A 50411-nucleotide genomic window follows, 5' to 3' on the forward strand; every position below is an offset into this window, starting at 1 on the left:
ACCGCACCCCCGCCGAGCGCGCCCGCGCGCATCTCACGGGCTTCGCCCAGCACATCGCCGACACCTACGGGGTCCAACTCCCCCTGCCCTACGACGAACTCGTGGCGTTGGACGACGACCACGAGCGCATCGACCTCGTGCTGCGCACCCTGCGCGGGACCGTGAAGGTGCCGCCCGCCGTGTTGGAGCACCAGCGTGCCTCGTACCTGGATCTGCGGATCGGAGAGGCGCATCAACCGGGCCGGTACGAGGGGCGGGTGGTGCTGTACCGGGCCACCGAACCGGCGCCGCACACCGTGCGTGACCCGGCGTACGAACGGGACGACGACGCGCTCGGCTGGGACGAGGTGTGCCCGCGGCTGACGGTCGTACCGGTGGCGGGGCACCACCTGTCGCTGCTCGACCCGCCGTACGTCGACGAGATCGCCGCCCATCTGCGGCGGGTGCTCGCCTCGCCGGAGGGACCCGCCGAACCAGCCTGAGGAGCCGCCATGCCGCACCGCCACCCCCACGGGATATCCCGCCGCGCCGTCACAAGGGCCACCGCGGCCACGGGACTTGCCGTCCTGTTCGGTGCCACGGCCACCGCCGGCCGGGCCCGGGCCGCGACCCAGATCTCGGCGCGCACGTTCGACGTGTCCGTGTCGTCGCCCGCGCTGGGCCGCAGCGCGCCGGTGCGGCTGATCCTGCCGTCGGACTTCGACGCGCGGCCCGGGCGGACGTATCCCGTGCTGTATCTGCTGCACGGGGCGCACGACGACTACACGTCCTGGACCCGGGAGACGGACATCGAGGCCTTCACGGAGGGCCGGGATCTGATCGTGGCGATGCCGGACGCGGGTCCGACCGGCATCCCGAGCGCGTGGCGGGACGGTCCCGACTACGAAACCTTCCAACTCCAGGAGGTTCCGGCGCTGTTGGCGCGCGACTACCGGGCGTCCGGGGTGCGGGCCGTCGCCGGGGTGTCCACCGGGGGCTACGGGGCGATGGCGCACGCGGCCCGTCACCCGGGCGCGTTCACGGCCGCCGCGTCGTACAGCGGCATCCTCGACACCACGGCCCCCGGGGTGCCCTCGCTGGTGGACGCCATCGTGGCCCGCGAGAATCTGGCGCCCCGCTCCCTCTGGGGCAATCCCCTTCTGGATCTGCTGACTTGGCAGAGCTTCAATCCACGCGCCCGGGCCGGCGGGCTGCGCGGGACGCCCTTGTACGTGTCCAACGGCAGTGGTGTGGCCGGGGGTTCGGGCGACTGGCTGCCCGAGGCACTGGAGAGTCTGCTGTGGCCCTCCGCGCACAGTTTCACCGGCGTTCTCGCCCTGCTCGGCATTCCTGTCACCGCGCACTTCTATTCGGGAGGAGGTCACAGCTGGGCCTACTGGAAAGGGGAGTTCACCACCTCGTGGCCGATGCTCGCCGGTGCGCTGGGGCTGCCGGAGTGATGTCGGTGCAGCCGGGGCACGGAACGGAGCGCAGGGGACGACCGTCCAACACGGGACGTCCCCCTCGTCCCACGGGCAACAGTCCGTGGGCGAGCCGCCTCCGGGGGAAAGGAGTGTCCGTCGTGGCTGTCCCCACCCCGCGCGGAGTACCCACCGAGCCCGGAACCGCGCTGGTTCCGCCCGACCTGGCCGAGCTGCTGCGCGCCCAACTCGCCGCCGTCTCCGCGGAGGTGGAGGAGGTGGTCCGCAGACACGTCCCCGAGTACGCGCGGCCGGCCGACGGAACCTACCGCGAGAATCTCAGATCCGGGGTGGTGCAGGCGCTCACGCTGTTCGTCGACCACATCGCCGACCCGCACGGCCAGAACGCCGCGATGGCGGCGGCGTACTACGAGGAACTCGGGCGCGGCGAGGCCCTGGAGGGCCGCAGCCTGGAGGCACTTCAGTCGGCGATCCGCGTCGGCGGGCTGCACGCGTGGCGGCTGATGGGCCGTACGGCGGAGGAACTCGGTCTGGATTCGGCGGTGGTGGCCGCGCTGGGCGAGCTGGCGTTCCGTACCGTGCACGAGGTCGCGGAGGCGGCGGCGGCCGGGTACGCGGAGGCGCAGTCGCGCAGCACGGACGAGGTGGAGCGGCGGCGCCGACGGCTGCTCGAACTCCTGCTGGGCCAGGGGCCGGTGTCCCCGGAGGCCTTGCAGGACCTGGCGCACGGCGCGCGGTGGCGGGTGCCTTCGCAGGTCGCCGTCATCGCGCTGGCGGGCCCCGCGGACCCGCGTGCGGAGGACCGGCCGCCGGCGATGCCGGGCGCGCTGGCCGACATGGAGTCACGGCCGCCGCGCGTCCTGGTGCCGGACCCGGAGGGCTACGGCCGGTTCGGCGGGCGGTCGTTCGTCCTCGGCCTGGGCGGCCGTCCGGCGGCGATCGGCCCTACGGTCCCGGTCGTCGAGGCCGCGCGGTCCCTGCACTGGGCCACGCGGGCGCTGGGGCTGATGGGCCGCGGGGTGCTGCCCCGGCAGGGCGTGGTGCTGTGCGCCGACCATCTGTCGACGCTGTTGCTGCACAGCGACGAACCGCTGCTCGCCCAGCTGGAGTTACGGGCCCTCGCGCCGCTCGACGCCGCTTCCGAGGGTCAACGCCCGCGGCTGGCCGAGACGTTGCTCGCCTGGCTGCTCAGCGGCAGCAACGTCCCCGATGTCGCCGCCCGGCTCCACATCCACCCGCAGACGGTCCGCTATCGCCTGCGTCAGTTGGAGAAGCTCTTCGGCGCGTCCCTGCACGATCCCGGCACCCGTCTGGATCTGATCCTCGCGCTGCGTTCAGCGGCTTTGCGGGAGGGCGACCGCGACTCACCGGGCGGTGACCGCGACTCACGAAGCGACAAAAACAGAGAGAGTTTCTGAATTCCCGTCCATAACACCGGGTACGGGAACGCGAATACCTTCGGGACAGTCCTTTCCACAGGCGCTTTCACGCGCCCCACCCTCAAAGGATTCCCATGCGTATTCGCTTATGCCTGGCCGCGCTCTCGCTGGTCGGCGGGGCCGGGCTCGCCACCCTCTCCGCACCCGCCGCATCGGCCGCCACCTGCTCCGATCTCGACGTCGTGGCGGCGCGCGGCACCTTCGAGCCGGGCACACTCGGCCTGATCGTCGGCGACCCGGTGTTCTCCGCGCTCCAGCAGAAAATCACCGGAAAGACGCTCTCCAGCTATGCGGTGAACTATCCCGCCGACCTTTCCCTCACGTCCGCCGCGACGGGAAACGCCGATGTGGTGAACCACGTCAACGCACAAGCGGCGGCCTGCCCCGATCAGCGTTTCATTCTCGTCGGCTATTCGCAGGGCGCGAACGTCGTCGACAACTCCATCGGAATCAGCAGCGACGGCGCGGTGGTCGGCAGCCCGATCGTGGCGACCATCCCCGCCACGCTGGCACCGCGAGTCGCCGCGGTCCTGCTGTTCGGCAACCCGATCCGGGCCCTCGGCAAGAGCGTCACGGGCACCTACCAGAGCCGCACCATCGACTTCTGCGCCAACGGTGACCCCATCTGCCAGAACGGCGGAACCGACGTCCTCGCCCACCTCGGCTACACCTCCGACGCCGACGCGGCGGCCACGTTCGCCGCGGGCAAGGTCTGAGCCGTAGCAATGCGCCGATGAGGACCGGGAGTTGATCCTCCCGGTCCTCATCGGTGTTCTGGAACGGCCGGACGGGGACGGCTACTTGGGCGATTATTCGGGTGATGCGGCGAACGCGGCGAGGCTGCTGGAGACGACCTCGGGGCGGCCGTCGTTCTGGACGGGTGCCGCGGTCAGTACGTCGAGGTGCTGGTAGCCGGGGGCGATCACGGGGTGCAGGCCGGCCGGGATGTGACCGGCGAGCAGGCCGTCGCCCGCGAGCACGGTGAGCGTCGGGTTGGCGGTCAACCCGCCCGGGTGCACGACGAGTTGCTTGACCTGCGGTGAGGTGGCCAGCTCTATGTCGGTGACCAGCTTGGTCGGGAAGTACTGCTCGGTGAAGTCCAGCGGCTGCTCCCCCATGCTGCGGGCCAGCTCGTGGATGTCGGTGACCTCCTTGCCGGCATTGGTGAAGGGGGTGCCGTCGGCCGACCGGTATCCGGGGTCGTCGGCGGCGCCGACACGGTCGTAATCGCGCCAGGTGTAGAGCGGCCCGTGCGGCACAGCCGGGATGGCCTTGTACTCGACGCCGAAGAGCTGCGACTGGTCCGAACTGCCGTTGGCGGCGGGGAAGTTCTTGTCGGTGATCGGGCCGCCGTCGAAGAAGCCGACACTGCTCTGCAGGAAGGCGAGGGGCACGGAGTTGTCGTCCATCAGCGACCCCAGCACGGCGTCGTTCGTGAGCCGGAAGTCCTTCACCGCGGGTGAGCCGGTGAGGAACGTGGCGGCGTCCTTGGAGAACAGGAAGCGGTTCGTGGCCTCGATGTTGACGTCGGAGGGGAGGTAGGACGGCAGGTCCGCCTCGCCATTCGGGTTCTGTACGGCGCCCAGGCCGGCGATGGCGAGCAGGGTCATCGTCTCGGGGTTGAGCAGCACGGGCGCGGACAGCGAGCGGGACAGCACGCCGCTGTCGAGCCCGGCCTGGACGACGCCGTAACCGAGCCCGATGTCAGGCAGGTTGGTGTCGTCCGGGATGCTGCCGCTGAGGTCCGACAGGTCCGTGGAGATCGTCGTGTCGAGGGCGAAGTACCCGGCGCACTGGTTCTGCCCGGCGTCCGCCATGGTGGCCGGGTTGCCGTCGAAGTCGGCCGCCGCGAAATAGCCGGTGATGACACCGCCGAGCGAGTGCCCGCCGCACAGCACCTTGCTCTTCCGTACTCCCTGGTCGGGCAACTCGGCGACGAGCAGGTCGTATTCGTCGCGCACGGTCTGTTCGATGCCGAGCTTGGCCATCCAGCCGAGCTGGTCGTTGCCGACGAACCCGGCGAAGGTCCGGCCGCCGACGGCCTTGCCCCGGTAGTAGTAGTCGACGGCCGTGTGCTGGTCGCCGGAGGCGATACCGGTGGGATCCTCAAGGCAGTTGGAGCGCCGGTCCAGGGCCCAGAACTCGATGTGCCGTCCCTGCGCGGCGGCTTGGACGACCGTGTCGCGGGCGACGCTGTCGAACGCTCCCGCCCCTTCCAGGATGCCGGGTTGGGCCACGAGGATCCGGTCGGCGTTCGCCGACGCGCTCGGTCCGTCGGCGGAGCGGTAGCGCAGATACGACAGCCAGTCGCAGGCCGCCGGACGGGCGCCGAACGACCGCGGTAACGGCACTTTGACCCGCACCACCGACTCGACCACACCGTCGGCGGGATGCGTCGACGCCACCGGGGTCTCGGTGCGCGCACCGTCTCCCTGTGCCTGTGGAGCGGCTGCGGTGAGCGCGCCCGCGGTCAACAGCACCGCGAGCGCGGCTCCGCGCCACGTCCGTCCTGTGCTCGCGGCTCCGCGCCGCGAACTTCCTTTGCTGCGACTCGTGTTCATGGCCGGACCGTAGGACGGCCGGGACCGCGGGATCAGGCGGTGCTCACAAGAACGCAGCCCGCACCGGCCCGCTTGTCACCTGCTCGCAGAGAACGGGGTGCGGTCAGGCGTCCTTGATCGTCGCGGTGACGGGCGTGCCGGTCTCCACCGTACGGCTGACCGTGCACAGCCGGTCGTGGGAGACGGTGACCGCCCGGGGCAGGATCGCGCGGGCCCGGTCCCCGGCCTCACCCTCCGGGAAGGTCACGGCGAAGGTGACCGCGAGGTCGGTCATCCGGTTGCCGAGGTCGTCGCTGACCTTGTTGCCGGTCACGGTCACGGTGAAGCCGTCCGGCTCCGCGTGCCGGGTGGTGGCCACATCGACGTCGGCGGCGGTGCAGCCCCCGATCGCGGCGAGCAGCAGCTCGACCGGGGTGAACTCGGTACCGCCGCCGACGGCGGTACCGAAGTCGACGGTGCCGCCGCGGGCGTTGGTCGCGGTGAAGCGGCCGGGGGCGGTGCGGTCGACGGTGACGAGGCGCAGGGAGTTTTCGCTCATGCCGGAGATCCTTCCAGAGAGCCGGACCGGATCTTCGGAGCGGAGCGGAGCGGTGGGCGCGGGCGCGGGCTATGCGCGGGCGGCGCGGCCGATCTCGGCTGCGACTCGCGCGTGGGACAGATACTGCGCGATGTCGTGCGCCCGGTCCTTCGGATTGGCGCAGAGCACGTCGCGAACCCGTGACCAGGTGTCGCCCAGCGGGCAGCCGATGGCGACGGCGTCCCCGGCGGCCCACGCGTTGAGCCACACGTCCACCTTCCCGGGCCGGACCGGTCCGCGGGCGAGCAGTCGCTTGTACACGGCGTCCAGTCCGAGGGGGCTGCCTGCGGTCACCAGCAGGGGTACCGAGACCCCGCTGGGCAGCATGGTGCACAGGTCGAGCGCGACGACGGTACCGAGGCTGTGGGTGACCAGCACGATCTCACCGTTCTCGGGCAGCCCGGCCAGCACCGATTCGAGCACGGCGTCGCGTACCGACTTGTCGCCGAGATAGGCCGCGACATCGCGGAACACCGCCGCGATCACGATGTCATCGAGTCCGCTGCGCGCCGCGATCCAGGACAACGGCCGTTGCAGTGCGGCGACCACCCCGCCGAGCAGGCTCGACTCCTCGGCGGCCTCAGGCTCACGCTCCGACGCGGGCATCCCGGTGGCCACGGCCGCTTCGGCGAGCAGCGCGGCGTACACCGTGCGAGCCTCGGCGTCGGCGGGCACGTACGCCTCGGCCGTGGTCGACGCGGTCTCGGAGGGGGCACTCTCGCGACTGGCCGATGCGGCGGCCAACGCGTCGCCGTAGAAGGGGAACCGGATGTCGGCGGCGTCCAGTGGCGGAAGGCCCGCCGCCGCCAGCCCGGTGGCAAGGCCCCGGCACCATCCGGCGCGCAGCTGGGCGGGGTCGTGGCCCTGCTGACCGCGGCCGTGCAGGAACACCACGTGCCGGCCGGTGCCGGTCCGCCCGCTGACGCCCAGCCGCTCCTGACTGACTGCGGCGACCGCGGCGACTGCGACGAGGCGGTCGACCGCCGGCGACACCTCGGTCGGCGGGCCTACCGGCACCGCCTGTGGGCCCAACTCGGCGAGCAGTGCCGCCGGTTGCGGTGGCAGCTGGGCCGCGGCGAGGTGCCGCAGGATGGCGCTGACCCGGGCCCCCTCGTTGGCGATCCAGCCCGCGCCGGCGGGATCGGGTACGCCGGCGTGGTGCAGTGCGACGACCTCCCACTGGTCGTTGAACACGGGCGAGCCGGAGTTTCCGGGCTCGGTGTCCGTGCGGTAGTGCAGGAACTGCGGCAGCTGGTTGAGCAGTTCGTTGGCGCGGACCGCGACCTCCTTCAGCCGCGCCTCCGGGTGGCCGACGATGTTCACCGGCTCGCCGATGACGATCTTCCCCTGCTGCGCGATGAGCCTCAGCCAGCCGTGCACCGAGCCGGGTCGCCTCCCGTCCGCGCCGGCCCCGACCGCGACGAGGGTGTAGTCGAGGGCGGGGTCCGTGACGAACAGGTCGGCCGGGGCCAGGTCATAGGGGTCGACGGGTTTGGAGACACCGTCGGCGTCGGCTTCGACGTCGAACTCCGCGAAGGACCCGGTCGCCGTCGCCACGTCGGGCAGCACGTGGTGGTTGGTGAGGAGCAGGCGTTCCCCCACGAGGAACCCGGTGCCGAAGCCGGCCCGCCGGCCGCCCTGGATGATGGAGATGCGAGCCACCGCCCGGGCCGCACGCGCCCCGCGGGCAAGGAAGTTGACGCTCTGCAGCTCGCTCGCGGCGCCGAGGATCCGTTCGAAGACGACGGCGGGAGGCACCGGCCCCCGGTCGGACGGCGCGGGCGCCAGTTCCCCCGGGTCGACCTCACGCCCGCTTACCAGCCGCTCCGCGCGGGCGCGCAGCTGTTCCTCGCTGTCGGCGGCGAAGGGCGTACCGGTCTCCACCTGTCGACGCCGGATGTCCTCACGCTGGTCCACCGTTTCCCGGTAGCGCTCCACCATGTTCCGCTGCTGCTCTCCTAGGTTCATGCGCGCATGGTCCGGCGAGCGGGACGTGCGGCGCTTCGGGGAACTCCCTACGGAGCACGCGAGCGCCCCCGCCGAAGCAGATCGGCGGGGGCGTGGGTGGCGCGGCTCGAAGAGGGGCGTCGGTTCATCGGTTCAGAGGACGCCGGCGAACCGGAGGAAGTCGGCGATCGTGCGCACCGGCCGGCCGTTCGGGAGCAGGACGCCCTGTGCGGGGCTCCAGCTCGTCCGGTTGACGTACGAACCGGGGTCCTTGCGGATCTGGCCGATGATGGTCTCGGCGACGATGCGGCTGCCGACCTCGCCGAGCCGCCGGCCCAGCTCCCGCACCTCGGACTCCTTCAACACGTAGAACCACAGCGGGGTCCTGTCGAACAGACCGCCCGACTCCAGGGCGTCCTTGACCGCGTCACTGCTGCCCTGTTCGAGTTCCGCGCGGCTGAGGGGTGCGATTTCGAGTGCCTCGGCCACCGCCTGTCCGGTGGGGGCTGCCAGTCGGTAGCCGCGCAGGAGGTTGCGCTGGGCGAGGTGCTTGAGCAGCTTCCTGATCCGCTCGGGCAGGCTCGGGTCGTTGCCCTCGCCGCGCAGATCGGCTAGCGGGGGCGCGAGCCTGGTGTCGATGAGCCGCGTGAAACGGTTGGCGAACTGGCTGTTCTTGTCGACCATCCGGGCCCACTCCGCCGGCCAGTTCGACGGGAGGGTCGTCAGCGTGCCGACGAAGCCGCCCCTGCCGGTGAACTGGAAGAGCTGGTCCAGGGTGGACACGGGGGCCCTGTCGCCGGGGCGGCCGAAGTTGCGGTTCCAGTCGTACGCCCCCCGCACCATGCTGTGACCGAAGCGGAAGGCCGCCACCGCGAACTCGATCGGCATGTAGGTGCCGCGATCGTCCAGGTCGAGCAGGTTGCCCTCGGCGGTGTCCACACGGTCGACGACGTCGGGGCGCGCCACGGTGCGCAGATAGTCGTGCACGGTCAGCCACTGGTAGGTCCACCGGGTGAGGTCCCTGGCCCGCCGGAAGACCTCGGTGTCCGTCTCGAACTCGGACTCGTGGTCGCGCACCCACTCGACCGCCGCGTTGTGGAACTTGAGGAAGGCCACGTGGAGTTGGGCCACCACGAGGTTCTCGTCGTTGCGCGTGTCGCCGACGAGCGGAGTGCGGTCGGCCTTGCGCGGCAGATCCCGTTCGGTGTCGTCGACCGGGGGGATCAGCGCGCCCACATTGGCGGGAACGGGCGTGAGCAGGCCCAGCCGGAACGTGATCCCGTCGTAGGGAACGGCGTCCCTGCCCACGACCGGTGCCGCGAACGGCCCGTCGCCGTAGACCGAGTCGAGGTTCAGCGACGGGATCCGCAGGTTCGCCAGCTTCGCGACCACCTCGTGCGGCGGCAGGGGCGGCGGGTTCTCCTCGGTGATGCTGATCGCCAGGTCGCGGTCGGTCGCGGCCGTCAGATCGTGGTCCACGAACTGGCCCCAGTAGGTGTAGATCGTCGGAATCGGCGAGTTGAGCTCCGGGGCGCCCACCTCCTCCGGGGTCTCCACGATCGCCGAGCCCAGGGCGAGCAGGGCGGTGACGACCTTGGGGACGTCGTCATTCGGCAGGTGGTTGTCCGGGAACTTCTTCGCGAGGTCGAGGAACAGGTAGTCGAAGGAAGTGGTGCCCACATGCGCCGCGTCGTCGGTGGTCTCCTGGACCACCGTGCTGCGTGTGCTGAGACTCTCCTGGGTCTGGGCGATCTTCTCCGCCTCGTCCGTGTCGAGAATCGCGTGTCCGCCGTGCGTGAGGTTGGTGATCACCCGCCGGAACTGTCCCTGCTCAGCCATCCCGTGCCCCTTTCAGGTCTAGGAACACGCGAGCATTCCCGAACGTCCGCGCCACGGCTTCGGGGAACTCCCTGCCTCCGCCCGGGACATGCCCTCCCGCGGCCGTGAGCGGCTCCCCCGCCGGAACACCTACGCCACCTGCCGGGCCGGCGGCACCGGACACACCCGGCAGGGCCTACGCGTCATGCACTCACCGCGCGAACCCCGCCGTACGGAGACCGTCGTAGGACCGTCCCGACCCCTGACGCCGATCACCCTCCCGGGGGCACCCTGGAGACATGACGGAACGCCGCGATGGAGCGGCGGGTGTACGGGGGCGTCATGGAAGAGACAGCGATGACCGGCGTGCCGACGGGCGGCGCGGCATACGACCCGGTCCACGTGCCGGAGGACTCGGGTGGGCACGGGGCGTACCGCGTCGTGGCTCCCGCCGCACCCGACGAGGGGACGTCCCTCCCGGGACCAGCCGCCCTCGTCGGCCGACGCGCCGAACGAGACCTGGTGGACGGCCTGGTGGACACCCTGCCCCGGCAGGGCGGCGCTCTGCTGCTGAGCGGTGAGCCGGGGATCGGCAAGAGCATGGTGCTGCGCCACGCGGCCGCCCACTGCCAGGGTGCCCGGGTGCTGTGGGCCGGCGGAGTGGAGTCGGAGGCCGTCCTGCCGTACGCGGTGCTCGCCGACGTGCTGCTGCCGCTCCGCCGTCACTTCGGCGAACTGCCGTCGGCCCAGCGCAGTGCCGTCGAGGGCTGTCTCGCGCTCACGGACGTGGCCGAGTCGAATCCGTACGCGGTGTGCGCGGGCGCGCTCGGCGTGCTGGCCGCCGCCGGGGAGTCGTGGCCGCTGCTGGTCCTCGTCGACGACCTGCACTGGGCCGATCCCTCGTCGCGCCAGGTCCTGCAGTTCGTGGCCCGGCGACTGGCCACGGAGCGGGTGGCCCTGATCATGGCGGCACGCCGGGGGCGGCAGGAGGACGGGATCCAGGAGAGCGTGCCGCACACCACGCTGGGGCCGCTGTCGGACGACGAGTGCTGGACGCTGCTGCGGCGGCAGGCGCTCGACCGGACGGATCGGGCGGCCGACCGGATCGTCCGGCTGGCGAACGGCAACCCCCTGGTCCTGGTGGAGTACGCGGCGGCACTCGCCCGGGCCCGTGCGTGCGGAACCGAGCCGTGGGACGACTCGTGGGAGGCGCCGGGGCCGCTGGTGGAACGGGCGTGGCGCGGACAACTGCGTATGCTGCCGGCGCGCAGCCGCAAGGCGCTGGTGTACGTCGCCGCCGGCCGCGCCCCGCAATGGCCGCTGCTGCAACGGGTGTTGGCGTTCGACGGACTCACCACCGCCGATCTGGACGCGGCCGAGGCGGCCGGGCTGGTCCGCATGCGGGACGGCACCTGCGAGCTACGGCATCCCGTGCTGCGGCCGGTGGTGCTGGGACAGTGCGCCACCGTCCGGCGACTGGAGGTCTACCGGCGGCTGGCCACTCTCAGCTCGGGCGAACTTCAGACCTGGTATCTGGCCGCCGCCGCCCCCGGTCCGGACGAGTCGGTCGCCGCCCGTCTGGTGTCCGACGCCCGGCAGGCGCGCCAGCGTGGGGCGTTGGCGGCTGCCGCGCCCGCCTGGCGCCGTGCCGGCGAGCTGTCGCCGGACCCCGCGGACGCGGCCCGCCGGCTCTTCGAAGCCGCGCACGACGCGTTCTACGGCGGTACGACGCGGGATGCCGCCGAGTGGTGCGAACAGGCCCTGACGCACAGTCAGGATCCGTTGCTCACTGCGGACATCGAGTTGCTGCGCGGCCAGGCCTGCACCTGGCTCGGGGATCCGGGCCGCGCGCACCAGCTGCTGGTAGGCGCCGCCCGGACGGTGGAGCCGGTGGACCGCTCACGTGCCTCCCAGCTGTACGGGGCCGCGGTGGTGCCGGCGACGATGGACGGGCGGATACGCGACGCGTGCGACATCGCCGCACGCTGCGAGGCGCTGGCGGACGGCATGCGCGGCACCCGGCGTCGGCAGGCCGCCGTCATGCGCGCCCGGGCGGAGGTTCTGGGCGGCGACGTGAGCGCGGGCCGTACGACCCTGCTCGCGCTGCTGGAGGAGACGCGTGGGCTGACCGGCCCCGAGGAACGTCAGACGGCGATGGAGATCGCGCAGGGTCTGTCGTGGACCGGCGACGGGGACCTCGCCCGCCGCGTGCTGGACACGGTGATCGAGGGGGTGCGCCGCGACAACGCCCCGGCCCTCCTGCCGTACGCCCTGTTGGCGCGGTGCCAGGTGGAGATGTGGTCCCGCTGGCCGATGGCGCGCGCGGACGCCACCGAGGCGCTGCGCTGGGCGGAGGAGTTCGGGCATCTGGCGATGACGGGCTACGCCTTGATCCAGCTCGCGCGGCTCGACGCCCTGCACGGCGACTTCGCGGACTGCCGGAAGCGGGTGGCGCGGTACGAGCGCTGGTGCGGCGGCCGACTGCGCGGCCTGGCCCTGTTCGCACGCGGTGCGCTCGGTACGTCCGCTTTCGCCGCCGGTGACGCCGAGGCGGCGCGTACGCACCTGGAGGCCGCGTTCGCGCTGGCCGACGAGATGGGGCTGGTCAATCCGACCCTCATGCCGTGGGTGGCCGACCTCGCCGAGGCCTGTCTGCGCACGGGGGCGCGGGAGGGTGCCGTGGCCGTCGCGGACTGGCTGCGGGAGCGCGACACGGCGACCGGTCTGGCGTGGCCGGCGGCCGCCCACGCCCGGTGCCGGCTGATGCTCGCGCGGTCCGCCGAGGAGGCCGCCGACTGGCTGGCCGTCGCGGAACGCGTCCATGCCGACAAGGAGATGGCCTTCGAGGCGGCGCGCACACGGCTCGTCGCGGGAGAGGTGCTGCGCCGGTTCCGGCGGCCGTCCGCGGCACGGGAGCCGCTGCTGCTCGCACAGCGGACGTTCACCGCGCTGGGCGCTGTTCCGTGGGCGGTCCGGGCCGAGGCGGAGGTCGCGGCGACCGGACACCGCTCAGCCGTCCACGGGGACGAACCGCCTCCGGTGGCCCTGCTCACGCCGCAGGAGCTCCAGGTGGCGCGTGCCATCGGCGAGGGCCTCAGCAACGTGGAGGCGGCCGCGTCGCTCTTCCTCTCCCGCAAGACGATCGAGGCCCATCTCACCCGCGTCTACCGCAAGTTGGGCGTCCGTTCCCGCTCGGACCTGGCGCGTTGCCTGGCCCATGCCGGGGTCACCGGGTAGCGGGGCACGGGCAGTCGGGGTACGACGGAGTCCGGTGCGGGCAGGACGTGTGTGCCGCCCGCGCTGGCCGCTTCAGGAGACCTGTGAGGCGTCGACCAGGACGACCCGGTGGTTGTACTGGATCGTGTAGTACTTGGCCGCGCCGGTGACGTAGGTGTCGCCCGAGACGAAGAAGTCGTCGGCGCTGACCGGGGGTTGGGTGGCGACGTAGGCCTGGCCCGCCGGGAAGCCGTAGACGGTCAGGGGTTTCTGGGTGGACGGGGACAGGCCGGACGGGTACTCCGACGCCTGCGGGTAGCCGGAGCCGTAGAGGGTCGCGGCCTGGTCGCCGGAGTGGAGGATCGTGGCGCCGGGCGCGGCGCAGGTGTTGACGCCGTGGGGGTTGTGGAACCACACCTTCGCGCCGCTGAACCAGATGGCGGTCCAGTCGCCGTCGACGTCGGCGACCACGAACTGCTGGCCGGCCTGGACGGTGCTGCCCCAGTCGTGGATCGAGTCGGTGCCCGCGCCGGCGCCGGGGTGGATGGCCGGGTCGGCGAACAGGGGCGCGTCCGCACTCGGACCGGTGCGCACCGGAAGGAAGTTGGAGGGCGCGGTGCTCTCGGTGCAGGCGGTGGTGGCGCCCGTGGGGTCGTCGGCCGGGCAGACCTGGACGGTCTGCTGGTTGGTCGCGAACTCGGGGCTGATGGTGACCGCCGAACCCACCCTCGGGGCGTGCCGGGCGGCGCTCTGCGCGTGGACCGCCCTCGACGGGGCGACCATGTTCATGAACGCCGTCCAGTCCCAGTAGGGGCCGGGGTCCCAGTGCATGCCCCGTACGTAACTGTCCTGCGGGCCGGGCACGTTGTCGTGGCCGATGATGTGCTCGCGGTCGAGCGGGATGTCGTACTTCGCGGCGAGGTACTTCACCAGATCGGCCGTCGCCTGGTACTGCGCCTGCGAGTACCAGGTGGCTCCGTGCGCGGCGTAGCCCTCGTGCTCGATGCCGACCGAGTGCATGTTGAACCAGTAGTTGCCGGCGTGGAAGGCGATGTCCTTGGTGTGCGTCATCTGCGTGACGGCCGCGTCCGAGGCCCGCATGACGTAGTGCGCCGAGTCGCCGGAGCCCACCGTCTGGAACGTCTTGATCGCGGCGTCGTAGGACGACTCGGTGTCGTGCAGGACGATGTACTTGATCTGCACGCCGTCGTCCGGGCGGCCCGCGACCTGCCCGTTGGAGGCGGCCGCGGCGAGGAAGGTGCAGTCGACGGTGGCCGGGCACTCGGTGTCGGTGGCCGTCGTGGCGGCCTTCAGCTTCAGTTCGGACAGCTGCCGCGTCTCGGGGTGGACCGCGCTCTGCGCCGCGAGGCGGACGTGCTGTCCGTCGACGGTCGTCCGCGAGGCGCCCGAGGACACGGTCTTGAAGACGCGGTCGGCGAAGAGCTGCGCGGCCTTCTGGTCCGACGACTGGCTGTACTTGGCCACCGCGCCGTACCAGTCGGCCGGGTCGGTGGAGCCCTTGCCCGTCAACTCCCGCTGGTACGAGGCGAGCAGGGCGGCACCGGCGCGGATGTTCTCGCGGTCGTCGGTGCGCAGTTTCGTCGCCGGGGTGTCGGTGAGCTTCGCCGCCGCGTCCAGGGTGTGCAGCGCCGGGTCCGACGTCAGCTCGGCGAGGTCACCGCGGCCGACAGCACCCGTCGCGCCCCCGGACACCATGGTGGCGGTGACGTCCGTCAGGTTCATCGGGCCGTATCCGCCCGAGGTGTTGTAGTGCCCGTCGTGGTCGTCCCACTGCGACTCCTGGTACGACACCGCCAGGAGCACGGGCAGCGGTACGCCGAACTCCTTTGCCGCGTCGGCGAAGGAGGACTGCCGGTCGGCGCCCGGGGCCTGGGCGGCCTGCGCCGTCGACGGCAGAACGGCGAAACAGCCTGCGGCCACGGCGCCGCCGGCCAGAATCCCGGCCAGCACTTTCCGGGGTGATCTTCTACGCGAGGATTGCTGCAAGGCTCTTCCCTTGTATGTAGTGCCCTGAATGTATGAAGTGCTCTGAGGCAGACGTGCGGGGTGACGCTGCCCGAACCACTGTGCGGAAGCTTCCAGCATCACCCACCGGACGTCACAACTCCCGCAGCCGCCAAGCGAGTCGGCGCCTTCATCGGTGGTGTCACTGGCCTCGACGTCATCCGGCGCGGTCCGGTTGCGGGGCGGCGGCACCGACACGAAACCACGGTGGCTGCGGCGGTCCGCCCTGGGACCTCCCGCGGGGCTAATGTCCGTCGGGTGAGCACAGACGATGTGAACCGGCGCTGGACACGGTCCATGCCCGAGGCCTACGAACGCCACCTGGTGCCGGTCTTCTTCCGCCCCTTCGCCGCCGACCTGGCCGCCAGGGCGGCAGCGCTGCGACCCCGCACGGTCCTGGAACTCGCCGCCGGAACCGGGGCGTTGACCTCGGCCCTGCTCACCGCGGTGCCCACGGCCTCGGTGGTGGCGACCGACCTCAACGATGCGATGGTCACCGCGGGATCGGCACGGGAACCCCGTGCGGACTGGCGACAGGCGGACGCCCAACACCTGCCCTTCGAGAACGGCAGCTTCGACCTCGTCGTATGCCAGTTCGGGGTGATGTTCTTCCCCGACAGGCCCGCCGCCTACGCCGAGGTGCGCCGGGTCCTGGCCCCGCAGGGACGGTTCCTGTTCAACAGCTGGGGCCCGCTGGCCTCGCACGGATTCGGGGCCGCCTTCCAGACCGCCCTGGAACAGTCCATGCCCGACGGAGCACCCCCGTTCCTGAAGGACGTGCCCCACGGCTACTCCGACCCGGCCGTCGTCACCGCGGATCTGTCGGCCGCCGGACTGACCCTGGCCAACGCCGAGGAGATCACGCTGGAAGGCGTCGCGGAGTCGGCGGCCTCCATCGCCACCGGGTTCCTCACCGGCACACCGGTGAGCGCCGCCGTGCAGGCCCGCGAAGACGCGCGGGCCATCCAGGCCGCCGTCACACAGAGGATGACGGACCACCTCGGCACCGGCCCCGTGACGGCACCGATGACCGCGACCGTCTACACAGCACACCAGTAGGCAGAGCCCTCCACCCGGGCGCGAAAGCCGGCCTGAGCAGAACTCTGACGCGGAAGCTCCCCACCGGCCGGCCACTTAGGAAGAAGCAGGAAGAAGCATCGCCACGCAGCTCTGATCGCGACGTGCCGAGCCCTGCCCGGCACAAGGGTTTGCGGGCCGTGATTGAAACCGTTCAACTCCCTCGCATGCACCTCGCACGCCGACGCCGCCCGAGGCGGTCTCCAAGTAGCCGTGTCACGAAAACAGTTGCATGACGATTGACCCCGCCACCACCAGGCTCTACGTTACCCACGCCTCTCGCATCTGAATCGATTCATCCCCTTCCGCACGAGTGAGGAGTCGTAGTGATCAGCAGGAGGAACATACTCGCGGGCGCGGTCGCCACGGTCGCGGCAGCGACCGTCGACGGCGTACCGGCGATGGCCGCGCCGGCATCCGGACAGACGCAGGCAGAGACACAGACGCTGCGCGACGGACCGCGCGTCACGGCGCCGACCGTGGAATACGTCCAACACCCGCTGGGGATCGACGTACAACGGCCCCGGCTGAGCTGGCCGTTGGCCTCCGACGGAGTGGGCATGCGCCAGAGCGCCTATCAGATCCGCGTCGCCACCACCGCGTCGGGCCTGTCCCGCCCGGACGTCTGGGACAGCGGGAAGGTCACGTCCGGCGAGTCCGTCCTCGTGTCCTACGGAGGTCCTGGACTCAAGCCCCGTACGCGTTACCACTGGTCCGTACGCGTGTGGGACGCCGACGGGCACGTCTCCGGCTGGAGCGCTCCCTCGTGGTGGGAGACCGGACTGATGGACGCCGGGCAGTGGAGCGCCGACTGGATCTCCGCACCGGCGGGCCTCGTGGACGCGCCGTCCTTCGAGGGCGGTTCCTGGATCTGGTTCCCCGAGGGTGATCCGACGAGCAGCGTCCCGGCGGCAACCCGTTGGTTCCGCCATACCGCCCAACTGTCCGACGGGATCACGTCGGCGACGCTGGCCATCACCGCAGACAACGTATATGCCGTCTCCCTGAACGGAGTTGAGGTCGCCCACACCGACCTCGACACCGACAACGAGGACTGGAAGCGCCCGGCGGTGATCGACGTACTGGACCGCGTGCGGGCCGGTGACAACGTTATCGCCGTCGCCGCCACCAACGCGACCGAAGGCCCGGCAGGTCTCATCGCCACCCTTGTCGTCCGGACCGCCTCCGGTGAGCAGAAGGTGTTCACCGACGCCTCCTGGAAGACCACGGATCAGGAACCGGCCGACGGATGGCGGGAGTTGGAGTTCGACGACGGGGGCTGGCCGGCGGTCCGGGTGGCAGCGGCCTGGGGCAGCGGACCGTGGGGACGAGTCGTCCCGGTGTCGTACGCCGTCACCCAGCTGCGGCACGAATTCCGGCTGCCGCGCAGGAAAGTGGCCCGCGCGCGCCTGTACGCCACGGCGCTCGGCCTGTACGAGAGTCACCTCAACGGCAGCAGGGTGGGACTCGACCAGCTCGCTCCCGGCTGGACGGACTACCGCACCCGCGTCCAGTACCAGACGTACGACGTCACCGAACTCCTGCGGCCCGGCGCCAACACCATCGGGGCGTATCTGGCACCCGGCTGGTACGCCGGCAACGTGGGCATGTTCGGGCCCGGTCAGTACGGTCAAGTCCCGGCACTTCTAGCCCAGTTGGAGGTGGAGTACGCGGACGGGACGAGCGAGCGCATCGTGTCGGACGCCGACTGGCGGGCCGCCGCAGGGCCGATCGTCGCCGCCGATCTGCTCAACGGCGAGACGTACGACGCGCGCAAGGAGACCCCTGACTGGGCCTCGCCCGGCTTCGACGACACGGGCTGGCTCGGTGTGCGGGGCATGGGTGGCGTCGGCGGCTTCGGTCCCGACCTGATCGTCGCGCAGGTGGACGGTCCGGTGCGGGTGGAGCGGGAGCTGACACCGAAGACCGTGACCCAACCCAGGCCCGGTGTCTACGTGTTGGACCTGGGCCAGAACATGGTCGGCTCGGTGCGACTGCGCGTCTCGGGCGACGCGGGGACGACCGTCCGGCTCAGACACGCCGAGGTGCTCAACCCCGACGGCACCGTCTACACCGCGAACCTGCGGACCGCGGCCGCGACCGACACGTACACCCTCAAGGGCGGCGGGAAGGAGGAGGTCTACGAGCCCCGCTTCACCTTCCACGGTTTCCGGTACGTCGAGGTGACCGGATTCCCCGGCACTCCCTCGGCGAGGGCCGTCACCGGCCGCGTGATGCATACGTCCGCCCCCTTCACCCTCGACTTCGAGACCGACGTACCGATGCTCAACCAGCTGCACCACAACATCACTTGGGGCCAGCGCGGCAACTTCCTCTCCGTGCCGACCGACACACCCGCGCGCGACGAGCGCCTGGGCTGGACGGGAGACATCAACGTCTTCGCGCCCACGGCCGCGTACACGATGGAGTCGGCGCGCTTCCTGTCCAAGTGGCTCGTCGACCTTCGGGACTCCCGGACCGCGGAGGGCGCGTTCACGGACGTAGCCCCGATGGTCGGCACGGTCGGCAACGGCACGGCCGGCTGGGGCGACGCGGGTGTCACGGTCCCCTGGTCCCTCTTCCAGGCGTACGGCGACCGCCAAGTCCTCGCGGACGCCTGGCCGTCCGTCCGGACCTGGCTGGCGTACCTGGAGAAGCACAGCGACCAACTGCTGCGCCCGGACCAGGGTTACGGCGACTGGCTGAACGTCGAGGACGAGACTCCCAAGGACGTCATCGCCACCGCGTACTTCGCGCACAGCGCCGACCTCGCGGCGCGGATGGCCGGCGAACTCGGCGAGGACACCGCCCCGTACAGCGATCTCTTCGAGCGGATCCGGGCGGCCTTCCAGGACGCCTACGTCACCTCCGACGGCCGTATCAAGGGCGATACGCAGACGGCGTACGTCCTGGCGCTGTCGATGAACCTGCTGCCGGACGCGTCGCGGAAGGCGGCGGGCGACCGTCTCGTCGCCCTGATCGAGGCCAAGGACTGGCACCTGTCGACAGGATTCCTCGGCACTCCCCGGCTGCTTCCCGTCCTGACCGACACGGGCCACACGGACGTCGCCTACCGCCTCCTGGAACAGCGTTCGTTCCCCAGTTGGGGCTACCAGATCGACCGGGGCTCCACCACCATGTGGGAACGCTGGGACTCCATCCGGCCCGACGGCAGCTTCCAGGACGCGGGCATGAACTCCTTCAACCACTACGCCTACGGCTCGGTGGGGGAATGGATGTACACGAACATCGCCGGCATCTCGGCGGGCCGGCCCGGCTACCGCGAGATCGTCATCCGCCCCCGCCCCGGCGGAGCCGTCACCACCGCACGCGCAACGTTCACCTCGGTCTACGGCCCGGTCTCCACCCAGTGGCGACAGCGGTCCGGCCGGTTCACGCTGACCTGCGCGGTGCCGCCCAACACGACGGCCGAGGTGTGGATCCCCACGTCCACCCCGGACGCGGTGACCCACACGCACGGGACCTACCTGCGCCAGGAGGACGGCTGCGCGGTCTACCGGGTCGGCTCCGGCACCCACCGCTTCACCACCTGATCAAGGCGGTACGGCTGCCCGGAGCGGTCACCGGTCCGGGCAGCTCGACCTGAGGCGGCACTCAGAGATCAGAGGCAGCATCAGGACCCCGCAAGAAAGGTGAGGCGCACCTTTCGCTCGGGGTTGTCCCTGTTCGTATCGACCAGACACACCGACTGCCACGTCCCCAACTCCAGCCGCCCGCCCACCACCGGCAGCGTCGCATGCGGCGGTACGAACGCCGGGAGGACGTGGTCGCGGCCGTGCCCGGGGCTGCCGTGGCGGTGCTGCCAGCGGTCGTCGGCGGGGAGGAGGGTGTGCAGGGCGGCGAGGAGGTCGTCGTCGCTGCCGGCGCCCGTCTCCAGGATCGCGACGCCCGCGGTGGCGTGGGGGACGAAGATGTTGAGGAGGCCGTCGCGGCCGGCCGTCGCCTCCCGGAGGAAGGCCTCGCAGTCGCGGGTCAGGTCCATGACCCGCTCCCTGGAACCGGTGGCGACGTTCAGGACTCGGGTGGTGAAGGCAGCTGACATGCCTCCCATCCTGACCCATCTGTCGGACTCCTCGCCCGATTCCCGCCTGCCGGACTCCCCGCCCGATTCCTGCCTCCGCCTGCCGGGCTCCTCGCCCGATCGGTCGCCCGGTCCGTGATACGAGAGGTCCAGTCCGCGAGACACCGTTGACCGTGGCACGCCATCTGACCTATTTTCTGCCGCATGTTGCGTTCAGTTCTGCTCACCACGCGCGGTCACATCGACCTGCTGCGGGTGGCCTCCGCCGCGTGTCGCCGCGGCCGCTGACGTCTTCTTCCGCCTCACCCCTTCTCTTTTCCCGCACTCCGTCGCGCCCGTTCACATCGTCGTGACGCGGCGGCGTTGAGGCGTACCCCTCTCCTCACCGGACGCTCTCCCCCATCCGTGGAGCACCCATGAGCATCAGCCATGCCCCGCCCGACTCCTCCGGGCCCGACATTTCCCCTATATCGACATCGAAGGCCAACTCAGGCGATCCCGCTCCGCTCGATCTCGTCCCCCTCGTCCCCACCTCCTCGCGCCGCACCCGCGTCCCCCGCTGGCTGCGCCGCACCACCGGCCCGCTCGTGCTGCTCGCACTGTGGCAACTCCTCAGCAGCACAGGCGTGTTGACCTCCGACGTGCTCGCCTCGCCCGGCCGGATCGCCCAGGTCGGCTGGGACCTGATCGACAACGGTTCACTGACCTCGGCCATGGCCACCTCGCTGCAGCGGGTCGCCATCGGGCTGCTCCTCGGCACCGTCATCGGCATCGGACTCGCCCTGGTCTCCGGTCTGTTCAGGGTCGGCGAGGACCTGGTCGACGCCCCCGTGCAGATGCTGCGGACCGTGCCCTTCGTCGGGCTGATCCCGCTGTTCATCATCTGGTTCGGCATCGGCGAGGCGCCGAAGGTCGCCATCATCACGCTCGGTGTGACCTTCCCCCTCTACCTCAACGTCTACGCCGGAATCCGGGGCGTGGACAGCCAGTTGATCGAGGCCGGTGAGTCGCTCGGGCTGTCCCGCTGGGGGCTCGTCCGGCATGTGGTGCTGCCGGGCGCGCTGCCCAACGCGATGACCGGGCTGCGCTACTCCCTCGGCATCGCCTGGCTGGCCCTCGTCTTCGCCGAGCAGATCAACGCGGACGCCGGCATCGGCTTCCTCATGGTGCAGGCCCGGGACTTCCTTCAGACCGACGTGATCGTGGTCTGCCTGATCGTCTACGCCTTCCTCGGCCTGCTGGCCGACTTCCTCGTCCGCACCCTCGAAAGGCTGCTGCTGCAATGGCGACCGACGTTCACGGGCCGGTGACCACCCGATCGGCGATCCAGTCGCCGGTGACCACGCAGGCGGTACGCGTCGAGGGGCTGACCCGTTCCTTCGACGGCCGCGTCGTCATCGACCAGCTTCGACTCGACGTGCGGCGGGGCGAGTTCGTGGCGCTGCTCGGCCGCAGCGGCTGCGGCAAGTCGACGCTGCTGCGCATCCTCGCCGGGCTCGACCGGGACATCGAGGGCACCGTCCTCGTGCCGCGCCGCAAGGCCGTCGCGTTCCAGGCGCCCCGGCTGATGCCGTGGAAGAAGGTGTGGCGCAACGTCCTGCTCGGGCTGCCCGGCAAGCCCGAACGGGCCGTGGCGGAAAAGGCGTTGGCGGAGGTCGGGCTCGGGGATCACTCCGACGCGTGGCCCAAGACGCTGTCCGGCGGTGAGGCGCAGCGGGCCTCGCTGGCCCGTGCGCTGGTGCGCGAGCCCGATCTGCTGCTGCTCGACGAGCCGTTCGGGGCACTCGACGCGCTCACCCGGATCAAGGCCCAGCGGTTGGTGGGCGAGCTGTGGCAACGGCGGGGCTGTGCCGTCCTGTTGGTGACGCATGACGTCGAGGAGGCCGTGCTGCTCGCGGACCGGGTCCTGGTGATGGACGACGGTGTCATCGCGCACGAGGAGCGCATCGACCTGGACCGGCCGCGCGACATCACCGACCCCCGGTTCGCCGAACTGCGCGCCGGACTCCTGGAACGCCTCGGCGTCGACACCGCCGCCGAAGCCGCCTGAACTCCCCTACGCACCAACCCAGTTACCGAGAACGGAACCCCCATGCGACGAAGCCTCGTCCCCGCCGCCCTGCTGCTCCCCCTCGCCCTCCTGCTCACCGCCTGCGGCGGGAACTCGGCCGCCGAGACCTCGACGGGCACCGACGGCAAGGGCTCCCTCACGCTCAACGTCGGTGATCAGAAAGGCGGTTCGGAGGCGGTGCTGCGGGCCGCAGGTGAACTCAAGAACCTGGACTACAAGATCAAGTGGTCCACGTTCACCTCCGGTCCGCCCCTTCTGGAGGCCGTCAACGCCAAGGCCGTCGACATCGGCGGTGTCGGCAACACCCCGCCGGTGTTCGCGGCGGGCGCCGACTCGAAGATCAAGGTGGTGGCCGCCTGGCACGGCACGTCCGAGGGCGACGCCATCCTCGTGCCGAAGGACTCGAAGCTCAGCGAACCGCAGCAGCTCAAGGGCAAGTCCATCGCCGTGGCGCAGGGTTCATCCGCGCACTTCCAGCTGGTCGCCTCCCTCAAGGCGGCCGGGCTCGGCATCGGCGACGTCAAGGTGAAGTACCTCCAACCGGCCGACGCGCTGGCCGCGTTCACCTCCGGCAAGGTCGACGCGTGGGCGGTGTGGGACCCGTACACCTCGCAGATCCTCCAGGCCAAGCAGGGCCGCGTCCTCACGACCGGCCAGGGCGTGACCAACGGCCTCACCTTCCAGGTGGCGGCGCCCGGCGCGCTGGCGGACAAGAAGAAGGCCGCCGCCGTCAAGGACTACCTCGACCGGCTGCGCCGCGCCCAGACGTGGGTGTTCACGCATCAGGAGGAGTGGGCCAAGGTGTGGTCGAAGGACACCGGGCTGCCGTACGAGGTGGCGCTGGCGTCCGTGAAGCGGACCAACTCCACCCGGGTCCCGGTCGCCGTCGACAAGCCGCTCATCGCCTCCGAGCAGCAGATCGCCGACACCTTCACCCAACTCAAGCTGATACCGCGGAAGGTGGACTTCGCCGACTTCGTGGACACGCGCTACAACGGCAGTCTGCCGGCCTCCACTTCCGCCCCGCGCACCACGGGAGGCTCGTGACATGGGCGTGCGTCCGCACTGGTTCCTGCCGACCGGCGGCGACGGCCGTACGCTCGTCGACCGGCACGCCTACGGGCCCAACCGCGCGGGCGCGGTCCGCGGGGTGCGGCCGCCGGACATCGAGTACCTCGCCCAAATCGCCAAGGCCGCCGAGCAGTTGGGCTTCGAGGCGGTGCTGACGCCGACCGGCACGTGGTGCGAGGACGCCTGGCTGACGACGGTCGCTCTCGCGCAGCACACCGAACGGCTGAAGTTCCTGGTGGCGTTCCGGCCCGGGGTGATCTCGCCGACGCTGGCCGCGCAGATGGCGGCGACCTATCAACGGGTCACGCGCGGGCGGCTGTTGCTCAACGTCGTCACCGGCGGCGACTCGGCCGAGCAGCGCCGCTTCGGCGACCGTCTCGGCCACGACCAGCGGTACGCCCGTACGGACGAGTTCCTGTCGGTCGTACGAGGGGTGTGGCGGGGAGAGCCGTACGACTTCGACGGTGTCCACTACCAGGTGGAGGGCGGGCTGACCGCGCTGCCGCCCGATCCGGTGCCGCAGGTGTTCTTCGGGGGTTCGTCGGCGGCGGCCGGGCCGGTCGCCGCCCGGCATGCGGACGTCTATCTCACCTGGGGAGAACCGCCGGCGCAGGTCAAGGAGAAGATCGACTGGATTCGCGGGCTGGCCGAGCGGGAGGGGCGGGACGTGCGGTTCGGGGTGCGGCTGCACACCATCTCGCGAGACTCGTCGGCCGAGGCGTGGGCGACCGCGAACCGGCTGCTCGACGACCTCGACGCGGACACGGTCGCGGCCGCGCAGACAGCCCTCGGACGCAGTGAATCGGTGGGCCAGCAGCGGATGTTGGCCCTGCACGGCGGCTCGCGCGAGGAGCTGGAGATCCACCCGAACCTGTGGGCGGGCGTCGGTCTCGTCCGGGGCGGCGCGGGCACCGCGCTCGTCGGCAACCATGCCGAGGTCGCCGATCTGATCGAGGAGTACCACTCGCTGGGCGTCGAGCACTTCGTGCTCTCCGGGTATCCGCATCTGGAGGAGGCGTACTGGTTCGGGGAGGGCGTGATTCCCGAGCTGGCGGCGCGTGGGCTGGTCGAGGGGAAGGCGAAGGCCGGCCTGCCGTTGCTCGTGAGCGGCGGGCGCTGAGCGGCCGGGAAGATCCACGACCTCGGCGCTGTTCGTACAAACGTGAACAACACGCGTGAGGTCGACGTGGTCGTCATAGGCGCCGGGCAGGCAGGACTCGCCGGCGCCTATCACCTGCGACGCACCGGTTTCGAGCCGGAGCGCGACTTCGTGGTGCTGGACCACGCGCCCGCGCCGGGCGGCGCCTGGCAGTTCCGCTGGCCGTCCTTGACGTACGGCAAGGTCCACGGGATGCACGCGCTGCCGGGCATGGAACTCACGGACGCCGATCCGGCCCGTCCGTCCGCCGAGGTGATCGCCGAGTACTTCGCCGCGTACGAGCGGGCCTTCGACCTGCGGGTGCGGCGGCCGGTGGATGTGAAGGCCGTGCGGGAGGGCGTGGACGGGCGGCTGCTCGTCGAGACGTCCGACGGTACGTGGTCGACGCGGGCGCTGATCAATGCGACCGGGACGTGGGACCGGCCGTTCTGGCCGCGCTATCCGGGTCAAGAGACCTTCCGGGGGCGGCAGTTGCACACCGCGCAGTATCCGGGGCCCGAGGAGTTCGCCGGGTTGCGGGTGGTCGTGGTGGGCGGGGGCGCGTCCGGTACCCAGCATCTGATGGAGCTCGCCCCGTACGCGGCCGCGACGACGTGGGTGACCCGGCGTCCGCCGGTGTTCCGCGAGGGGCCCTTCACCGAGGACGTGGGCCGGGCGGCCGTCGCGCTGGTGGAGGAACGGGTGCGGCAGGGCCTGCCGCCGAAGAGTGTCGTCTCCGTGACCGGGCTCCCGCTGAACGACGCGATCCGGCAGGCGATCGCGGACGGAGTCCTGGCCCGGCAGCCAATGTTCGACCGCATCACGCCCGACGGGGTGGCCTGGAACGACGGCCGCCATGTGGACGCCGATGTCATCCTGTGGGCAACCGGCTTCCGGGCCGCGATCGACCACCTGTCACCGCTGAAGCTGCGCGAGCCGGGTGGGGGCATCCGGGTCGACGGGACCCGGGCGGTCACCGATCCGCGGGTGCATCTGGTCGGGTACGGGCCATCGGCAAGCACGATAGGCGCGAACCGGGCGGGGCGTGCGGCGGTACGGGACATCAGGCGGTTGCTGGCCGGGGAGGCGGTGGCGGTCTGAGGTTGTTCTGGGCGCTTGCCGGCTGGCCAAGGGCTTTTGAGGGGCGCGAGGCTGTGACATGAGCGGCTCCGCCGCGGGGCGCGACCAGCCACAGCACACCCGCACCCGCACCCGCACCCGCACCCGCACCCGCACCCGCCAACGAAACACAAGTCACCCACCCCCGCGACACATCAGGCGGCGCCGGCCGGAAGGCCGAGCGCCGCCTACGGCGTCCCGTGCGGGTCACTTCGTGGGCGACGCGCTGTTCTTCTGGGCCGCGTTGAACTCGGCGACGTTGCGCTGGTGTTCCTCGTAGGTGGCCGCGAAGCGGGTGTCGCCGGGCTTGACCGTGACGAAGTACAGCCAGTCGCCCGGGGGCGGGTTGATCGCGGCGCGCATCGCCTCCTCGCCCGGGTTGTCGATCGGGGTGGGCGGCAGGCCCATGCGCTGGTAGGAGTTGTAGGGGCTGTCGAGCCGCGTGTCGCTGCCGGTGGTCTTCAACGTGGCGCGGTTCAGGGCGTAGTTGATGGTGGAGTCCATCTGCAGCGGCATGCCGCGTTCGAGGCGGTTGAAGATGACCCGGGACACCTTCCCCATGTCGGCCGGCGAGGCAGCTTCGGCCTGCACGATGCTCGCGATGGTGACCGCCTGATAGACGTTCATCGCGTTGCGCTGCGCGCCGGCGGCGACCGGGGCGCCGTTGAACTTCTTGTTCGCGGTGTTGACCATGAACGACAGGAGCGACGCGGGCGTCGACTTCTTCTCCAGCGGATACGTCGCCGGGAAGAGATAGCCCTCGGGGTTGCCCTCCGCGTCGGTCGGCAGCTTCAGGCCGGCTTTCGCGATCGACTTCTTGGTGGTCCCGACCGGCAGCGCGAGGACCTTGTCCACGGCTTCGTAGATCTGGCCCGAGCGCCAGCCCTCCGGGATCACCAGTGAGGTGGGGCGTGTGTCCCCCTCACCCTCCAGGCTCAGCAGCGGCACCGCCACGGCGGTGCCGGCCACGACGGCCCCCGTCGCGATGAGGGCGACCCGGCCCCTGCGGGTCAGTCGAATCGTGCTCCGTGGCGGAGTGTTCATCTGCATGCGGGCACGGTAACCCGCATACCGTCACAAACCCGGCATATCTTCAGCTTGTCGGTTCCAGTTGGGCATCCCGGCGTACGAGGGCCGCGTACCGCCCGTCCTGATCGAGCAGTTCCTCGTGCGTGCCCCGCTCCGCGACCTGCCCGGAGTCGAGGACCACTATCTGGTCGGCGCTCCGGATCGTGGACAGCCGGTGGGCGATGGTGAGCGTGGTGCGGTTGGCCGACAGGGCGTCGATGGCGTCCTGGACGGCGGCTTCGGTGCGGTTGTCCAGCGCGCTGGTCGCCTCGTCCAGGATGAGGACCGGCGGGTCGCGCAGGATGGTGCGGGCGATGGCCAGGCGCTGCTTCTCACCGCCGGAGAACCGGTGGCCGCGCTCGCCGACGATCGTGTCGTACCCGTCGGGCAGGCCCGCGATGTGCTCGTGGATCTGCGCCGCGCGCGCCGCCGTGTACAGCTCCTCGTCGGTGGCGTCGGGCTTGGCGAAGCGGAGGTTGTCGGCGACCGAGGCGTGGAAGAGGTACGTCTCCTGGGAGACGACGCCGACGGCACGCGCGAGCGTGTCGAAGTCCAGGTCGCGGACGTCCACCCCGTCGAGGGTGACCCGGCCGCCCGTCACGTCGTAGAGCCGGGGCACGAGATAGCCGAGGGTCGACTTTCCGGCGCCGGTCGGGCCGACGATCGCGAGGCTGTTGCCCGCCGGGACGGTGATGTCGACGCCGTCGAGGATCGCGCCGCTCTTGTCGTCGTAGTGGAACTCGACGTCCTCGAAGCGGACTTCGCCCTTGATGGTGTCGAGGTGGACCGGGTTCTCGCGCTCGGTGATGTCGATCGGCAGGTCGAGGTACTCGAAGATGCGGGCGAAGAGTGCCAGCGAGGTCTGGATCTGGACGCCGGTCGACAGCAGGCTGACGGCCGGGCGGAACAGGCCCTGCTGGAGCGAGACGAAGGCGACGATGGTGCCGATCGAGGCGTCCGGGCCACCCAGGTGGAGGGTCATGCCGGCCGTCCAGTAGATGACGGCGGGCATCGCGGCCATGACGATCGAAATGACGGCCATGCGCCAGCGCCCGGCCATGTTCGACCGGACTTCGAGGTCGACCAGCCCCTCGGACTCCTCGGAGAAGGAGCGGGTGAGCGAGTCGGAGCGGCCCATCGTGCGGCCGAGCAGGATGCCGCTGACGGACAGCGACTCGGTGACCGTGGCGGCCATCTCGGCCATCTGCCGCTGGCGCTGGGTCGCGATCTTCTTGCGCTCGTTGCCGACGCGGCGGCTGATCCACACGAAGACCGGGAGCAGCAGCAGCGAGACGACGGTCAGCCGCCAGTCCAGGGCGATCATCGCGATGATCGTCGCGACCACGCTGGTGAGGTTCGAGACCAGGGAGGTGGCCGTGGAGGTGACGGTCGCCTGCATGCCGCCGATGTCGTTGGCTATGCGGGACTGGACCTCTCCGGTGCGGGTCCGGGTGAAGAAGGCGAGCGACATGCGCTGCAGCCGGCCGTAGACCGCTGTGCGCAGGTCGTGCATGACGCGCTGGCCGACCGTCGTGGAGATCAGGGTCTGAAGCACGCCGAAGATGCTGGTCAGGACGGCGCTCAGGATCATGCCGAGCGCGAGCAGGCTCAGCAGGCCGGTGCGGTTCTGCGGAATGGCGACGTCCAGCGTCTCCTTCAGCAGGAACGGGGTCGCCACAGTGACCAGGGACGCCGCGCCGACCAGGAGGCCGACGACCGCGAGCCGGGTGCGGTAGGGCTTGAAGAGCTTGAGAATGCGGCGCACCTGCCGAGGCTGGTCGGTCGAGGTGCCGGGGGACGGTGTCCATTTGATGTCGTCGCGGGGCATGGTCTCCTACGGATGGTGAGGCGATCAGGACTGGTCAAGCGCTCAGAGCTCGTGGAGCGATGAGACTTGGTGGAGCATAGCTCATTGTTACCTATACTCACAATGAACCAGGTCCTGATATTGTTCCCGTATGACCACCCCCGATTCCGACGGCCTGCTCGCGGAGCAGCTGCTGCGGCTCACGCGTCGGGTGCACCGCATCCAGAAGCGCCATCTGGAGCAGCGCGACCTCGGCATCACCCCCGCCCAGTCCCGGCTGCTGCGCACCCTCGCGCACTTCGACGCCCCGCCGCGTATGGCCGACCTCGCCGAGCGCCTCGAAGTGGTGCCGCGCGCCGTGACGACGCTGGTCGACGGGCTGGAGGCGAGCGGCAAGGTGCGGCGGGCGCCCGATCCGTCCAACCGCCGGGTGATCCGGATCGAGATCACGGACGACGGCCGCAAGGCGCTGAGCGAACTGCGGGGCGCGCGGCGAGGGGCGGCGGACGAGATTCTGGCGCCGCTCACGGATGTGGAGCGCGAGGTGTTGCGGGCGTTGCTGGACACGTTGGTGGACGGGGCGCCTGGTGCACACGAGGGGCATGACGCCCATGGGGCGCACGAGGGGCATGGGCACGGGCGGTCCTGCTGACTCGCTACCCGTTCACACGCTGCCCCGCCGACTCGCTCATCCGCTGCCGCTCTGGCCCACCGACCCAGGCTGTCGCCGGAGACCGGGCTCACGTCACTCCGGCCAGTTCGAGGCCTTGATGCGCTCCACGAAGTCGCCGCGCACGAAGCCCGGTACGAAATGGGCCAGCACGTCCGCCTTGATGTTGCCGAACGTGGTCTCGGGGCGGTCCTTGATGCCCTCGGTGAAGGCGGCGAGGATCCCGTTCTTGAAGTCCGGGCGAGGGTGCGCCGCCACCACGGCCGCACGCTGCTCGTCCGTGACGGCGTCGTAGCCGATGCCCACGACGTCCAGCCCCACACCGCGGTTGACGAGGGCGATCTCGGCCGCCATGTGCAGCGGGATCTCCTGTGTGGTGTGCAGGGCGATGCTCGCCCAGACCCGGTCGGCCGGCTCACCGGTGATGCCGTGCGCGTGCAGGAACCAGCGGGCCTCGTCGGCCACCTGACACGGCTCTTCCGCACCGAACTCGGTACCACGCCCGCCCGTTGGGTCGAACGGGTCCGTCTCGACCGCGCCCGGCATCTCCTCCTCGAAGGCCACAGCGTCACCTCCGCGGCGCACCACAGCGGTCTGGGCACCGACGAGACCCTCCGCCGCGCCTTCGCCCGCCACTTGGACACGACGCCGACGCACTATCGCAGCCGGTTCGCGAGCACACGCGGCCAGTCGCCCACGTCGTGAGCTGTGGCCTACGGGCTTCAACTCACGCTTGCCCGGAAGACCGTGTTGGCGTCGCAGCAGCCCGCAGCCCTGTCAGCAACGCGGCCAGAATGCGCGTCAGTTGGGGTTCGACATCGACGAGCGCATGCGCCAACTCGGGGCGGGATTCGTAGAGCGTTCGGAGGCGGGTACCGGGGGCGGCCATCTGCAACAGCGCCCCTGCCATGCTCGTCGCCGTGGCGATCACATCGATGGCCGCACGCTCGGTGATCGCGAGCATCCGGCACAACTCGGTCACCAGCGAAGCGACTACGCCGAGCACGACCGTCTTGAACTCGTACACCGAGTCGAGTGAGACGTTGCGTTCCAGGTTCAACGGCGCCTGAGCGAGCAGATCGCAGAAGAACGGCCGCGCGACGAGCGTCCGCGCGATGACGGCGGCTACCGCGTCGGAGTCCTCGTCGGCGATTTCACTCAACCGCACCCGAAGCTCCGCCGACCAGTCCTCCCACCCTTCGGCGGTCAGCGCCAGGAAGATCTGCTCCCGGGTCTCGAAGTACCGGAGCATCGCGGACTTGTGCATGCCGACGGCGGCGGCGATGTCCGTGAGGGTGACCTCGCGCACGCTGCGTTCGGCGCCGAGGGATCTGGCGGCGTCGAGGATCGCCCGCTCGCGCTGCTGCTTGGCCGCCGCGCTGCGGGCGCGCTGGGGACTGGGCGTGCTCATGCCCCCGAGCGTAGCGCAACTTGGTTGCATTAATTTAGCGCAACCGGGTTGCACTAATAACGAAACAGTGTTTTGCTAGCTGCATGACTCAGACATGGTTCATCACCGGTTCGTCCCGCGGCTTCGGCCGCAACCTCACCGTCGCGGCCCTGGAGGCCGGCGACCAAGTCGTCGCGACGGCACGCAAGCCGGAGCAGCTGGACGACTTGGTGCAGAAGTACGGCGACCGCATACTGCCCGTCACCCTCGACGTCACCGACCGGGTGGCCGCAACGGCGGCTCTAAAAGCAGGGGTTGACCGCTTCGGCGGGATCGACGTGGTCGTCAACAACGCCGGGTACGCCAACCTCTCCCCGGTCGAGACGACACCCGAGGACGACTTCCGCCGACAGTTCGACACGAACTTCTGGGGCGTCTACAACGTCTCGACGGCGGCGCTTCCGATCCTGAAGGCACAGGGCGCGGGCACGGTCGTACAGTTCTCGTCCGTCGGCGGCCGGGTCGGCGGGAATCCCGGGCTCGGGTCGTACCAGGCGGCGAAGTTCGCGGTCGACGGCTTCACCCGCGTGCTCGCGGCCGAGACCGCGCCGTTCGGCATCAGGTACCTCGTCGTGGAACCGGGCGGCTTCGCGACCGACTGGGCCGGTTCGTCGATGCGGATCCCGGAGGTTCCGCCGGAGTACGACGAGACCGTCGGCGCGGTGATCCGCCTCTTCGACGGTCCCGTGACCGCCGCAGGCGACCCGAAGCGGGCCGGGGAGATCCTGGTCCGGCTCGTCAAGCAGCCGAACCTGCCCTCCCATCTCCTCCTGGGTGTCATCGCGGTCGAGATGGCGCAGAGCTACTCACGCGACCAGATCGCCCAGGCGGCCGCATGGGAGGCGGTGAGCCGCTCGGCCGACTTCGACCAGGACTACCCCGTCGACCTCGTAGACACCGAGGCATAGGAAACCGCCCCACCCGGGTCACCGAAAAACGGGCCGCGACTCCCCCACCATAGAGATGGAACAGGAGCCGCAGCCCGCCACGATGAACTGACTCGCCCTCAACTGGCTTCGGGGGCAGTCTCCTTGACGCGCTGCGCGGGAATCTCGGCCTCTTCCCGCACGGCTTCTTCCGGCACACCCTCTTCCTCTACGGCTTCTTCTACGTCCGTGATCTCGCCGTCGAGGACCTTCTTGGCCCGCTCGATGTCCAGGGCGCCTTCCCAGCGGGAGACCGCGAAGACGGCGACGCAGTTGCCGAGAAGGTTGGTGACGACGCGCATCGAGTCCATGATGCGGTCCACACCGAGGAGCAGGGCGACCGCGCCGGCCGGAATCGCGCCCAGCGAGGAGGCGGTCGCGGACAGGGCGAGGAAGGCCGAACCGGGGATGCCGGCCATGCCCTTGCTGGTGAGCATGAGCACCAGGATCACGGCGATCTGCTGGCCGAGGCTGAGGTCGACGCCCACGGCCTGGGCGATGAACAGCGTGCCGATGGAGAGGTAGAGGGAGGCGCCGTCGAGGTTGAAGGAATAACCGGTGGGCAGCACCAGGCCGACCGCGTCGTCCCGGGCGCCGGCCTTGCGCAGCTTCTGCATCACGCGCGGCATGACGGACTCGGTGGAGGCGGTGCCGAGCGCGAGGAGCATCTCCTCACGGATGTAGCGGAGGAACTTCCAGAGGCTGAGCCCGGTGACCATGCGCAGGGCGACGGCGAGCACCACGAGGAAGAGCGCGGCGGCGACGTAGCAGAGGATGATCAGCTTGGCGTAGGTCTTCATGACGCCGAGCCCGTACTGGCCGACGAGGACGGCCATCGCGCCGAACACGGCGAGCGGGGCGAGTCGCATGACGAAGCCGACGATCGCGAAGATGATCTCCTGGGCCTGCTCGATCGCGGGCAGGACCTGCGGCACCTTGGTGTGGCCGAGGTGGAGCAGTGCGGCACCCACCAGGCAGGCCAGGATGAGGACTTGGAGCAGGGAGTTCTCGGCGAAGGCGCCGATGAAGCTGGTGGGGAGCGCGTTGACGATGAACTCGGTCGTCGAGGGCAGCGCGGCGCCACCCGTCTTCGCGTCCACCGCCGAGGTGTTGAGCGTGGCCGGGTCAACGTGCATCCCGGAACCGGGCTGGACCACGTTGGCGAGGACCAGGCCGATGATCAGCGCCGCGGTGCTGGCGACCTCGAACCAGATCAGCGCCTTGAGGCCGATCCGGCCGAAGGCCTTGAGGTCGCCGGCCTTGGCGATACCGACGACGACCACGCAGAACACGAGCGGCGAGATGATCGTCTTGATGAGCCGGGTGAATCCGTCGCCGAGGGGCTGGAGGTCCGTGGCCACGTCGGGCCACAGCTTTCCGACGAGGATGCCGAGGACGAGCGCGCAGGCGACCTGCGCGAAGAGTGAGGTACGCAGTATGCGTGCGACGCGTCGCGGCAGGGGCGGGACGGACGGCGGCACGGGCACTCCTTGAGGGGGGACGGTCGTTCGCAGAAGTCGATGGGGGGCGACTTCTGCGATACGGAAAGCGGCTTCCGAGTGGACACTCTGAAGCCGTTGTTGATCGTCCGGAAAACCTCCGTGTGACGGCCGTGTAAATCAGCCACCTGAGTGACGCATCGCACGCACAGCAGGTCAGCAGCCGTTGCGGTCCTCGGTGAGCACCCCCTGCGCGGTCGTCAGCGAACGGTCGTAGCAGCCGCCCGAGCCGTACAGCCGGTAGCGCTCACTCGACGTCCCGACCGCGTGCCGCTGGTCGCGGGGCACGTTCAGCGTGTAGGTCGCGTCCCCGGTGTAGGTGTCGTCGAGCCGCGACCACCCGGTCCGCCGCCCGTCCCGCGTGTCGACGACCGCCGCCCGGTCGCCGAGCGTGAGAACGGTACGCAGCCGGTCGTCCGTCCCGATCGTCGTCTCACCGTTCATCGTGTACGTCCGATGCGTGGCCGTCGTCCGGGCCGGTCCACGCCCGTCGACGGTCACCGACTCGTCGTCCGTCCAGGTCGCGTCGAGCCCGTCCATGTTCTCGCCGTCGATCCAGCGGTGCACGGAGGTGTTCGCGAGCGTCCGGTCGACGGTGGTCCGCACCCGGCCGTGCGAGGTGTCGACGTATCCGGCCGTGGTCAGCCGATGGCCCGCCTCGGTGTCCACGCGTTCCTCCGAACCGGGCGTGTACGTCGAGGAGTTGGCGAGCTCGCCCGCCCGGTCGAGGGTGAGCTTCCCGGTGACGTGGGCGCGCTGCGCGTCCTGCCAGACGAGCACGTTCACCGGCGCGCTCCACCCGCTCTGCCCCTCGGGCACGCCCACGACGGAGACGTCGACGTGGTGCGGGCGGCCGTCGTTGAGCAGCCCGGCGAAGGGTGTGAGGTCGTATTCGATCGGCTTGACGTCGAAGGCGCGCGGGCCGGGAATGACGTACCAGAGGAAGGGGTCGGACCAGCCGCCGGTCCACACGTTCGGGAACGGGGCGGCGATTCCGGCGAGTTGGCCGTCGACCTTGATCTGCACCTCGCGGTAGGGGCCCTTGTCCGCCTGGCAGGAGTACGGCGCCGAGCCGGGTACCGCGAGATACCAGAACTCCTCGCAGCCGCCGCCGGATCCGGTCGCGTAGACCTCGGCGATGATGCGTTCGGTGTTGCGCGGGGTAGTCACGGTCGAGTCGGCGGCGAGGGTGAGGACGCGGTCGGGGGTCTGCGCGGCCGCGGGTCTGCCCTCGTAGAACGTCAGGGTGGCCTTGACTCCGATGACGCCGGTGTACGTGTCGTCGACGACGTTGCCGATGAGCATCTCGACGTCCTGCGTGCTGCGGAAGATGGCGCTGTAGCGGGTGACGTCCTTCTCCACGGACCACTTGATGCCGTCGGGCGAGGGTTCCGGTGTGGAGGTACGGAGGATCTCGACCCCGCCGACGTGCAGGTAGCCGAGCCGGTCGTACTGCCGTCCGGCGACCGTCCCGTCCAGTCTCAGGACGACCTTGCTCCAGTGGTCGCCGCAGGCCTTGGGCGGGGTGTAGGTGCCCTGGTACGGGGTGAAGTCGCGGAACTCGGTGTCGGCGAGGGTGACTTGGCAGGACTTCGTCGCGGGCTTGGCGATCGGCGGAGTGGCGGTGATGGGGTCGTGCCAGTCGGTGCCGAACTCGGCGGGGACGTCGGCGACTTGAGCCTTGGTATCGACCGCTTGAGTTTTCGTTTCGGCCGCTTGAGCGGGGCTCGCGCCGAGGAGGGTGCTCGCCAGGAGGGTCGCTCCGGCGAGCATGGACATGACTATCCGGCTTCTCATGGGCGATGTTCTACCCCTTGAGGTCCGCCCTGTCCCCCATCAGCACCACGGGATGCCGGGCCGGGTCGAGCGTACGGAGCAGGTACTCCATCGCCTCTTTGGACAGACTGACGCAGGCCGACGTACCGCTGCCGTGGTCCAGGTGCAGCCAGATCCCGCCACCCTTGTCCTCGCCCTCGGGCTGCTCCGCGTCGTCGGGCGGGGTCCCGGGAACGCGGTTGTAGTCGATGGCGATGACGTAGTCGAAGTCGTGCCAGTGCGACTCGTCCCAGTCGCGCGGCGCCTCGTACGACTCGTCCTGGGAGTACGGGAGCGCCGTGCCCGGGTCGTCGAGCACTCCGCCGGCGGCGGTCAGGGTGAACACGCCGACGGGGCTGCGCTTGTCGCCGAGGTGATGGTCGGTGGTCCAGCCCAGCTTGCCGTTGTGCGCGGGCCAGCCGGCGGTCCGGGCCCAGGTGGAGCCGTTCTTCGTGAACAGGACGGCGGTGGAGTCCGAGGAGTCCTTGCCGTCGCCGTAGACCGTGAGGACCTGGCTCGTGTCGGTGGGGATGGCGCGCTGGAGCCGGTCGCCGACGTCCGGGATGCGGGTCGGGTCCGGGACAGCGGCGGTGACGGCCGGTCTCGGGTGGGTCGCCCTGGCGCCGGGTCTCCCTTCCGTGCCGCCGGGGTGTCCGGTGTGCGCGCTGCCGCACGCGGACAGGGTCGTCATCGTCAGGAGGGAACCGAGAGCCGCCATCGCGACCGTCGCACGTCGTGTGCCGCCACTCTGCATCGGGCCATGGTCACATCGCATTCGGTGGCATTGCGTGAGGTCACGGACATCTCGCCCCTGATGGGTGAACGCCGGTTCTGACCCCCGGCGGGGAAAACCGCTTGCTTCCGACCACGCTGCGACGCGAACCTTTCACGGTTTGTTGCCGCGTTCCGCTCGCGGTCCGTCGCCGCGCTCCGCGGTTCCCTCCTCCCCCTTCCCGCCTGAACAAGAGCCACTGGGACGTCATGCAGATTCAAGACCTTCCGTATCCCGACCCGGGTGTGCCGGACGCGCGCTCGGGGCCCCGATTCCTGTGGTGGCTCGGCCGGAATCAGCTCGGTGGACAGCTCAAGTCCCTGGCCTGGGGGCTGCTGCACTTCGTGTCCGTCTCCGCGCTGCCGTTCTGTGTGGGGTTCGCCGTGCAGGCCGTGGTCGACCGCTCCGGGAGCCGGCTGGCCCTGACCGGCGGGCTGATGGTGCTGTGCGGGGCGGGCATCGCCTTGGGCGACACCTTCCTGCACCGGGCCGCCGTCACCAACTGGATCACGGCCGCCGCCCGCGTCCAGCAACTCCTGGCCCGCCAGGCAGCCCACCTCGGCTCGGCGCTGACCCGGCGGGTCGCCGCCGGTGAGGTCGTGGCCGTGTCCACGGGTGACGTCGAGAAGATCGGCTGGTTCGTGGAGGCGCTGTCCCGCTTCCTGGCCGCCGCGCTGACGCTCGTCATCGCGTGCGTCGGGCTGTTCCTGTACCAGCCCGCGCTCGGTGTCGTCGTCGCCGTGGGTGTGCCCGTGCTGGCGGTCTCCGTGCTGCCCCTGCTGCCCCGCGCCACCCGGCGCGCCGACGTGCAGCGCGAGAAGGCGGGCCGCGCCACCGAACTCGCCTCCGACACCGTGGCCGGACTGCGGGTGCTGCGCGGCATCGGCGGCGAGGAACTGTTCCTCGACCGCTACCGCCGCGCCTCCCAGGAGGTCCGCCACGCGGCCGTGCGCAGTGCCCGGATGTGGGCGGTCATCTCCGCGATCCAGGTGCTGATGCCGGGGCTGCTGCTGATCGCGATCGTCTGGCACGGCGTGCGGCTGGCCCGCGAGGGACGGGTCACCGTCGGCGAACTGGTCACCGTCTACAGCGCGGTGATGATCATGTCCTATCCGCTGCGGCACTTCGAGGAGATCGCCATGGCGTACTCCTTCTCCCGGCCCTCGGCCAAACGCGCCGCACGCGTGCTGTCCCTGGAGCGCGTCACCGACACCGTGGGGACACGCGCGGCCGAGGTGCCCGCCGGGGATCTGTACGACCCGGACACCGGTCTGCTCGCTCCCTCCGGCCGGCTCACCGCCGTGGTGTGCGGCGACCCGGACGCGGCCGGGCGGCTGGCGGAACGGCTCGGCGGACACCCCGCCGAGGAGGGCGTCTCCGTGCTCCTGGACGGCGTACCGCTCGACGAACTCCCCCTCGACTCGGCGCGCACCGCCGTCCTCGTCCAGGACAAGGACCCGGTGCTGCTGTCCGGTTCGCTGCGCGAACTGCTCGACGTGCCCGCCTCGGGTGCGGTCGGCGCGGAGGAGGCCCTGGCCGCCGCGCAGTGCGGGGACGTGCTGGTGGCACTCGCGCAGGGCTCGCTCGACACCGAGGACCCGATGGACGCCCGCATCACCGAACGCGGACGCTCCCTCTCCGGCGGCCAGCGCCAACGGCTCGCCCTGGCACGGTCGTTGATCACTGACCCGGAGGTCCTCGTCCTGGACGAGCCGACCTCCGCCGTCGACTCCCACACCGAGGCCCGGATCGCCGACGGTGTACGGGAGTTGAGGACCGGCCGGACCACGGTGGTGTTCACCTCCTCGCCCCTGCTCCTGGACCACGCGGACCGGGTCGTGCTCGTGCACGAGGGCGCGGTGGTGGCGGTCGGCACCCATCGCGATCTGCTTCGGAGCGAGTCCCGGTACCGGGCCGTAGTGACGCGGGAGACCGAGGACGAGTCCGCCCTGCGGGAGGCGCTGGACGACGAACAGGCCTCCCTGCGGGGTGAGTTGGAATCCCGTGCGGCCCCGCTCCGGCGTGCCGCGGAACACGACGAGGGCGCCGCTCCGCAAGGCGCCGCGGCACACGACAAGGCCGCTGCGCGGGGCGAGTCGAACCATGACGAGGCTCCTCACCGGGGTGCCGAGGACGACGACGGGGGCTCGCTGCGGGCCGCCTTGGACGACGACGAAGCCGCTCTGCGGAGCGCACTGGAAGAAATCGAGGAGAGCGCATGATCGGCGTGGCGCCCCCGGCCTACGACCCGGCGGCCCCGACCACGGCGAACACCCTGCCGGTCGGAGCCCCCGCGACCGTACGCGCGTACGTGTCCGAACTGTTCCAGCGGCACCGCCGCGCCTTCCTCCTTCTCGTCAGCGTGAACACGGTCGCCGTGATCGCCTCGATGGTGGGCCCCTACCTGCTCGGCGATCTCGTCGAGCGGGTGTCGGACGGCGCGCGGGAACTCCATCTCGGCATGACCATCGGGGTGTTCGTGGCCGCACTCGCCGTGCAGGCCCTGTTCATCCGGCAGGTGCGGTTGCGCGGCGCGATGCTCGGCGAGCGGATGCTGGCCGACCTGCGCGAGGACTTCCTCGTCCGCTCGGTCGGGCTGCCGCCGGGCGTCCTGGAACGGGCGGGCACCGGCGACCTCCTGTCCCGCATCACCACCGACATCGACCGGCTCGCCAACGCGATGCGGGAAGCCGTGCCTCAACTGGCGATCGGTGTGGTGTGGGCGGTGCTGCTGCTCGGCGGTCTCGTCGTCACCGTGCCGCCGCTCGCGCCCGCCGTGCTGATCGCGGTGCCGGTGCTGGTGATCGGCTGCCGCTGGTACTTCAAGCGCGCACCGGCCGGCTACCGCTCCGAGGCCGCCGGGTACGCCGCCGTGGCCGCGGCCCTCGCCGAGACCGTGGACGCCGGCCGCACCGTGGAGGCCCACCGCCTCGGCGACCGGCGCATCGCCCTCTCCGAGCGCCGCGTCAAGGAGTGGACCGCCTGGGAGAACTACACGCTCTGGCTGCGGTCGGTGCTCTTCCCGGTCATCAACGTCACCCACGTCACGGTGCTCTGCTCGGTCCTGATGCTCGGCGGGGTGTTCGTCCTCCAGGGCTGGATCGGGGTGGGTGATCTGACGACGGGCGCCCTCATCGCGCAGATGCTCGTCGACCCGGTGAACCTGATCCTGCGCTGGTACGACGAGCTCCAGGTCGCCCAGGTCTCGCTGGCCCGGCTGGTCGGCGTCCGCGACATCGAGCCCGACGCCGGGGACGCCGCGCTGTCCCCCGAGGGCCGGGACGTCCACGCGGACCGGGTGCACTTCGGCTACCGCGAGGGCGTCGACGTGCTCCGCAGGGTGTCCCTTGAGGTCGCGCCCGGCACCCGGCTGGCCCTGGTCGGCCCCTCGGGCGCGGGCAAGTCCACCCTGGGCAGGCTGCTCGCCGGCATCTACGCGCCACGGGACGGCCGGATCACCCTCGGCGGCGCCGAACTCTCCCGGATGACCGCGGAACACGTCCGCTCCCATGTGGCCCTCGTCAACCAGGAGCACCACGTCTTCGTGGGCTCCCTGCGCGACAACCTCCTGCTCGCCCGGACCGACGCGGCGGACGCCGAGCTGTGGGCGGCGCTGGGCGCGGTCGACGCGGACGGGTGGGCGCGGGCGCTGGACGACGGCCTGGACACCGAGGTCGGCTCGGGCGGGCTCGCGCTCACCCCGGCCCAGGCCCAGCAGATCGCGCTGGCCCGGCTGGTGCTGGCCGACCCGCACACGCTGGTCCTGGACGAGGCGACCTCGCTCCTCGACCCGCGTGCGGCCCGCCACCTCGAACGGTCCCTGGCCCGCGTCCTCGACGGCCGCACGGTCGTCGCGATCGCCCATCGTCTGCACACTGCCCATGACGCGGACGTCATCGCCGTCGTCGAGAACGGGCGGATCAGCGAGCTGGGGAGCCATGACGAGTTGGTGGCGGCGGAGGGGGCGTACGCGGCGCTTTGGCGGTCGTGGCACGGGTAGCTCCGCTGGTCGAGCGGTGACTGGGCTGCGGGTCGGTGAGGTGCTGGTCGGTGAGGGACGTGAGTGATCTGCGGGCCGGTGGGGGCTGGTCGCGCAGTTCCTCGCGCCCCTTTCGGGGCGCTGTGCCGGGGCTGGTGAGAGGGGATGGACAGGGGGTGTGCCCTCCCCGGCCCGGGCCCGTGCCGTTGCGCGGTGGGGAAAAGGGGTGGAAGGCTGGGGAGCGGCACCGGTTCGGGGAGTGCCCGGGGACCATGTGGTTCGTGCCGGGCGCCGACTGTGCCCCGCACAGCGGCGACCCGCCGCCGACCGCGGTGAGAACGGGCCGGTCCCCACCACCTGGAGGTACCCGTGAACAGCGCCGACGGATGGGGAGACGACGTCTACCAGCCCGACGGATCCGAGGTGCAGGACGACGCGGGTCTGCTCGACGCGGAGGACACCCTGGTGGCCGACGGCGTCGAGGACCCCCTCGACCGCGGCTGGTCCCCGCCGGAACGCCCCTGGGCGGTGGAACGCGACGACGTGACGGCCGCTGGGCGCGAGCACGGCGAGACCCTCGACCAGCGCCTCGCCGAGGAGATCCCGGATCTCGCCGTGTCCGACGGTGACGGCATCGGCGACTCCGAGGACACCGACGGCGAGCTCCTGGACATCGAGGTCGGCGACATCCGCTCGGGCCGGCTCGTGGCGCCCGACGAAGGAGCACACGAGGACGAGGAGAGCGGCCTGATCGCCACGGACGTGGGCATCGACGGTGCCGCCGCCTCCGCCGAGGAGGCCGCGATGCACATCGTCGACGAGGACCAGGACTCCCTCTACGGCTGACAGTGAGGATTGCCATGGCATCGCTCGGGGGCCTGGCTCTCCGACTGACTGACGCTTCGGTTGTCCTTGTGAGGAATCGTCGGCCGGCCGGGCGGTGCCGTCTGGCGCGTGGCCGGTCGGGCTTCCGTGACTTCATAGGAGCCTGGCCAGAGGTCCCATCACTGTCTGCCCGACCGGCTCGCGCCCTCCCACCAGTGAGCGTTGGAAGGGCAGCACACAACAGCATGGCAGACGAGATATCGGTGGTCGGCGGGATCGACACCCACACCGACCTCCACCAGGCCGCCGTCATCGACAGCATCGGCCGGCATCTGGCCACCGAGCAGTTCGAGACCACGCCCGATGGCTACCGGCGGCTGCTGGACTGGCTCCGGTCCCGTGGCGAGGTCCTCGCCGTCGGGGTGGAGGGGACCGGTGCCTACGGCGCCGAGATCGCCCGCTTCCTCACTGCGAACGAGGTCACGGTGGTCGAGGTGGACCGGCCGGACCGCAAAGCGAGGCGGGACCACGGCAAGTCCGATCCCATCGACGCCTACGGGGCCGCGACCGCGGTCCTGTCCGGCCGGGCCGGAGGAACACCCAAGGCACGCAACGGGATCGTGGAGTCGATCCGGGCCCTGCGGGTCGTCCGCAAGAGCGCGGTCAAGGCCCGCACCCAGACCATCAACCAGATCCGAACCCTCATCGTCACCGCGCCGTCCGAAGTGCGGGACAAGCTACGGGGACTGTCTACGCGGGAGCTGGTCGACACCCTGGCCCGCTCGCGCCCCATCGGCGAACTCGACGACCCCGCTTACGCGGTGAAGATCGCGCTGCGGCGGCTCGCCCTCCGCTACCAGCAGCTCGACGAGGAGATCAAGGGCGCGGACAAGGAGATCGGGCCGCTGGTCAGCCAGGCCGCCCCAAGACTGATCGTCCTGCCCGGTGTCGGCCCGGAAACCGCAGGCCAGCTGCTGACGAGCGTGGGAGACAACCCCGACCGGCTCCGCTCCGAAGCCGCCTTCGCCCACCTCTGCGGAACCGCCCCGGTCCCCGCCTCCTCCGGACGCACCAACCGCCACCGCCTCAACCGCGGCGGCGACCGCCAGGCCAACAACGCCCTGCACACCATCGTGCTGGTCCGCATGAAGTACGACCAGCGCACCCAGGACTACGTCGCCCGGCGCACCGCCGCAGGCATGGTCAAGAAGGACATCGTCCGCTGCCTGAAGAGGTTCGTCGCCCGCGAGATCTACCGACACCTACCCCATATGACCCACACCACCAAACCGCTCCCACAGACCGCTTGACGATCTATAGGAGCTTCCTCGCCGGCCCTTCGCCGTCAACCGCACCACCGTCGCAGGAGGAGCAGCCATGCAGCAGGACAAGCAGCCCGACTACCACCCCGTGGTCTTCCGGGACCGCGCCGCCGGATACGCCTTCCTGACTCGGTCCACCGCGACCAGCGACCGGACCATCGAGTGGGACGACGGCGAGACCTACCCCGTCGTGGACGTGGAGATCTCCTCGGAGAGCCACCCCTTCTACACCGGCAAGGCGCGGACGGTGGACACGGAGGGCCGCATCGCCCAGTTCGAGCGGCGCTACGGCGGCGGTGAGGCGGGCCAGGGTTCCGGCGGGGCGTAGGCCACTGCCCGCGCCGAAGCCGGAACTGACGCCGGGCGTCAGATCACGTTGAGCGCCGCCGCGCAGCCCACTCCCCCGAGGAGTATGAACACCGGCATCAGCACCTTGAGCTCGACCCAGCTGCCCGCGCGGAACCGCATCACCTTCGGCGGCCCGATCGGGTACCAGCGCTTGCGGCCCAACGGGATCGGCCACAGGATCGGGCAGCCGGAGACGGTCAGCGCGTCCCCGATGTCGTGCACCAGCGCACCCAGCACGACCGGCAGCCCCAGCCACAGGTACTGGTGCTGCTCCGTGAAAAGCCAGTTCGAGCCGTTGCCCGGCTTGTCCAGCACGCCGGCGAGGATCCACGCGCTGGTCGCCGCCAGCAGCCACACCAGGATGTCGCTGCTGGAGCCGCGGGCCGCCCGCCACAGCAGACCCTCGATGGCCAGCACCATGTGCACGAAGAGGATCGCCAGCACCCCCCAGCGGCCGCCCAAGATCGCCACGGCCGAACTCCCCGCCCCGATCAGGACCGCCCACAGCCAGGTGTGGGTGAGGGTGCGGTGCCCGCCGGAGCGACGCGGGTCGCCCTGCTTCCTGGTCCCCTTGTACGCGGCGTACGAGAGCTTGTCGACGATCTCGCACAGGCCCCGGGAGACGGGTCCGAAGGCCCGGGAGATGGTCGCCGCCTTGTGGTCGAGGTCCGGGGCGAGCGCGGCACCGGCACAGATCAGGGCGCCCACGAGGATCACCGGCCAGGGCATTGAGTGTCCGGCCGCTGCGGCCGCGGCTCCGACGCCGAGCCAGGCCGCCGCTCCCGACAGTGAGTGTGCTGGTCCCATCATGGCCGTTCCCCGCCCCATTCCTCTTACGCCGCCGGTCAGTTGCTCGGGCGCCCTGACACTCCGTCGGCGACACAGCGTAGCGGTAGCGATCTTCGTCCCCGCAGCCGATTCCCCCATCGGCCACGACGCCAGGCAAGATGGGGTCGTGACCCTCATCGACCAGTTGCCGCCGACCGCAGATCCCGACGCCCTCTACGAAGCCTTCGAGTCGTGGGCCCGGGAGCGCGGTCTCACGCTCTACCCCCATCAGGAGGAGGCGCTGATCGAGGTGGTCTCCGGTGCGAACGTGATCGTGTCGACGCCCACCGGCTCCGGCAAGAGCATGATCGCCGCCGGTGCGCACTTCGCCGCGCTGGCGCGGGACGAGGTCACCTTCTACACCGCCCCGATCAAGGCACTGGTCTCGGAGAAGTTCTTCGAGCTGTGCAAGATGTTCGGCACCGAGAACGTCGGCATGCTGACCGGTGACGCGTCCGTCAACTCCGACGCCCCGATCATCTGCTGCACCGCGGAGGTCCTCGCGTCGATCGCGCTGCGGGACGGCAAGCACGCGGACGTCGGCCAGGTCGTCATGGACGAGTTCCACTTCTACGCGGAGGCGGACCGCGGCTGGGCCTGGCAGATCCCGATCCTGGAGCTGCCGCAGGCTCAGTTCATCCTGATGTCGGCCACGCTCGGCGACGTCGCGATGTTCGAGAAGGACCTCACCCGCCGCACCGGGCGCCCCACTTCGGTGGTCCGCTCGGCGACCCGGCCGGTACCGCTGTCCTACGAGTACAAGCTGACCCCGCTCACCGAGACGCTGACAGAGCTGCTGGAGACCAGGCAGGCGCCGGTCTACATCGTGCACTTCACCCAGGCGCAGGCCGTGGAGCGGGCGCAGGCGCTGATGAGCATCAACATGTGCTCGCGCGAGGAGAAGGACCAGATCGCCGAGCTGATCGGCAACTTCCGCTTCACCACCAAGTTCGGCCGCAACCTGTCCCGTTACGTACGGCACGGCATCGGTGTGCACCACGCCGGCATGCTGCCCAAGTACCGGCGCCTGGTGGAGAAGCTCGCGCAGGCGGGCCTGTTGAAGGTCATCTGCGGTACGGACACGCTCGGGGTGGGTGTCAACGTGCCCATCCGCACCGTGCTGTTCACGGCGCTGGCCAAGTACGACGGCATCCGGGTGCGCACGCTGCGCGCCCGTGAGTTCCACCAGATCGCGGGCCGCGCCGGACGCGCCGGCTTCGACACGGCGGGTCTGGTGGTCGCGCAGGCTCCCGAGCACGTGGTCGAGAACGAGAAGGCGCTCGCCAAGGCGGGCGACGACCCGAAGAAGCGCCGGAAGGTCGTCCGCAAGAAGGCGCCCGAGGGTTTCGTCGGCTGGTCGGACAGCACCTTCGAGAAGCTCATCACCTCCGAGCCGGAGCCGTTGACGTCCCGCTTCCGGGTCACGCACACGATGCTGCTGTCGGTGATCGCCCGGCCCGGCAACGCCTTCGACGCGATGCGGCATCTCCTGGAGGACAACCACGAGCCGCGCAAGCAGCAGTTGCGCCACATTCGGCGTGCGATCGCCATCTACCGCTCGCTCCTGGACGGCGGCATCGTCGAGAAGCTCGACACCCCGGACGCCGAGGGCCGCATCGTGCGCCTCACCGTGGATCTGCAGCAGGACTTCGCCCTCAACCAGCCGCTGTCGACCTTCGCGCTCGCCGCGTTCGAGCTGCTGGACCCCGAATCGCCGTCGTACGCGCTGGACATGGTGTCCGTGGTCGAGTCCACGCTGGACGACCCGCGCCAGATTCTCGCCGCCCAGCAGAACAAGGCGCGCGGCGAGGCCGTCGCGGCGATGAAGGCGGACGGCGTCGAGTACGAGGACCGCATGGAGCGCCTCCAGGACGTCAGCTACCCCAAGCCACTGGAGGAGTTGCTCTTCCACGCGTACAACACGTACCGCAAGAGCCACCCGTGGGTCGGCGACCACCCGCTGTCCCCGAAGTCCGTGATCCGTGACATGTACGAACGGGCCATGTCCTTCACGGAGTTGACCTCGTACTACGAGCTGGCCCGTACCGAGGGCATCGTGCTGCGCTACCTCGCCGGCGCCTTCAAGGCCCTCGACCACACCGTCCCGGACGACCTCAAGTCCGAGGACCTGGAGGATCTGATCGCCTGGCTCGGCGAGATGGTGCGCCAGGTCGACTCCAGTCTGCTGGACGAGTGGGAGCAGCTGGCCAACCCGGCGGAGATGACCGCCGAGGAGGCGCAGGAGAAGGCCGACCAGGTCAAGCCGGTCACCGCGAACGCGCGTGCCTTCCGTGTCCTCGTCCGCAACGCGATGTTCCGCCGCGTCGAACTCGCCGCCCTCGACCATGTCGACGAGCTGGGCGAGCTGGACGCCGAGGCGGGCTGGGACGCGGACGCCTGGGGCGAGGCCATGGACAAGTACTGGGACGAGTACGAGGACCTCGGCACCGGCCCCGACGCCCGCGGGCCCAAGCTCCTGCTCATCGAGGAGGAGCCCCAGCACAACCTGTGGCGCGTTCGGCAGATTTTCGCCGACCCGAACGGCGATCATGACTGGGGCATCAGCGCGGAGATCGATCTCGCGGCCTCCGACACGGAGGGCCGTGCGGTCGTCCGTGTCACCGACGTCGGCCAGCTGTGAGCACAGGAGAATCCCACCCATGACGAACCCGGCAGAGCGGCTCGTCGACCTGCTCGACCTGGAGCAGATCGAGGTCAACATCTTCCGTGGCCGCAGCCCGCACGAGTCCCTCCAGCGGGTCTTCGGCGGCCAGGTCGCGGGCCAGGCGCTGGTCGCCGCGGGCCGCACCACGGAGGGCGACCGGCCTGTGCACTCGCTGCACGCGTACTTCCTGCGCCCGGGCCGGCCGGGCGTGCCGATCGTGTACCAGGTCGAGCGGGTGCGGGACGGGAGGTCGTTCACCACCCGTCGGGTCACCGGCGTGCAGCAGGGCCGCACGATCTTCAATCTCACCGCCTCCTTTCACAAGCCTGAGCAAGGTCCCTTCGAGCACCAGCTGCCGGCCCGCGAGGTCCCGGACCCGGAGTCCCTGCCGACGGTGTCGGAGGAGGTCCGGGCCCATCTGGGCGTGCTGCCCGAGCAGTTGGAGCGAATGGCACGCCGTCAGCCCTTCGACATCCGGTACGCGGACGGGCTGCGCTGGAGCGCCGAGGAGATCAAGGACGCCGAGCCGCGCAGCGCGGTGTGGATGCGCGCGGTCGGGCCGCTCGGCGACGATCCGCTGGTGCATACCTGCGCACTGACGTACGCCAGCGACATGACGCTCCTGGACGCCGTCCGCATCCCCGTCGAACCTCTGTGGGGACCGCGGAACTTCGACATGGCGTCGCTGGACCACGCCATGTGGTTCCACCGGCCGTTCCGCGCGGACGAGTGGTTCCTTTACGACCAGGAGTCCCCGATCGCGACGGGCGGCCGCGGTCTGGCCCGCGGACGCATCTACGACCTTGAGGGACGCCTGCTCGTCTCGGTCGTCCAGGAAGGGCTGTTCAGAGCGCTGTAGCCGGTGGACGTGCGTGACGGCTCACGCGCTTCTGCGGCGCAGCCAGCCCAACATGCCGCGTGATCGCTGGGGTTCCGGCGCCGATTCCGGCTCCGGCGAGTGTTCGCTCAGGGACGGCGGTGGTCCGACGGGTTCGGCGGTCGGCGGCGATCCAGCCGGTTCGACGGTCGGTCGTGATGCAGTCGGTTCGACGGTCGGTCGTGGTGTGGCCCGTCCGACGGTCGACCGTGGCGCGGTCGGTTCGGCTGTCGGTCGTGGCGCGGGGCGGTGCCCGCGTGCCTCGTTCAGTACCTGGGCCAGATCCGCTCGCAGCCAGCTGATCTCGTCCGGGTCCTCCGCCGTCATGATCCGTTCGGCGAGGTGGGCGGCGGGCGAACCGGGAGCCCCGTGGGCGGGCGGGTCAGGCCGGAAGCGGTTCAAGTAGGCGCGCTCGTACGGGTCCTGGACGATCTCCGCGACCTGGAGGGGATCGAGCAGCGCGGCCAGAGCGCCGGCGCGCTCCCACGGGCCGTCGGCCTGGCGGAGCAGGAACCCGAGATGCCGTCCGCGCCAGTTGCGGGGCCGTAGGTCCAGGCCCTCTTGCAGTTGGTCCCTCATTCCCTCGGGCGTACGGCCGTTCAGCAGAGCGGTGTGGTTCTTGTCGGCCGCGAACTGCCGTAGTTCTTCGGCGAGATAGAGCCAGACGACGGCCCGATAGCGGTTCAGATAGAACGTCACCGGCACCACCAGTCCCAGCCGGGCGAGGCGGGTGAACCTGGCGGAGGTGACCTGCATGAGAGCCGCGCCGTCCGTGGTGCCCACGGTCCTGACGCTTTCCAGGAGTGTTTCGGGGAATCCGTCCGCCGAGCGCAGTCGGTCGATCTCGGCGTGGGCGACGCGTCGGCCGCCGCCTCCTTCGTCGGGCGCGGTGCGGACGCGTCCGAGATGTACGGCGAGGTCGAACTCGCCTCGTTTGAGCCCCAGTTCCCGTGCCGCGCGACTGGGCGCGCACGAGAGGTCGGACGGTTTGGTGATGGTGTTTCCTGCCATGGTCGATCTCCCCCGCGGAGTCCAATGCTCACGCTGTGTGCGCTTGCGATGAACAAACCGTAACCGGGTCGGCGGATCTCGTGGCAGGCCTGTGGATAACTCTGCGGAGGCCGGTGAAGTTGCAGGTCAGAGCTCTGCGTTGGGGGTCCGCTCGGGTTGTCGGGCGTCCACGCCGAGGTGCTCGCCGACGCGGTTGACGAGGAGGGTCATCTCGTAGGCGATCTGGCCGATGTCCGCGTCGGCGCCGCTGAGGACGCACAGACAGCTGCCGCTCCCCGCGGCGGTGACGAACAGGACGGCGTCGTCGAACTCGATCATCGTCTGGCGCACGCCGCCCGCGCCGAAGTGGCGTCCCGAGCCCTTGGCCAGGCTGTGCAGTCCGGACGAGACGGCGGCGAGGTGTTCGGCGTCCTCGCGGCGCAGTCCCGTGCTCGCGCCCGTCACCAGTCCGTCGTTGGACAGGACCAGGGCGTGGCGTACGTGCTCGACGCGCTCGGTCAGATCGTCCAGCAGCCAGCTCAGTCCCTGGTTCTGCGCCATGTTCCGGCCTCCCCGTGTCGCCTCTCCCCCTGGCCGGAGGATCTCCCGTCAGCCTTCCCCACCTCCGTCGCCCGGGCAAGGAGGATAGGGCCATGGCACAGAAGATGACCGACGAGGAATGGCGGGCGTTCGTCTCGCACGGCACGCGCACGGGCAAGCTGTCGACGGTACGCGCCGATGGGAGCCCTCATGTGGCGCCGATCTGGTTCCTGCTGGACGGCGACGATGTGGTGTTCAACACCGCGAAGGAAACGGTAAAAGGGCGCAATCTTGCCCGTGACGGGCGAGTCGCCCTGTGCGTGGACGACGATCGGCCGCCGTTCGACTTCGTGGTGCTGCAGGGGCGCGCCGAGTTGTCGGAGGAGCCGGGCGAACTCCGGCACTGGGCAGCCCGGATCGGGGCCCGCTACATGGGCGAGGAGCGCGCCGAGGAGTTCGGTGCCCGCAACGGGGTACCTGGCGAACTCCTCGTGCGCGTCACTGTCGAGAAGGTCCTGGCGCAGAAAGGCATTTCGGAGTGAGATGCCCAGGTCAGCCCACCGAGTCGAGCATCCGGGCGGTGTGCATCCGCCCGGCGTACTCGACGAGCCGGATCAGCACCTCCTTCCCCGAGTCGCGGTCACGGGCGTCGCAGAGGACCACGGGTGTCCCCTGGTCGAGGTCCAGCGCGCGGGAGACGTCGCGGGCGCCGTAACTGCGGGACCCCGTGAAGCAGTTGACGGCCACCACGAACGGGATGTGCCGGTGCTCGAAGTAGTCGACCGCGGGGAAGCAGTCCTCAAGGCGCCGGGTGTCCGCGAGGACCACAGCCCCCAGGGCGCCCTGAGACAGTTCGTCCCACAGGAACCAGAAGCGGTCCTGGCCCGGTGTTCCGAACAAGTAGAGGGAGAGGCCGGACCGGATGGTGATGCGGCCGAAGTCCATGGCGACGGTCGTCGTGACCTTCTGGTCCACGCCGTCAGTGTCGTCCACCAACTGACCGGCCTCGCTGAGGAGTTCCTCGGTGCGCAGCGGCCTGATCTCGCTGACCGCGCCCACCATGGTGGTCTTGCCCACGCCGAATCCGCCGGCGACCAGGATCTTCAACGCCAGGGCGGTCGTCTCGCCGTCCTCGGCGTCGGAGTGCTCGGAGACCATCGATCACTTCTCTCGGGAGTGCCGGAAACGCTCGACGTCCGTAGGTGTGCATCGTGGCAAGTGCGTCCTCCCCCTTGGGGGGTTGGACCGCTATTTGCCCGATGTGACCGCCTCGCACCTGTTCGGTGAGCGAAAAGGTGCACAGGTCGGCGTCGTACGCGTTCGAGTGGTTCTGAAGTTTCGTCACAGTGCCCGTAGTCCCTCGATCACCTCGCGCAGAATCCGTTCGTCAGGAAGCTGCGCGGGCGGCACCGGACGGCTGACGGTGACGCAGCCGAGCTCCAGGAGGTCGCCCAGGAGCACCCGGACGACTCCCAGCGGAAGGTCTGCTCCGGCGGCGAGTTCGGCGACGGACTGTGTTTCGGGGCGGCACAGGTCGACGAGGGCCCGGTGTTCCGGTCCGAGCCCGGTGTCGTCGTCGAAGCCGGGCGCGCCCGTGTCCAGCGTGACGAGCGCGATCAGGTCGAAACGCACCCCCGTAGGACCCGGTTTGGTACGTCCGCCCGTCATCGCGTAGGGGCGGACGAGAGGTCCGGCTTCCTGGTCGTACCACTGGCTGCCCGGCTCGCGCTGGACGCCGGTCGTGTCTTCGGTCATCGGAGTGGATCGCCTTCTCGCCTCATCCGGCTGCGGGCGGCCGCGCACCGACGCGCGGCGGCGTGTAGAGGTGCTCGCCGACGCGCTTGACCAGCCGCGCCATCTCGTACGCCACCAGGCCTATGTCGGCCGTGACGGCGGTGAGGACGGCGAGGCAGGAACCGTCCCCGGCCGCTGCCACGAACAGGAATCCGTCGTCCATCTCCACCATGGTCTGCCGTACTCCGCCGGCTCCGAAGTGCCGCCCCGCGCCCTTGGCCAGGCTGTGGAATCCGGAGGAGACCGCGGCGAGGTGTTCGGCGTCCTCGCGTTTGAGGTCGGTCGACGCGCCGACGGCGAGGCCGTCGTTGGAGAGCACCACGACATGCCGTACTTCGCTCACGCGCAGCACCAAGTCGTCCAGCAGCCAGTCGAGTTCGCCGGACCGCTGGGCGGCCCTCATGCTCGGGTCCTGGATCACGCGGGGTCTCCTTCGCTGCTGTCGCTGCCCGTTGCGGGGCCTGGGGTGGCACCGCGGCCCGGTTGTCTGCCGCCACCGCGCGTCCAGCCTTCGCGGTAGGCCGCCATCCGGTCCCGTACGACCTCCGGGGTGCGATGCTCGTCGCGCGGGGCCGCCGGCGCCTGTTCCCGTTCCGCGGTGGGCTGTTCGCGGAGCTGGGGGGCGAGGTGCGCCTGGCGTACGCGGCGTGGGAGGTCGTCGTTCTCGTCGGTCCCTTCGGTGTCCTCGGGGGGGCGGTGCAGTCGCAAGGTGGT

General features: G+C 70.5%; 41 protein-coding genes and 3 pseudogenes. 24 read left to right on the forward strand and 20 right to left on the reverse strand.

Translation table 11 applies throughout. The features are described 5' to 3' along the window. The 4 genes and pseudogenes from AC31A1_RS06170 to AC31A1_RS06185 all read left to right on the forward strand — a co-directional run. A pseudogene (locus tag AC31A1_RS06170) lies at nt 1-482 on the forward strand (polyketide synthase); the annotation flags it as partial. 9 nt (nt 483-491) lie between these two features. Further along, the gene (locus AC31A1_RS06175; RefSeq protein WP_489652231.1) at nt 492-1439 is read left to right on the forward strand and encodes an alpha/beta hydrolase; all 948 of its coding nucleotides are present in this window, start codon (nt 492-494) and stop codon (nt 1437-1439) included. A 122-nt stretch (nt 1440-1561) separates the two neighbouring features. Continuing rightward, entirely contained in the window at nt 1562-2839 is a 1278-nt protein-coding gene (locus AC31A1_RS06180; RefSeq protein ID WP_489652232.1) for a PucR family transcriptional regulator, read from the forward strand. A 95-nt stretch (nt 2840-2934) separates the two neighbouring features. Beyond that, nucleotides 2935-3576: a cutinase family protein gene (locus AC31A1_RS06185; RefSeq protein ID WP_489652233.1), complete on the forward strand. Its 642-nt coding sequence runs from the start codon at nt 2935-2937 to the stop codon at nt 3574-3576. 93 nt (nt 3577-3669) lie between these two features. On the opposite strand, the gene AC31A1_RS06190 is transcribed toward AC31A1_RS06185, so the two are convergent. The 4 genes from AC31A1_RS06190 to AC31A1_RS06205 all read right to left on the reverse strand — a co-directional run bounded on the left by AC31A1_RS06190 (nt 3670) and on the right by AC31A1_RS06205 (nt 9784). Then, entirely contained in the window at nt 3670-5340 is a 1671-nt protein-coding gene (locus AC31A1_RS06190) for a hypothetical protein (protein ID WP_489652266.1), read from the reverse strand. A gap of 184 nt (nt 5341-5524) precedes the next feature. After that, nucleotides 5525-5959 carry an OsmC family protein gene (locus AC31A1_RS06195; RefSeq protein ID WP_489652234.1) on the reverse strand — a complete coding sequence of 145 codons (435 nt, stop codon included), beginning with the start codon at nt 5957-5959 and terminating at the stop codon, nt 5525-5527. Between the two features lie 69 nt (nt 5960-6028). Next, nucleotides 6029-7966 carry a serine protease gene (locus tag AC31A1_RS06200; RefSeq protein ID WP_489652235.1) on the reverse strand — a complete coding sequence of 646 codons (1938 nt, stop codon included), beginning with the start codon at nt 7964-7966 and terminating at the stop codon, nt 6029-6031. A 132-nt stretch (nt 7967-8098) separates the two neighbouring features. Continuing rightward, entirely contained in the window at nt 8099-9784 is a 1686-nt protein-coding gene (locus AC31A1_RS06205; RefSeq protein ID WP_489652236.1) for a peroxidase family protein, read from the reverse strand. Between the two features lie 321 nt (nt 9785-10105). Between AC31A1_RS06205 and AC31A1_RS06210 the strand changes: the two genes are divergently transcribed. Then, the gene (locus AC31A1_RS06210) at nt 10106-13000 is read left to right on the forward strand and encodes an AAA family ATPase (protein ID WP_489652237.1); all 2895 of its coding nucleotides are present in this window, start codon (nt 10106-10108) and stop codon (nt 12998-13000) included. Between the two features lie 72 nt (nt 13001-13072). Here AC31A1_RS06210 and AC31A1_RS06215 read toward each other — a convergent pair whose 3' ends face one another. Then, on the reverse strand, nt 13073-14986 hold the full coding sequence (locus AC31A1_RS06215; RefSeq protein WP_489652238.1) for an N-acetylmuramoyl-L-alanine amidase: 1914 nt from the start codon (nt 14984-14986) through the stop codon (nt 13073-13075). Between the two features lie 315 nt (nt 14987-15301). On the opposite strand from AC31A1_RS06215, the gene AC31A1_RS06220 reads away from it, so the two are divergent. Next, the gene (locus AC31A1_RS06220) at nt 15302-16063 is read left to right on the forward strand and encodes a class I SAM-dependent methyltransferase (protein ID WP_489652267.1); all 762 of its coding nucleotides are present in this window, start codon (nt 15302-15304) and stop codon (nt 16061-16063) included. A 344-nt stretch (nt 16064-16407) separates the two neighbouring features. Beyond that, entirely contained in the window at nt 16408-19635 is a 3228-nt protein-coding gene (locus AC31A1_RS06225) for an alpha-L-rhamnosidase (RefSeq protein ID WP_489652239.1), read from the forward strand. Nucleotides 19636-19715: 80 nt separating this feature from the next. Here the strand turns inward: AC31A1_RS06225 and AC31A1_RS06230 are convergent, their stop codons facing one another. After that, nucleotides 19716-20144: a secondary thiamine-phosphate synthase enzyme YjbQ gene (locus AC31A1_RS06230; RefSeq protein WP_489652240.1), complete on the reverse strand. Its 429-nt coding sequence runs from the start codon at nt 20142-20144 to the stop codon at nt 19716-19718. 183 nt (nt 20145-20327) lie between these two features. On the opposite strand from AC31A1_RS06230, the gene AC31A1_RS06235 reads away from it, so the two are divergent. The 6 genes from AC31A1_RS06235 to AC31A1_RS06260 all read left to right on the forward strand — a co-directional run bounded on the left by AC31A1_RS06235 (nt 20328) and on the right by AC31A1_RS06260 (nt 25504). Continuing rightward, nucleotides 20328-20411 (forward strand): putative leader peptide, encoded by an 84-nt coding sequence (locus AC31A1_RS06235; protein WP_352340592.1) that lies wholly within the window; start codon nt 20328-20330, stop codon nt 20409-20411. 128 nt (nt 20412-20539) lie between these two features. Continuing rightward, nucleotides 20540-21433, forward strand: a complete 894-nt coding sequence (locus AC31A1_RS06240; RefSeq protein ID WP_489652241.1) for an ABC transporter permease — start codon at nt 20540-20542, stop codon at nt 21431-21433. Beyond that, nucleotides 21406-22173: an ABC transporter ATP-binding protein gene (locus AC31A1_RS06245; protein ID WP_489652242.1), complete on the forward strand. Its 768-nt coding sequence runs from the start codon at nt 21406-21408 to the stop codon at nt 22171-22173. The genes AC31A1_RS06240 and AC31A1_RS06245 overlap by 28 nt, the downstream gene beginning before the upstream one ends. 42 nt (nt 22174-22215) lie before the next feature. After that, nucleotides 22216-23241 carry an ABC transporter substrate-binding protein gene (locus AC31A1_RS06250; RefSeq protein ID WP_489652243.1) on the forward strand — a complete coding sequence of 342 codons (1026 nt, stop codon included), beginning with the start codon at nt 22216-22218 and terminating at the stop codon, nt 23239-23241. A 1-nt stretch (nt 23242) separates the two neighbouring features. Further along, nucleotides 23243-24385, forward strand: coding sequence for an LLM class flavin-dependent oxidoreductase (locus AC31A1_RS06255; protein ID WP_489652244.1), 1143 nt, complete (start codon nt 23243-23245; stop codon nt 24383-24385). A 42-nt stretch (nt 24386-24427) separates the two neighbouring features. Then, nucleotides 24428-25504: an NAD(P)-binding domain-containing protein gene (locus AC31A1_RS06260; protein WP_489652245.1), complete on the forward strand. Its 1077-nt coding sequence runs from the start codon at nt 24428-24430 to the stop codon at nt 25502-25504. Nucleotides 25505-25729: 225 nt separating this feature from the next. Here AC31A1_RS06260 and mltG read toward each other — a convergent pair whose 3' ends face one another. Both mltG and AC31A1_RS06270 read right to left on the reverse strand, forming a co-directional pair. Next, nucleotides 25730-26572: an endolytic transglycosylase MltG gene (gene mltG, locus AC31A1_RS06265; RefSeq protein ID WP_489652246.1), complete on the reverse strand. Its 843-nt coding sequence runs from the start codon at nt 26570-26572 to the stop codon at nt 25730-25732. Between the two features lie 43 nt (nt 26573-26615). Then, the gene (locus AC31A1_RS06270) at nt 26616-28418 is read right to left on the reverse strand and encodes an ABC transporter ATP-binding protein (protein ID WP_489652247.1); all 1803 of its coding nucleotides are present in this window, start codon (nt 28416-28418) and stop codon (nt 26616-26618) included. A gap of 130 nt (nt 28419-28548) precedes the next feature. Here AC31A1_RS06270 and AC31A1_RS06275 point away from each other — a divergent pair, with 130 nt between their 5' ends. Continuing rightward, nucleotides 28549-29049: a MarR family winged helix-turn-helix transcriptional regulator gene (locus AC31A1_RS06275; protein WP_489652248.1), complete on the forward strand. Its 501-nt coding sequence runs from the start codon at nt 28549-28551 to the stop codon at nt 29047-29049. A 93-nt stretch (nt 29050-29142) separates the two neighbouring features. On the opposite strand, the pseudogene AC31A1_RS06280 reads toward AC31A1_RS06275, so the two are convergent. Further along, a pseudogene (locus tag AC31A1_RS06280) lies at nt 29143-29529 on the reverse strand (HD domain-containing protein); the annotation flags it as partial. Between AC31A1_RS06280 and AC31A1_RS06285 the strand changes: the two are divergent. Then, nucleotides 29503-29772, forward strand: coding sequence for a helix-turn-helix domain-containing protein (locus AC31A1_RS06285; protein WP_489652249.1), 270 nt, complete (start codon nt 29503-29505; stop codon nt 29770-29772). The pseudogene AC31A1_RS06280 and the gene AC31A1_RS06285 overlap by 27 nt on opposite strands. Before the next feature lie 22 nt (nt 29773-29794). Here the strand turns inward: AC31A1_RS06285 and AC31A1_RS06290 are convergent, their stop codons facing one another. Beyond that, complete coding sequence (locus tag AC31A1_RS06290; protein WP_489652250.1) at nt 29795-30478, reverse strand: TetR/AcrR family transcriptional regulator; 684 nt, start codon at nt 30476-30478, stop codon at nt 29795-29797. A gap of 83 nt (nt 30479-30561) precedes the next feature. Here AC31A1_RS06290 and AC31A1_RS06295 point away from each other — a divergent pair, with 83 nt between their 5' ends. Beyond that, nucleotides 30562-31425: an SDR family NAD(P)-dependent oxidoreductase gene (locus AC31A1_RS06295; RefSeq protein ID WP_489652251.1), complete on the forward strand. Its 864-nt coding sequence runs from the start codon at nt 30562-30564 to the stop codon at nt 31423-31425. A 98-nt stretch (nt 31426-31523) separates the two neighbouring features. On the opposite strand, the gene AC31A1_RS06300 is transcribed toward AC31A1_RS06295, so the two are convergent. The 3 genes from AC31A1_RS06300 to AC31A1_RS06310 all read right to left on the reverse strand — a co-directional run bounded on the left by AC31A1_RS06300 (nt 31524) and on the right by AC31A1_RS06310 (nt 35511). Next, nucleotides 31524-32924, reverse strand: a complete 1401-nt coding sequence (locus AC31A1_RS06300) for a cation:dicarboxylate symporter family transporter (protein ID WP_489652252.1) — start codon at nt 32922-32924, stop codon at nt 31524-31526. A gap of 174 nt (nt 32925-33098) precedes the next feature. Continuing rightward, complete coding sequence (locus AC31A1_RS06305; protein ID WP_489652253.1) at nt 33099-34739, reverse strand: peptide-N4-asparagine amidase; 1641 nt, start codon at nt 34737-34739, stop codon at nt 33099-33101. A 10-nt stretch (nt 34740-34749) separates the two neighbouring features. Next, the gene (locus tag AC31A1_RS06310) at nt 34750-35511 is read right to left on the reverse strand and encodes a L,D-transpeptidase family protein (protein WP_489652254.1); all 762 of its coding nucleotides are present in this window, start codon (nt 35509-35511) and stop codon (nt 34750-34752) included. Between the two features lie 227 nt (nt 35512-35738). Here AC31A1_RS06310 and AC31A1_RS06315 point away from each other — a divergent pair, with 227 nt between their 5' ends. The 5 genes from AC31A1_RS06315 (at nt 35739) to AC31A1_RS06335 (ending at nt 41983) form a co-directional block, all read left to right on the forward strand. Continuing rightward, nucleotides 35739-37751, forward strand: coding sequence for an ABC transporter ATP-binding protein (locus AC31A1_RS06315; protein ID WP_489652255.1), 2013 nt, complete (start codon nt 35739-35741; stop codon nt 37749-37751). Further along, nucleotides 37748-39529: an ABC transporter ATP-binding protein gene (locus AC31A1_RS06320; RefSeq protein ID WP_489652256.1), complete on the forward strand. Its 1782-nt coding sequence runs from the start codon at nt 37748-37750 to the stop codon at nt 39527-39529. The genes AC31A1_RS06315 and AC31A1_RS06320 overlap by 4 nt, the downstream gene beginning before the upstream one ends. A gap of 348 nt (nt 39530-39877) precedes the next feature. Next, entirely contained in the window at nt 39878-40354 is a 477-nt protein-coding gene (locus tag AC31A1_RS06325; RefSeq protein WP_489652257.1) for a DUF5709 domain-containing protein, read from the forward strand. 224 nt (nt 40355-40578) lie between these two features. Then, nucleotides 40579-41643, forward strand: coding sequence for an IS110 family RNA-guided transposase (locus AC31A1_RS06330; RefSeq protein ID WP_489652258.1), 1065 nt, complete (start codon nt 40579-40581; stop codon nt 41641-41643). 67 nt (nt 41644-41710) lie between these two features. Further along, the gene (locus AC31A1_RS06335; RefSeq protein ID WP_366498596.1) at nt 41711-41983 is read left to right on the forward strand and encodes a type B 50S ribosomal protein L31; all 273 of its coding nucleotides are present in this window, start codon (nt 41711-41713) and stop codon (nt 41981-41983) included. Between the two features lie 38 nt (nt 41984-42021). Here AC31A1_RS06335 and AC31A1_RS06340 read toward each other — a convergent pair whose 3' ends face one another. After that, entirely contained in the window at nt 42022-42813 is a 792-nt protein-coding gene (locus AC31A1_RS06340; RefSeq protein WP_489652259.1) for a metal-dependent hydrolase, read from the reverse strand. Between the two features lie 145 nt (nt 42814-42958). On the opposite strand from AC31A1_RS06340, the gene AC31A1_RS06345 reads away from it, so the two are divergent. After that, a complete protein-coding gene (locus tag AC31A1_RS06345; protein WP_489652260.1) occupies nt 42959-45472 on the forward strand; it encodes a DEAD/DEAH box helicase in 2514 nt (837 codons plus the stop codon). Nucleotides 45473-45491: 19 nt separating this feature from the next. After that, nucleotides 45492-46355 (forward strand): acyl-CoA thioesterase, encoded by an 864-nt coding sequence (locus AC31A1_RS06350; RefSeq protein ID WP_327405782.1) that lies wholly within the window; start codon nt 45492-45494, stop codon nt 46353-46355. A 21-nt stretch (nt 46356-46376) separates the two neighbouring features. On the opposite strand, the gene AC31A1_RS06355 is transcribed toward AC31A1_RS06350, so the two are convergent. After that, on the reverse strand, nt 46377-47384 hold the full coding sequence (locus AC31A1_RS06355) for a DUF6397 family protein (protein ID WP_489652261.1): 1008 nt from the start codon (nt 47382-47384) through the stop codon (nt 46377-46379). Nucleotides 47385-47510: 126 nt separating this feature from the next. Then, nucleotides 47511-47924 (reverse strand): roadblock/LC7 domain-containing protein, encoded by a 414-nt coding sequence (locus tag AC31A1_RS06360; RefSeq protein ID WP_489652262.1) that lies wholly within the window; start codon nt 47922-47924, stop codon nt 47511-47513. Between the two features lie 92 nt (nt 47925-48016). Here AC31A1_RS06360 and AC31A1_RS06365 point away from each other — a divergent pair, with 92 nt between their 5' ends. Further along, nucleotides 48017-48445 (forward strand): PPOX class F420-dependent oxidoreductase, encoded by a 429-nt coding sequence (locus tag AC31A1_RS06365; RefSeq protein WP_489652263.1) that lies wholly within the window; start codon nt 48017-48019, stop codon nt 48443-48445. 10 nt (nt 48446-48455) lie between these two features. Here AC31A1_RS06365 and AC31A1_RS06370 read toward each other — a convergent pair whose 3' ends face one another. From AC31A1_RS06370 to AC31A1_RS06385, 4 genes and pseudogenes are all read right to left on the reverse strand, one after another. After that, nucleotides 48456-49061 (reverse strand): GTP-binding protein, encoded by a 606-nt coding sequence (locus AC31A1_RS06370; protein WP_393753634.1) that lies wholly within the window; start codon nt 49059-49061, stop codon nt 48456-48458. A 183-nt stretch (nt 49062-49244) separates the two neighbouring features. Beyond that, the gene (locus tag AC31A1_RS06375; RefSeq protein WP_489652264.1) at nt 49245-49658 is read right to left on the reverse strand and encodes a DUF742 domain-containing protein; all 414 of its coding nucleotides are present in this window, start codon (nt 49656-49658) and stop codon (nt 49245-49247) included. 22 nt (nt 49659-49680) lie between these two features. After that, nucleotides 49681-50118 carry a roadblock/LC7 domain-containing protein gene (locus AC31A1_RS06380; RefSeq protein ID WP_489652265.1) on the reverse strand — a complete coding sequence of 146 codons (438 nt, stop codon included), beginning with the start codon at nt 50116-50118 and terminating at the stop codon, nt 49681-49683. Beyond that, a pseudogene (locus tag AC31A1_RS06385) lies at nt 50115-50411 on the reverse strand (ATPase); the annotation flags it as partial. The pseudogene AC31A1_RS06385 and the gene AC31A1_RS06380, both read right to left, overlap by 4 nt.

This window comes from Streptomyces sp. P5F9 (assembly GCF_057961495.1).

Coding starts and splice junctions, on each gene's coding strand:
- AC31A1_RS06360 (WP_489652262.1), bottom strand. CDS start 47,924: ATGGCGCAGAACCAGGGACTGAGCTGGCTGCTGGACGATCTGACCGAG.
- AC31A1_RS06185 (WP_489652233.1), top strand. CDS start 2,935: ATGCGTATTCGCTTATGCCTGGCCGCGCTCTCGCTGGTCGGCGGGGCC.
- AC31A1_RS06220 (WP_489652267.1), top strand. CDS start 15,302: ATGCCCGAGGCCTACGAACGCCACCTGGTGCCGGTCTTCTTCCGCCCC.
- AC31A1_RS06295 (WP_489652251.1), top strand. CDS start 30,562: ATGACTCAGACATGGTTCATCACCGGTTCGTCCCGCGGCTTCGGCCGC.
- AC31A1_RS06370 (WP_393753634.1), bottom strand. CDS start 49,061: ATGGTCTCCGAGCACTCCGACGCCGAGGACGGCGAGACGACCGCCCTG.
- AC31A1_RS06375 (WP_489652264.1), bottom strand. CDS start 49,658: ATGACCGAAGACACGACCGGCGTCCAGCGCGAGCCGGGCAGCCAGTGG.
- AC31A1_RS06305 (WP_489652253.1), bottom strand. CDS start 34,739: ATGAGAAGCCGGATAGTCATGTCCATGCTCGCCGGAGCGACCCTCCTG.
- AC31A1_RS06275 (WP_489652248.1), top strand. CDS start 28,549: ATGACCACCCCCGATTCCGACGGCCTGCTCGCGGAGCAGCTGCTGCGG.
- AC31A1_RS06350 (WP_327405782.1), top strand. CDS start 45,492: ATGACGAACCCGGCAGAGCGGCTCGTCGACCTGCTCGACCTGGAGCAG.
- AC31A1_RS06175 (WP_489652231.1), top strand. CDS start 492: ATGCCGCACCGCCACCCCCACGGGATATCCCGCCGCGCCGTCACAAGG.
- AC31A1_RS06335 (WP_366498596.1), top strand. CDS start 41,711: ATGCAGCAGGACAAGCAGCCCGACTACCACCCCGTGGTCTTCCGGGAC.
- mltG (WP_489652246.1), bottom strand. CDS start 26,572: ATGCAGATGAACACTCCGCCACGGAGCACGATTCGACTGACCCGCAGG.
- AC31A1_RS06240 (WP_489652241.1), top strand. CDS start 20,540: ATGAGCATCAGCCATGCCCCGCCCGACTCCTCCGGGCCCGACATTTCC.
- AC31A1_RS06315 (WP_489652255.1), top strand. CDS start 35,739: ATGCAGATTCAAGACCTTCCGTATCCCGACCCGGGTGTGCCGGACGCG.
- AC31A1_RS06230 (WP_489652240.1), bottom strand. CDS start 20,144: ATGTCAGCTGCCTTCACCACCCGAGTCCTGAACGTCGCCACCGGTTCC.
- AC31A1_RS06290 (WP_489652250.1), bottom strand. CDS start 30,478: ATGAGCACGCCCAGTCCCCAGCGCGCCCGCAGCGCGGCGGCCAAGCAG.
- AC31A1_RS06320 (WP_489652256.1), top strand. CDS start 37,748: ATGATCGGCGTGGCGCCCCCGGCCTACGACCCGGCGGCCCCGACCACG.
- AC31A1_RS06195 (WP_489652234.1), bottom strand. CDS start 5,959: ATGAGCGAAAACTCCCTGCGCCTCGTCACCGTCGACCGCACCGCCCCC.
- AC31A1_RS06200 (WP_489652235.1), bottom strand. CDS start 7,966: ATGAACCTAGGAGAGCAGCAGCGGAACATGGTGGAGCGCTACCGGGAA.
- AC31A1_RS06245 (WP_489652242.1), top strand. CDS start 21,406: ATGGCGACCGACGTTCACGGGCCGGTGACCACCCGATCGGCGATCCAG.
- AC31A1_RS06365 (WP_489652263.1), top strand. CDS start 48,017: ATGGCACAGAAGATGACCGACGAGGAATGGCGGGCGTTCGTCTCGCAC.
- AC31A1_RS06255 (WP_489652244.1), top strand. CDS start 23,243: ATGGGCGTGCGTCCGCACTGGTTCCTGCCGACCGGCGGCGACGGCCGT.
- AC31A1_RS06340 (WP_489652259.1), bottom strand. CDS start 42,813: ATGATGGGACCAGCACACTCACTGTCGGGAGCGGCGGCCTGGCTCGGC.
- AC31A1_RS06310 (WP_489652254.1), bottom strand. CDS start 35,511: ATGCAGAGTGGCGGCACACGACGTGCGACGGTCGCGATGGCGGCTCTC.
- AC31A1_RS06355 (WP_489652261.1), bottom strand. CDS start 47,384: ATGGCAGGAAACACCATCACCAAACCGTCCGACCTCTCGTGCGCGCCC.
- AC31A1_RS06235 (WP_352340592.1), top strand. CDS start 20,328: ATGTTGCGTTCAGTTCTGCTCACCACGCGCGGTCACATCGACCTGCTG.
- AC31A1_RS06210 (WP_489652237.1), top strand. CDS start 10,106: ATGGAAGAGACAGCGATGACCGGCGTGCCGACGGGCGGCGCGGCATAC.
- AC31A1_RS06205 (WP_489652236.1), bottom strand. CDS start 9,784: ATGGCTGAGCAGGGACAGTTCCGGCGGGTGATCACCAACCTCACGCAC.
- AC31A1_RS06330 (WP_489652258.1), top strand. CDS start 40,579: ATGGCAGACGAGATATCGGTGGTCGGCGGGATCGACACCCACACCGAC.
- AC31A1_RS06250 (WP_489652243.1), top strand. CDS start 22,216: ATGCGACGAAGCCTCGTCCCCGCCGCCCTGCTGCTCCCCCTCGCCCTC.
- AC31A1_RS06270 (WP_489652247.1), bottom strand. CDS start 28,418: ATGCCCCGCGACGACATCAAATGGACACCGTCCCCCGGCACCTCGACC.